The sequence below is a fragment of the Agrobacterium sp. 16-2014-1-2a genome, from assembly GCF_053522705.1.
This window is the reverse complement of the sequence record NZ_JBNWBX010000001.1, coordinates 1,514,362-1,570,008: the sequence shown is the minus strand read 5'-3', so window position 1 is coordinate 1,570,008 and position 55,647 is coordinate 1,514,362. Positions and strand designations below refer to the sequence as shown.

The window sequence follows — 55,647 nt, the reverse complement described above, 5'->3', positions numbered from 1 at the left end:
CGTCGAGATAGATCGCATCTGCCTTGCGCAGAATATCGAGCTTCTCGCGGGTGACCGCACCGGGGCAACGGATCGCCAGACCCGGGCCGGGGAAGGGATGGCGCCCGATGAAGCTTTCCGGCAGGCCAAGTTCACGGCCAAGCGCACGCACCTCGTCCTTGAAGAGCTCGCGCAGCGGCTCCACCAGCTGCATGTTCATGCGCTCGGGAAGGCCACCGACATTGTGGTGGCTCTTGATGGTGACGGAAGGACCGCCGGAGAAGGAAACGCTCTCGATGACGTCAGGGTAAAGCGTGCCCTGCGCGAGGAAATTCGGAGCACCCTTGCCGTCTGCTGCGATCTTGGCAGCTTCCGCCTCGAAGACCTCAATGAACAAACGGCCGATAGTCTTGCGCTTCACTTCCGGGTCGGAGACGCCAGAAAGCTGGCCCAGGAACATGTCTGCGGCATCCACATGTACCAGCGGAATATTGTAATGGTCGCGGAACATGCCGACGACCTGCTCGCTTTCGCCAAGCCGCATCAGACCGTGGTCGACGTAAACGCAGGTCAGCTGGTCACCGATCGCCTCATGGATGAGGATCGCCGCAACCGAGGAATCGACGCCGCCGGAGAGTGCGCAGAGCACGCGCCCGGTGCCGACCTGATCGCGGATCTTGCGGATCATCTCGGCGCGATAGGCTGCCATCGTCCAATCGGATTTGAGACCGACGATCTTGTGCACGAAGTTGGAGAGCAGCTTGCCGCCATCTGGCGTATGCACCACTTCCGGGTGGAACATGGTGGTGTAATAGTGGCGTGTCTCGTCGGCAGCTATGGCGAAGGGTGCGTTCTCGGAGGTTGCGATAACCTCGAAACCCTCCGGCAGTTTCGTCACGCGGTCGCCGTGGCTCATCCAGACGGGATAGCTCTTGCCCTGTTCCCAGAAACCGTCGAACAGAGGGCTTGCCTTTTTGATGTCGATATCGGCGCGCCCGAATTCCGCCGCGTGACCGCCCTCGACAACACCGCCAAGCTGGGTGCAGAGCGTCTGCTGGCCGTAGCAGATGCCGAGGATCGGAACCTTGCTGTCGAACACCGCCTGCGGCGCACGCGGGCTGCCTTCCGCCGTGACAGATGCGGGGCCGCCGGAGAAGATCACGCCCTTGGGCTGGAGCTTCTCAAACGCCTCTGCGGCATTCTGAAACGGGTGGATTTCGCAATAGACCCCGGCTTCGCGGATGCGGCGCGCAATCAGCTGCGTCACCTGGCTGCCGAAATCGATGATGAGAATGCTGTCGGGATGGGCTATCTGGGTCATGGCGAGCCTTTAAAGAAAATGGCGGCTTTAGGCAACCCGGAAGCGGGCGTCTAACAGCGGAAATTTACTAAAATCGCGAGGTTCAAAGGGTGATCGCACCATCTTCGATAGCGCGGCAAAGCCTGTCGACGGCGTCTGCGAGCTTTTCATCGATGATATGCAGATATTCCGTCCAGTCGTCCACATGGTTCACATCTTCCCTGCCGTCGGAAATACCGCGCAGGCCGATGAGCGGCACGCCGAAGCGCTGGCAGGCCCGGAGCACGGCATAGGTTTCCATTTCCACCATATCGGCATCGATCGACCCATAGGCGGCACCAGAGACGACGTTGGCGCCCGTGGAAAGCCGCGCCTCGGCAATATCGGGTATGCGCAGGGGCAAGGCCACCTCGGCCGGCAGATCGAGAAACGGCGTGCGGCCCTTTTCAAAACCGAAGGCGGAGGCATCCATGTCGCGATAGGCAACAGAAATCGCCTGATAGATGCCAGTCTGGTCGAGCGTCCGCGAGCCGGCGGAGCCGAGCGAAACGACAAGGTCAGGCAGATGGTCCGCCGCATCGAGACCGGCAAGAATTGCCGTGACCGAAATCGCTGCCTCGACCGGGCCGACGCCGGTCATCAAGGGCGCGATGCGCGTCTGCAGGTGTGGACCGTATTCGGCGGAAGCCGCCATGACGAAAAGAATGGATTTGTCTGCAACATGCAAAAGCCGGTAGCTCATCCGGAAATATCCTCGCGGCCCTTTACCACCATCATCGTGCCCGTCATGGAGGCGATCAGCTTCGCCGGCCCGTCGGAAAGGGCGTAAGCGCGGCCATCGGCAACGATCAGGTTGTTGCCCGGCTTGATGATTTCGCCACGAAACAGGAACCGCTCGCCGCGCCCGGGTGACATGAGGTTGACCTTGAACTCGATTGTCAGCAGCGAGGCTTCCGGCTCTATGATCGTATAGGCGGCATAGGTGCAGGCGGTATCCAGGCCGGCGGCAATGACACCGGCATGCAATATGCCGTGCTGCTGTGTCAGCTTTTCATGAAACGGCAGCTCGATTTCCACCAGACGGTGTTCGATGCGGCTTATCTGCGCACCGATTGCCTGCACCACACCCTGCCGCGCAAAGCTTCTTTCTATCCGCTGACGAAAATCGCCGGGATCCGTGATCTCCATTGGCTTACCTGCCTGCTTTTGTCCTCACCGCAAACTGACATGGCGTGTGGCGGCGGGCAAGGCAAGTGCCGCAGGAGCAATTAGTTCAGCACGGCGATGCTTGCATTCAGCAGCGTGGCAAAGGCGACCCAAAGGGCGTAGGGCACGAAAAGCCACATGGAGATGCGGTCGCGACTATAGGTGAGCGCAATGAAAGCCAGAATGCAGATCAGCATAGGCACGATGATGACGAGCGCGCCTGTCGGGCTTTGCATGCCGAAAAAGATTGGCGACCACAGGAAATTCAGCACCAGCTGCGTGAACCAGAGACGCATGCGCGTGCCCGCCGGTCTCACGATCCATGTTCGCGCGCCTGTAATGCCGATCATCACGTAGAGCGTTGTCCAAACCGGGCCGAATATCCAGTTGGGCGGGTTGAAGGGCGGCTTCTGAAGCGACTGGTACCATTCGCCCGGCACGTTGTTGATGCCGATGAGCGCACCCAGCGCAACAACCACAACCACGAAAATGATATACACGGACAGGTTTTTCATGACGCCTCAAATGCTTTTTGGTCTTTTTTGTTCCGGTGCATTTTCAGTATTTTAGCCTGAAATACGCACGATATGCTGGTCCCACGCCACGTCGCTGCGAATAGCCTCGAAAAATCCGTCATAGGAAGAAACCGCAATGCCCTTTATGGCGGGGGCAACGCCCGCAGCCTCCCGCACGGTCGTCTCGGATACAACACGCCCGGTTTTCGCATCCAGCGTCACGGCCGCGTTGCCATTGGGTGAGGTCAGGCCCACCAGGCCATCGCGCCGGTTGACGGCGATGGCACCGACATAATTGGCAAGGCGCACCGTCGTTTGCTCTGGTAGATCGACGAAGGCAAGGTCCTCGCCCTTCGAGAAATGGCCAACAAGCGGCGGAAGATCGTTGCGCGGTCCCTCATATTGGCAGGCGAACCAGACACGCCCGTCATCGCCGAGATCGACATGGCGGGTGGAAAGCTGTCGTAACTGATCTGGCATCGTATGTTTCTGGATCAACTGGCCGCTGGCGGCGTCCAGAAGCACGAGCGACGGCTGCATGCTGTCGACATTGAGTTTGGTTCGGCCGAAATCCGGGTGGGTCTCGATGCCGCCATTGGCGATCACGATCAGCCTGCCATCGTCGCTCACGGTCATGTCATGGGTGCCAATGCCGTGGGCGTCGTATTCACCGATGCGGGCAAATCCGTTGCGGGCATCGTAAAGCCCGATAACACCGCGATTGCCATCGAAGTCGTTTTCGCTGGCGTAGAGGACCGCACCGTCGGGAGAAAATTGTCCGTGGCCGTAGAAGTGGCGGTTTTCCGGCGTGTGCATCACGACAGGCTCGCGGCGTCGCGCGGGGTCAAAGGCCATGAAGAAGGTGCCGGGCCGGCGCGCAAAGGCCACTGTCATGCCGGTCGCATGGCTCGTTGCCATTCCGTGGGCGCGGGCTGGGAGCGCAACACGGTCGATGATCTCGCCGCGTTCGCTCACAGTCGCAATGCCGTAGGAACCGTCATGGGCGCGAAAAGCGGAAGCGAAGACAGCGTCCGCGCGTTCAAGCGCATGCAGCGAGCCGGGAGCGAGCGTCGCAAGGAACGGAATGCCCGCTGCCTTGATAAAGCTGCGCCTGTCTATGAGCGTCGGCTTTTTGCCTGATATCACCGCCTCAGTCTCCGTCGGCGAAGGAAAAGCCGGAGCTGAGACCGATTGCGCCGCCATACTGGTCGTTGAGGCGGTAGATCAGGTCTTTGCCGTTCAGCAGCAGGTAATCCACCTTGGCGCGTTGCTGGTCGTCATCAAGCGCCTTTTCCACGTTGGTATCAATCGTTCCCGCAATGCGGATCATCGATTTGGCGATGAAATCGATGGAGTTGACGATGGAGCGCTGGTCGGGTGGCACGAGTTCGACCATATCGGCCGTGTGCAGGAGGGTCTGAACGGCCTTGATGTTTGCGGCAATGCTTTTCCACGTCAGGCCGGACCGCCAGTAGATCGCCGTGCGGGGAAACTTCGCCTTGTCCGGCCCCTTGTAGAACGTCTCTATGCGCTGGTCGCGGATTGCTTCGGCGCCGTGCACGAGAATGCCAAGCAGGGCAACCAGCGCCTCACGCTCATCGCGAAAAACGGGATTATTCGCGCCGGGCTGCGTCCAGTTTTTCTGCGCTCCATCAGGTGCGTTCCAGCTGTCGGAAAGCTCCGCCGCCACATTGGCAACGTTGCCGGCAATCGCCGCGCCATAACGGCAACGGAAATCGCCCTTCTTGTCGAACAGGTCACCCGCTCCGGCGCCATAGAGCACGAATTCCAGCGCGCCGAGGCCCTGCGCTGCGACACTCTTGCCCTTCAGGCTCTCGGCGCTGGTGACGCTTTCGTCCTTTTCCGCAAGGTAACGCTGTACCTGTTTCAGGCCAAGACCCTTCTTGTCTGGGTAATAGAGCACACGTTCGAAGCGGTTGTGCTCGATCACCGGACCGACCCGAACGATCTCGATGGTTGACCAGCTGGAGACCGTATCGGCAAAGGCCGCTTTGGCCGCCTCATCCGTCGTTTTGGAAGGGGCGGCGCAGAACGCCTTCATGCTGCCTTCTAGCTTCTCTGCCGATTGCCGGAAGTGGTCATAGCCGGGACGGATGAAACCGTTCACCGCTTTTTCCATCACGCCCCGCACCTGTATGGGGTCGAGCGGTGGCGGCGGCATCAGCTCCACATCCTGCGCCATTGCGGGCCGCATACCCAAAAGCAGCAGCAGGGAGATGAGACCGGGTATTTTTCGCATGGCATTTTTCATCAAAGGGACTCCAGAAAAGCCAGCAAAGCCTGCCGGTCGGATTTTTGCAAGGCGGCAAAGGCATCGCGCGCTTTTTGCGCTTCGCCGCCGTGCCATAATATCGCTTCTGTCAGGCTGCGCGCCCGCCCGTCATGCAGGTAAAAGCCGTTGCCATTCACGCTTCGCGTCAGACCGATACCCCAGAGCGGCTGGGTTCGCCATTCCTGCCCGCTTGCTTCGCCCACCTGTTGGCCGTCGGCAAGCTCCTCTCCCATGTCGTGCAGCAAAAAATCCGAATAGGGCCAGATCAGCTGGAAAGACTGCATGGGGTCGGCAGCGTCACGGCGCGTGACGAATTTCGGTGTATGGCAGGATGTGCAGCCAGATGCGTAAAAAAGCTGCTTTCCCCGCAACACGGTGGGATCACCCACATCGCGGCGCTGCGGCACTGCAAGGTTTTCGGTGTAAAAGGTCACGAGATCGAGAATGGGGTCTGGCGCCTCCACTGGCCCAAGCCGTGGCTGCACGCCGGTCGGCATGGCAAGACAGTCTTTTTGAACGTCGGTGCAATCACCATAGGCGTTTTGTGCATCCGGCGTGGAAATACCGATATCGTGGGAGAAAGCGCTAGCGCTCTGGTCGCGGACGCTGGCGTTCTGGGCTTTCCAGCCAAATCGGCCGAGCTTCACTTCGCCGGTCCGGTGATCCCGTACAAAAGCAGGGCGCCCGGAAATGCCGTCACCATTTTTGTCATCCGGATCGGCGCCGGCCAGAATATCGGCCTCGGCAATGGCCTCGATCAGCCCAAGCCCAAGGGTTGGCATGGCAATCCGCGCCGACAAAGTCGTATCGACGCCCAGAGGGCCATAGTGTAGGCCTGCCACGGCATAGTCTGGCTTGCGCAGCATCACCACCTCGCCGTCGGCCAGTCGCACGGGCTTTTCGATATAGGTGACGACAGGTTTGCCCTCTGCAGCGAGGCCGGGAATGGCAACGTTCTGAAGCTGCCGGCCATAGGTCTCGTCGGGAAAATTCAACACCTCGTGGCGCGCAATCGCTGCCCGTTCCGCCTCGTTGCGGGCAGGCCGGGCCAGCCGCAAAAACAGGGAGACGGCATCTTCGCCGGCAAGTGGCGGTCGGCCCCTGCCGTCCTTCACATGGCAGGCCTGGCAGGATCGGGCGTTATAGAGCGGCCCCAACCCGTCTGAGGCTTGCGTGGAGGAGGGGGAAGACACCCAGAGCTTCTGGAACAGCGCATTGCCGAGCTTGAAATCCTGTTTTCGCTCAAACGGCATTGTTGCGGATGGATGCGAAAACGCGCCGCTATCGGCTTTATGGGTGCTGGTCGTTGCCCCGCCGGACATGGCCTCGAAGGGCTCCGGCATGGTAAAATCCATCGTCGGCGCGGTGACAACCTGAACGCGGCTTTGGTCTTTTTCCGTCAGATCGTCACGAAGCGGCGCGGCAAGCACCATCGATGCCACAAGGCAGGCTGCCCCGGCGAAGTAGAACGGCTTGCGGATCCGCGGCAGCGATGACTTCATGGAAAGCATGGGAATGGCGGGCCGCAGCGATCTGCGGCCCGCATTGGCTCTTATTTGAAGACGGCGTTCGGATTATCGAGGCTGGCGGAACCCTCAAGTTCGATCTTGCCGAGATCGAGTGCCGCAATCACGCGTTCGACGGTTTTCGTCTGGTCGAGAAGGCCGTCGATGGCAGCCTGAACCACGGCGTTGCCTTCCTTGTTGCCTTCGCCGATCATCTGGTCGTAGGCCTCGACCGTCTGGGCACGCTTTTCCATGGCATGCATGGCGTCGAGCGTCTTGTTCAGCTTCGCCGTCATCTCGTCGTTCAGCGCCTTGTCCTTGGCGCCGACCAGCTCCGACAGCGAGGCGCCGGTCATCTTCGTTCCATCCACACGGGTATATTCGCCGGTATAGGCAGATGCGATGCCGATGGCGTCGTTAAGATGCGAATTATAGGTATTGTCTGAGAAGCAATCATGCTCCTCCTCCGGATCGTGCAGCAGAAGGCCGAGCTTCATGCGCTCCCCTGCCAGCTCGCCATAGGAAAGAGAGCCCATGCCGGTGAGAATGGCGGTCAGGCCGGCTTTCGGGTCGGCTTCCACTGTCTTGGTGGCTTCGCCTTCCGGCGCCCAGGCGTCCACCATTTCCTGAAGATCCTTGATCAGCAGGGTGGAGGCGGACTTCAGGTAATCGCCGCGGCGGTCGCAATTGCCGTTCGTGCAATTCTTCTTGTCGTAGTCGGTATAGGGGCGGTTGCCCGCACCCGGTCCGGTGCCGTTCAGGTCCTGGCCCCAGAGCAGGAATTCGATGGCGTGGTAACCGGTCGTCACATTGGCTTCGACATCGCCCGCCTCGTGCAGGCTTTCGATCAGTTCGGGGGCGATCTTCGAGGTATCGACATCTTCGCCACTGATCTTGATCTTCGGATTGGCGATGATGTTTGCGACGTAAAGCTCGTTCTCGTCGCTCTCGGTGCCGTAGGAACCGTCGACATAGTCGATCAGGCCTTCATCCAGCGGCCAGGCGTTTACCTTGCCTTCCCAGGCGTCGACCACAGGGTTGCCGAACCGGTAGACTTCCGATTGCTGGTAGGGAACGCGCGCCTTGATCCACGCTTCACGTGCAGCTTTCAGCGTTCCTTCGCTCGGTGTTGCGATCAGCGCATCGATTGCCTTGTCCAGCGCCTTCGCCGTGGTCAGCGAATCCTCGTATTTCGCATGCGCGACGTCGGCGTAATGCTTGACGACAGCGGCGGCGTCGGTCGCAGCGCTGGCGGGAAGCGCGGTGAAGGTCGCGGATGCGGCCAGAAGCGCGAAAGACGCGCTGAGAATGGTTTTGCGGATCATGATCCCTCTCCTTGGGCAGGCGTGAAATAACCTCACGCTGCGGCAAGCGAGTTCTGACCCAATCGCAAACTTGTGTCAAATATTCTAGTTTAGAATGCTTTGAAACAAGCTACTCGGTATTTTTCGAAGTAAAATCAGCGCGTGCAAAACCTGTTTCACGCTTTGCGTTTCATTACGCAGAAGAAGAAACCATCCGTATCTGTAGTTGCAGGCGTCAGCGTCACTGTCTTGCCGTCAGAGGAATGCGGTTTGTTTGCATTGCCGCCAAAAGTCGTCTGCCAGCGATCCAGTGCCGAACCGATATAGAATTGCGGATTTTCTTCGCAGAAGCGCGTGACCTGCTGCTCGTTTTCCTCGGGCAGAACCGAGCAAGTGACATAAAGCAGCTCGCCGCCGGGGCGTACAAAACCCTTGGCCTGCGAAAGGGCCTCGCCCTGCTGCTGTACCCGTTCTTCCAGATTGCGTGTCGTCAGCCGCCATTTGGTGTCGGGCCGCCGGCGCCATGTTCCGGTGCCAGTGCAGGGGGCGTCCACCAGAACGCGATCGAATTTTTCATGAAACGGGACAAGTCCGGCTGCGCGGTCATGAACCTGTACATTGCGCGTGCCGGCTCGTTTCAGCCGCTCGATAATCGGCGCGAGCCGCTTGCGATCCGCGTCGAAGGCGTGAACCTGACCCTTGTTGTTCATGCTGGCGGCCATGGCCAGCGTCTTGCCGCCGCCACCGGCGCAATAATCGAGTATCTGTTCGCCTTCATGCGCGCCGGCAAGATCGGCAACGATCTGCGATCCCTCGTCCTGAACTTCGAACCAGCCTTTCTGGAAGGACAGTTCGGCGGTCACATTCGGCAGGCGGGAAGGGCCTTCGCCGGCGGGGATGCGGACACCCTGACGGGCGATATGCGTTGCTTCCGCACCGCTCTCTTCCAGCGCCTTCAGCACCTTGTCGCGAGTGGCCTTCAGCGTGTTGGCCCGCAGATCAAGTGTCGGGCGCTGGTTCAGCGCCTGCGCCTCGGCAAGCCAGCCCTCTCCGAACGCCGTCTCGAAGGATGCTTGAACCCATTCGGGAATGTCGCCCTGAATATGGGCTGGTGCATCGGCGAGAGAACGGGAGAGAAAGGCTTTCTGCTTTTCTTCATCAGGCGCGGCAGGGGCAAATTTGTCGCCGTCGAATTCCGCCGCAAGTTCCGAAAAGCTCTTGCCCCATTGGCGCAGCAGAACTGCATAACCAAGCGAGGCGGCGCTGTCGTCATCCATCAGCCAGGCGTGTGACAGTTTCATGCGCAGCGCGTCATAGACGATGTTGCCGATCGCGGCCCTGTCACCCGAACCTGCGAAACGATGGGCAAGTCCCCAGTCCTTCAGAGCATCGGCAACGGGACGCCTGCGTCCCTCAATATCCGCCAATACTTCGATTGCTCCGGCCAAACGCCCGCCCAAACGCATTGTCTACCTCATTTTGCTGATTAGCCCGGTTGGTAGACGCGAATGGCGGCAAGGGCAAGGCTCAATCGGCGCTGACGACCTCGTAGCAGACCTTGGTGGTGCCGGAACTGATCATGCCGATGTTTTTGGCAGCGGCCTTGGAAAGATCGAGAACGCGACCCTTGATGAACGGACCGCGGTCATTGATGCGCACTACAACGGCCTTGCCGTTACGGGCATTGGTAACCTTGACCTTGGTGCCGAACCGCAGCGAGCGGTGAGCGGCGGTCATGTTGGCGGCGTTCATACGCTCGCCCGAAGCAGTCTTGGAGCTCAACGCATACCACGATGCCCCTCCACAACCATTTGCCGCATTCGCCTGAAGAGGCGCAATGATGGAACAGGCGGCTATAGTTGCGACGGTGAAAGTTATACGACGGATATTCAACAAACTGTGCTTCCCTGAAAATCGGCCCCGCGCCGATTGATTGTGCCCTTGCTAAACGGCCATTGTCTGGCCTGAACGCGTTTGAATGCAAGATTGTAGGGCGAGGGAAAAATGGCGAAAAAAAGCTGATCTCAAATCACGAAGTGTTACAGACCGTAACATTCGTGATCGTTAGCCGGAAAGGTGTCGTCGGTGCCTTATTGTTGAAAAGTGGAAAAAATGACGCAGAATCAATGCTCAATGGAAATGCTGTTACAAGTCACGCCTTCGTGAATCCAGTTCACGAAATGTGAGTGAAATATTTTTCTAATGGCTATGATTTTAGCGATTTTTGCATGGTTAATAAAAGCCTAATTGACTGAAAAACCACCAAAACCATCCTCAAAAACGGGTTTGGAAGGATTTTTCATCGCTTTTAAATGGGGGATTTTTAGCCCCGCCAGAGGCCGCTTTCCCACAATTGTGTCAGGGAGATTTTGTACTCCGGGAAGCTGAAATCGAAACCGAGGCCACGTATCCTGGCGTTGGAAACGCGCTTGTTCTCGCCGTAGAAGGAGCGTGCCATCGGCGTCAGATCGGCGGTCTCGAATGCCTGTTCGGGAGGCGGCTCGACGCCCATCAACGTGGCGGCGAAGCTCACCACATCCTGCGGCGGGGCGGGTTCATCATCCGTCACGTTGAAGACGCCGCGTTCATTTCTCCGCGCCAGAAAGGCGTGGGCCGCACCAATATCCTCAACCCGGATGCGGTTGAACACCTGGTCTTTCTTTACCAGCCTGCGCGCCGTTCCCTTTTCGAAATTCATGAAACTATTGCGTCCGGGGCCGTAAATTCCCGAAAGGCGCAAGATGGCAAGCGGCACCCCCGCTTTTTCAGCAGCCGCAGCCCAGGCGGTTTCGGCAGCAACGCGTTCCACTGACCGGGCGGAAACCGGGCGGCACGGGGTTTCCTCATCCACCCATGCGCCGTCATGGTCGCCATAGACGCCAACGGTGGAAAGATAAGCGATCCATTCAAGCTTGGGCAGAAGCCGTTTCAGGTCGTCGCCCAAAAGCGCAAGCAGTGGATCTCCATCCTTCCCCGGCGCGATGGACTGCACGAGATGGGTGACATTGGCCATTGTGGCGATGAGATCGTCATTAAGATGGGCACCGTCGAACAGGAAGGGTGTCATGCCAGTTGCAGCAAGGCTTGCGAACTTGTCCGTGCTGCGCGTGGTGCCCGATATCGTTGCAGCTTCGGTTTTCAGCGCGTTTGCGATGGCCTTGCCCGAATATCCTGCGCCGAAAATCATCACATGCATGGGTCACGCCTCTGCCAGTTGCCATTCCATTTCAGCCTCCGGATCAGGCTCCGGGGCGCGGCCGGCAGAGTATGCACGGAATTCCTCGCTGTCCATAAGCTGCGACAAAGCCCATGCGGCCATGCCGCGCACCTCCGGTGCCGGGTCTTTTTCGGCGAGAGACTTGCATTGCTGCACGAATTGCCGGTCGCGCGAGTTTCCAGCAGCTATCAGAACGTTGCGGATGAAGCGGTTACGCCCGATGCGCTTGACCGGTGAGCCGCTGAAGAAGCTGCGGAAGGCAGCGTCATCCAGCGTCAGCAGGAAGGCGATGGAAGGTTCCTTCAAATCCTCGCGCGCCTGCAGCTTCATCTCGGAGGCGCTGGCCGCGAATTTGTTCCAGGGACAGGCGGCAAGGCAATCGTCGCAGCCATAGATGCGGTTGCCTATCATCGGCCGGAACTCGTGCGGGATGACGCCTTTGTGCTCAATGGTGAGGTAGGAGATGCAGCGGCGGGCGTCCAGCTGGTAGGGGGCGGGGAAGGCGGCCGTCGGACAGGCATCGAGACAGGCGCGACAGGAGCCGCAATGGTCCTTCTCGGCCTCATCAAGAAAAAGCTCGGCGGTGGTGAACATGCTGCCGAGAAACAGCCAGGAACCATGGGTGCGGCTGACCAGATTGGTGTGTTTGCCCTGCCAGCCGAGCCCCGCGGCTGCGGCAAGCGGTTTTTCCATCACCGGCGCAGTGTCAACGAAGACCTTCACGTCCTCGCCGGCGCGCGCGGCAAAACGGGTGGCGATTTCTTTCAGTCGCCCTTTTATGACGTCGTGATAGTCGCGGTTGCGGGCATAGACCGAAATGGCTGCCTTGTCGGCTTTGGACAGAACGCCGCGAGGATCTTCTTCAGGCCCGTAATTCAGCCCGAACATGACAATGGAGCGCACGTCGCCCCACAGCGTTTTCGGCTCGGCGCGACGGGCCTCGGTCTCCTCCATCCACGCCATCGTGCCATGATAGCCCTTATCCAGAAACTGCCTCAGCCGTCCTGGTGCCAGCGGAATGCTGTCCGGCGCGGTGATACGACAGAGATCGAAGCCGAGCGAAAGCGCCTCCTGACGAACGAAGTCCGTCAGTTTGCGAGCGCGTATCCGCTGCTTGTCGCTGGCAACGTCGATGGTCGTTTCTCCTGCGGGTTACTCTGCGACATATATATGCGTAGCTACACGCCGCAGCAAATAACCGGGAGGCCGAAACTTAGAAATCCAGATCGGCGTAGTGGGAGGAGGGGGCAAGGCGCGGAATGCGCTCGCTGAGGAACGGCCGGAAGGACGGGCGCGATTTCAGCCGCTGATACCACTCCTTGGCAATGGGCGCTTCAAGCCAGTTGATTTCGCCGAGATAATCCAGCACCGAAACAGAAGCAGCCGCGGCCAGATCGGCATAACTCAATCGGTCGCCGGCGAGCCACGTCCGCGAACCCGCCAGCCATTCCAGATATTTGATGTGCTGACGAACATTGTTACGCGCGGTGCGCAGAAGCTTGGAATCCGGGGGGCCACCACCCTGCGCCGCCGTCATCTGCAATTTATAAACCCGCTCCCGCACCAGCGGTCGGGTCACATCGTTTTCCATCTTCTGCAGGAACCACTCGGTCAAGCGGCGGATTTCCGCCCGCTGAAACGGGTCTTCCGCCAGCAATCGCCGGTCACGCTTCAAAACCCCGTGCGTTTCGTCGAGAAACTCGGCGAGCACGTAGGGACCGCTGAGAGAGCGCATATTGTCATCGAGATAGACCGGCAGGGTGCCCGCCGGATTCAGGGCCAGAAACTCCCGCCTTCTTTCCCACGGCTGCTCCTCCACGAGATCGGTCTGGAACCCGTATTCCGAAAGGATCAGACGAACGAACCGCGATGCGGTCGACATGGGAGAGTGATAGAGAGTTGGCATCGGTACTCAATTTTTACGATTGGTTGTCATGATCGACAATTGACGGAAAACTTTTTCAGTTTCGCTTCATCAAGACGCTATAAGAGCTTGGCTACTTTAAAACAAGTTTAACGCAATTGCTTTCCATTCCCGCTTCCCCCTGAAAAAAGGATACCTCATGGGTGACCAATCGATCATCAGCGCGCTTTTGCTGGGCATTATCGAGGGTCTTACGGAGTTCATTCCCGTTTCCTCAACGGCGCATGTGCTGCTGGCCGGGCATTTTCTCGGCTTCAAATCGCCGGGCAACACCTTTGCCGTTCTCATTCAGCTCGGCGCGATCGTTGCTATCCTTCTTGTTTATTTTCAGAAGCTTGTGTCGATCGCCATGGCGATGCCAACAAGTGCCAAGGCGCGCCGCTTCGTGCTGGCCGTCGCTGTCGCCTTCCTGCCAGCGGCGGTGATCGGCGCTCTGGCGCATGACTTCATCAAGACGGTGCTGTTCGAAACACCTGTCCTCATCTGTATCGTGCTGGTTATCGGCGGCGTCATATTGCTGGCCGTCGACCGGATGCCGCTGAAGCCCAGATATACCGACATCATGGATTATCCGCCGTCGCTTGCCTTCAAGATCGGTCTGTTCCAGTGCCTTGCGATGGTTCCGGGCACCTCCCGGTCCGGCGCCACCATTGTCGGCGCGCTGTTGATGGGCACGGACAAGCGCTCCGCTGCCGAATTCTCGTTTTTCCTGGCGATGCCGACCATGCTCGGCGCGTTTGTGCTCGATCTCTACAAGAACCGAGATGCCCTGAGCTTCGATGACAGTGCGCTGATTGCCGTAGGCTTCATCGCCGCTTTCGTCTCCGGCCTGTTCGTCGTACGCTCGCTGCTAGACTTCGTCTCGCGACGCGGTTTTGCACCCTTTGCCTGGTGGCGCATCGTTATCGGCTCGCTGGGTCTGGCGGCACTTCTGCTCTACCGTTGAGCCGAGCTTTAAAATAGCCGTTCGTTTTTAATACACGGACAAAATAAAAAGCGCCCGGGAGAATCCGGAGGCGCTTTTTATTTGAGACTTGTGAAAGCTGATCAGTTCGTGCTGATCGAAGCCGTTGCGCAAGGGTCGACACCGTAGGCGGGAGCGCAACCGCTCTTGCCCGCTGCAACCGTGCCCGGCGCCATGAAAGAACCCGCCAGAACCACCAAAGCCGCACACGCAAAAAAGAGTGCGATAGATCTGCCCATTTTATTATTGCCTTTCAGACGTTCGTTCGCGCGGATTACGCCGCCGTGTGTGAAGTGAGGGTTCTGGATATGTTAGGAATGTGGCCATTATCAATAAAGCGGCTTGCTGAATACCGGGTTAATGCGAAGTCTTTTCCACAGTTGCGCTTGTGCCACGCTTGGCTGTGGAGGCCACTTTGCCGTTAACTTTTACCCGGCTGTTCAAAACAGCTTCAGTCGATGGTGCACCTCCCCTGCAGTTGAGGGGGAAATGCGCCAATAGCGGTTTGGTTGCGATTGAATTGCGCAAAAACAAAAAGCGGGAATGGTTCCCGCTTTCGTTCAGATCGTTAATGCGCGACGGTAGGCTTATGCTGCTTTTCCGGCGTTCGAGAACTGTCCGTGCGGGCGATAGTGCACCATGTAGGACGGCAGGACGGAAGCAACGCGAACGGGCGTAATGCCGATGCCTTCCAGAGTCAGGCCGTTCTTTTCCGCGTCAGCGGAAACGACATTATCCTTTTTCAGCATGGTCACCTGATCGACAGTCAGCGGCGGCGTAATCAGCGGCACCAGCGAAGCGATTTTTCCGATCATTGAGGCGACGCCGAAAGGCAGGTTGACGAAAGGACGCTGACGGTAGGTTGCGGCAAGAACCGCCTCAAGACAGTCGCGGAACGTCATGACGTCCTGGCCACCCAGTTCATAGATGGCGCCGGGCTTCAGCTTGCCATCCACGCTGCGGGCAACGGCTTCTGCTACATCTTCGACATAGACCGGCTGGAACTTGGTTTTTCCGCCGCCGATCAGCGGCAGGAACGGCAGGCTGCGGGCCATCTTGGCGAATTTATTGAAGAAGTCGTCTTCCGGTCCAAAGATGATCGAAGGACGCAGGATCACGGCGCCGGGCAGAACGGAATGGATTGCTGCCTCGGCGCGGCCCTTTGTGCGGCCGTAGCCGGTCGGCGAATTGGCATCGGCACCGATGGCGGAGATGTGCGTCAGCGTTGCACCGGCGTTGCGGGCTGCCTCGGCAATGGCTTTCGCGCCGAATTCCTGCACGGCGTCAAAGGTGTTGCGGCCGCTTTCGGCCAGAATGCCAACGCAATTGACCACGTGGTCGGCGTCTTCGATGGCTTTGACGATGGAGTCGCGATACCGCAGGTTCGCCTGAGCAAACGAGATCTGGCCGACATTGCCGAGCGGCTGCAGGAAACCAGCAAGATCGGGACGGCGCACGGCAACGCGGATGCGGTAACCGCGCTTGGCGAGCATCCGCACGACATGCCGCCCGACGAAACCCGAACCGCCGAAAACGGTGACGAGGGGTGGAAGGTTGGCCAAAGTCATGGGAGGCTCCTCAGAAGCTGTCGATAAAGCGTTTTTCAGTCTCTTAGCCCAAAGCCGTGCGCGCGTGAAGAGACGTTGTCACAAGGCCCGGGACTAGTTTTGGAAATGCGGTTGACGACCGTCAAATTCCTTCGACGATCATCATCTCCGCGTCGGCGACTTCCTGACGGATTTTGGCCGCCGCCTGGTATTCGGGCGAGTTGTAGCAATCGATCGCGTGCTGCACAGAGGGGAATTCGATGATGACGTTGCGTGCGCGTGCCTTGCCCTCAAGTTCGGTCAACGCACCGCCGCGGGCGAGAAAGTTGGCGCCGAACCGCTCGAAAGCGGGCTTCGCTGTCGAGACGTAGTCCTTGTAGCGTTCGTTGTCGCGTACATCGACACGCGCGATCCAGTAACCCTTTGCCATTTCGTCTCCTCCGATGGTCCTTATTGATTTGCCGGAAAGCTGGCGCGCAGCATGTCGTCAAGAATGGCGCGGGCTGCTGCTTTCGGATCCTCTGCTTTGACGATGGGGCGGCCGACAACCAGATGGCTCGAACCGGCTTTGATGGCGTCAAAAGGCGTCATCACGCGCTTCTGGTCTCCCGCCTCGGCACCGGCCGGGCGAATACCAGGGGTGACGACGGCAAGGTCGGGGCCAAGGATTTCACGCACCGCCGTCGATTCCTCTGCCGAACAGACGATGCCGCCCATGCCTGCCTCGCGCGCCTGTTCCGCACGGCGCAGCACCAGCGAACGGGCATCCGATGCATAGCCGGCTTCCGCAAGATCGGCATCATCCATCGAGGTTAGCACGGTGACACCAAGCAGGCAGAGGCCGGAGCCTTCGGCTGCCTTGACTGCGGCGCGCATGGCTTTTGGGTAAGCATGCAGGGTCAGCATCGACATGCCCATGCGGGCGATGTTTTCGACGCCGGAGCCGACGGTGTTGTCGATGTCGAGCAGTTTCATGTCGAGAAAGACATTCTTGCCGCTCTGGGCAAGGTCGCGGGCGAATTCGAGACCACCGGCAAATACCAGCTGATAGCCGATCTTGTAGAACAGAACCTCATCGCCAATCTTCGATACGATGTCTTCAGCTTGTTGCACAGTCGGAACATCGAGCCCGACGATCAGTTTTTCGCGCGCGGTCATTGTCTTATCCCTGCCATGTTTCCATTGCCGTCCAGTCGCATGTGGGGCGCTGAGCTGCAAGTGAAAATTCGGCGATTGGGAACCGGAAAAGATTGCCGCCGCCGGGTGGCTGGTCCTTGCTACGACTGATGCCGACGCCTTCCATATGGCATTTCAAAAGCGTGCCGACGCCGCCATGGCCGACAAAGGCAATCGGCTGTTGCGGGTCGTGCCGGTCTAGAACGGCCCTGACGGCGTTAACAATTCGCGCCTGCGCATCGATTGCCCGTTCCCAGCCGTGAAAGCTTTCTCGCGGATGGGCAAAAAACCAGTCGGCAGCCTTTTCAAATTCCGGCGGCGTCAGGAAGCCTGTTGCCGACCGGTCGTTCTCATGCAGCGCCTCGATGATCTCAATATCCGCGCCGGATGTTTCAGCAAGGATTCGGGCGGTTTCGATGGCTTTGGTTTCCGCACTCGACACGATCCGGCGCAATGCGCGTGCCCATGGCAGGCGGCTTGCCTCAAACGCCCGCTGTGCACCCAAGTCCGAAAGTCCCCATTCCGGAACCGGAACCGCCGGATCGATCCGGACCTGGGGATGGGTAATGTAAAGGGCATGCATGGGAACGGTCCTCAATGGCGATGGAAGGGCAAATCAGGACCCTAACCATCTGTCACGACCGGGAAATGACGGCCCTTGCCCACTCTGCCGTGTGATCAGGCCCGGGTATAGGTCCACAATTGCGCCGGAGGAATGTTGCGCACGATGAAATCGAAATGGCGGATGTGGTAGAGATGCGGCTGCGCAACGATCGGGGAAATCGGACCGTAGGATATCTGTATGACGGGGCGACCATGCGGCACGCGTTTCAGCAATTCGTCGAGAAGCTTGATGCGGGCGGCCATCGGAAAATTCAGCATCGGTACGGCGGAAATGACGCTGTCGAACATCTGGCCCTGGTGCTCGCCAAGTGTCGCATTCAGATCGAAGGCATCGCCATTGATGAAGTTGACGCCTGGATAGCTTCTGAGAAGCTGATTGTAGAAATCGGTCGAATATTCGATGGCCGTCAGGCGCTCCGGCTTGATGCCGCGTGCCAGAATGGCCTTGGTGATGACACCGGTACCGGGGCCGAGTTCCAGAACTGGCAGGTCGGAATGCGGGTCGATGACACTCGCCATTTTTCTTGCCGTGATGGAGGATGTCGGGACGATGGCTCCGACCTTTTTCGGCTGGCTGACCATGCCTTTGAAAAAGCGGATTTCTTCCTCAAATTTTCTTTCAAAGCGTTGCTTCAGGTTGAGTGCCATAATTCCCCTCGGATGTATTTTGGTCATTGTCAAAAAAATGTTACGCACTGTTTATCTCATTTGGCGCTAAAACAAGGCAAAATGTCGTAATTGGAAAAATTCGTTTAGCGTTAGAAATCTTTCTGCGCCGAATCAAAAAACGCCGGTGGAGCGATCCACCGGCGTTTTTTGATTGATTTGAAGAAAAAAAGTCCACTTTAAACGCGCATCGGCATCAGAACATAAAGCGCATCGTCGCCGGCGGTGTCGCGAACGAGCGTTGGCGAGCCCGCATCCGCCAGAAGGAAAATCGCGTCTTCACCGGAAAGCTGCGAGGTGATGTCGAGGAGATATTTGGCATTGAAGCCGATTTCCATCGAATCATTGTCGTAACCGACAGCCACTTCTTCCGTCGCACTGCCGGAATCCGGATTGTTGACGGTCAGCGTCAGCTGGCCGTTGGTCAACGCCAGCTTCACGGCGCGGCCACGCTCGGAAGAGATGGTCGACACGCGATCGACCGCACGGGCGAAGGTCTGGCAATCGACGCGCATTTCCTTGTCGTTGCCGGTGGGGATGACGCGCTGGTAATCCGGGAAGGTGCCGTCGATCAGCTTCGAGGTCAAAACGACCGAGCCGATGGTCAGGCGGATTTTCGCGTCTGATACCTCAACAGTGACATCAAGTTCGGGATTGTCCATCAGCTTCTGCAATTCGCCGACGGTCTTGCGCGGAATGATGATGCCCGGCATGCCTTCGGAGCCGGAAGGCGCATCCACATCGGCGCGCGCAAGGCGGTGACCGTCCGTCGCGACTGCGCGCAGCTTGAGGTCGCCGTTGCTTTCGATGGTGTGGAAGAAGATGCCGTTCAGATAATAGCGTGTCTCTTCGGTCGAAATCGCAAATTGCGTCCGGTCGATCAGCATCTTCAGGTCGGTCGCCTTCAGTTTGAAGGTGTGGCTGAAGGTACCGGCGGTCAGATCCGGGAAATCGGTTTCTGGAAGGCATTGCAGCGAGAATTTCGAACGGCCGGAAGCAACCGTCATTGTGGAGCCATCCGGATTGGTGGCCAGAAGCACTTCGGAACCATCCGGCAGCTTGCGCACGATTTCATAAAGCAGATGCGCCGGCACGGTGGTCGCGCCCGCCTGCTCCACCATGGCCGGCGTCGCTTCGGTGATTTCGAGGTCGAGGTCGGTCGCCTTCATATCCAGATTGGCGCCGGATGCGCGCAGCAGAACGTTGGACAGGATCGGGATCGTGTTACGACGCTCGACGACCCTGTGGACGTGGTTCAGCGATTTAAGAAGGTTCGACCGCTCAAGAGTAATACGCATGGACGCTACCGCTTTCAACCGTTGCGACCCGGCCACCGCCGGATCGGTAAGAAGAGTCTTGACCGGCCGGAACGCCGGATAATGTGGACGGGCAAAATGGCAGAGTTATTGCAGAAAATGCAAGAGCCGAGTGCATCTGCCGCCGGTCATTTTGCTGCTATACAGCATGATCCACAGCCTGTGACCGCCCGTGGACCTTGTTCGCCGGTTTTCTATTGCCCATAAAGGGGTAAAACTGGAGCGACCGGCCGGGAATGATCGGCCAGAATGATTGGAAGCCGTGTGACGGAAGAAATATCGAACAGCGACGCCGGACAGGCGACCAAGAGCTTCAGGATCGGCACGGCCACTATTCCGGCGCGGCCGTTGGAGCCGGCGCTCTATCTCGTGGCCACCCCCATCGGCAATCTCGGCGACATCACCATCCGGGCGCTGGAAACGCTGGCTTCGGCTGACGTCCTTGCCTGCGAGGATACCCGCGTCACCCGCATTTTGCTTGAGCGTTACGGTATCCGCACACGTCCGCTCTCCTATCACGAGCATAACGCGCAGGAAGCGGGACCAAAACTCATCGCCGCTTTGGAGGCCGGAAAATCCGTGGCGCTGGTGTCGGATGCCGGAACGCCACTCGTCTCCGATCCCGGTTATCGCCTTGGTCAGCTCGCTTTGGAGGCCGGTCATCGCGTCGTGCCGGTGCCGGGAGCATCTGCGCCGCTTGCTGCGCTTGTTGGTTCTGGCATGCCGAGTGACGCCTTTCTGTTCGCGGGCTTTCTGCCCGTAAAGGATCGCGGCAAGCGCGACCGTTTTGCCGAACTTGCGAAAATTCCGGCCACCCTCATGTTTTTTGAATCGCCACGCCGCATTGGCACCTCCGTAAAGGTGGCATCGGAAGTCCTTGGCCGCGATCGCCGTGCTGTGGTGTGCCGCGAGCTGACCAAGACTTTCGAGGAGTTCCGGCGTGGCACGCTGGGCGAGCTTGCGGAATATTACGACGAGGACCGTGTGGTGAAGGGCGAGATCGTGCTCCTGATAGAGCCGCCCTCCTATGACGAAATTCCCGATATCGAGGATGTCGAGAGACTCCTGAAGGATCTCGTCACAACCATGCCTGCCGCAAGGGCCGCAGCCGAGGCGGCAAAGCTGACGGGCCTGCCGCGCAAGGAGCTTTATCAACGGCTGCTGGATATGAAGGATGCGGATGGCCGCTGACGGGCAAACGAACAAGAGACGAAAGGCCGAGCGACGCGGCCACGCTGCGGAATACTGGGCAGCACTCTATCTGCTGTTTCGGGGATACCGCATCCTCGCCATTCGTTATCGAACCCGGCTGGGAGAAATCGATCTCATTGCCCGCAAGAAGGATGTCGTCGCCATCGTCGAGGTCAAGGCGCGGCCTTCCGGTGCCGGGGCTGTCGATGCGGTCGGCTTCCGTTCGCAACAGCGCATTCGGGCAGCTGCCGATATTTGGCTCTCCCGCCGCAAGGATGCCGCGCGGTTTTCGTTGCGTTTCGATATCGTCGCAGTCCTGCCACGACGCCTGCCGCAGCATTTCATCGACGCTTTTTGAGGGGGGAGGCAATGTCCACTGAGCGGGAAAAAATGGCTGCGGGCGAATGGTATTGTTGCATGGATGCCGAACTGGACGTGCTGCGCGCCCGCGCCCGCCGTGCCGTTCACCAGCACAACACCTCGCCGCCGGATGAGCGTGAGGCCATGTCGCCTTTGCTGCGGGCGCTCTTTGCCTCCGTTGCGGAAGGAGCCTTTATCGAAGCACCGTTTCATTGCGCTTACGGCTTCAACATTACGTTGGGTGCGAACGTCTATCTCAATACCGGCTGCGTCATTCTAGATTCTGCGCCCGTGCGGATTGGCGATGGCGCGATGTTGGGGCCGGCCGTGCAGATCTATTGCGCCGAACATCACCTGGACCCGGCTCCGCGTTCGCAAGGCATTGAAATCGCAAAGCCGGTCACGATCGGTCGCGATGTCTGGATCGGCGGCGGCGCGATCCTTCTGGCCGGCATCACCATTGGCGATGGCGCGATCGTCGGGGCCGGTTCGGTGGTGACGCGGGATGTCTTTGCCGGGACGACGGTGGTCGGAAATCCGGCTCGCCCGATAAAGCGCAAGGACGCTTGAGACATCCGTTTCTGGAAGAATGGAGTTCCTATCGCAGGGACTGTAATAAATCTGACATAAAACCGTTAAAGAGGCGTCACGGAACGTCTCTATTCGCATCCTCATCCCAATAAATGGTGGAGAGGATTTAGTAATGTTGAAGAAGATTTCCATGGCCGCAGTGGCGGTCAGCATTTCGGCAACGTCTTCCATGGCTGCGACCAACATCACCTGGTGGCACGGCATGGGCGGCCGTAACGGCGAAGTCATCAACGAAGTTTCGCAGAAGTTCAACGAAGCCCAGAAGGAATGCGCTCTGACGCCGGTTTCCAAGGGCTCATACGAAGAAGCGCTTGCAAGCGGCATCGCTGCTTTCCGTTCGGGCGAACAGCCGAACATTCTCCAGGTTTTCGATGCTGGCGCTGCCACCATCATCAACGCCAAGGGCGCTGTCATTCCTGCAGAAGACCTCATCAACAAGGCCGGTTACAAGTTCGACCGCGAAGCCTTCATCAACGGCGTCCGCTATTTCTACGCTGCCGCTGACGGCAAGTTCGTCGGTATGCCTTTCAACACTTCCGCGCCGATCATGTATGTCAACGACGAAGCCTTGAAGAAGGCTGGCGTCGAAGCTCCGAAGACCTGGGAAGATTTTGAAAAGGTCGCACCGAAGCTGAAGGAAGCCGGTTACATCCCGCTCGTCCAGTCGCAGCTCACCTGGCAGTTCACGGAAAACTTCTTCTCCCGCAACAACATCCAGTTCGCAACCAACAACAATGGTTACGACAGCGTCACCGACACCAAGCTGAAGGTCACCGATCCGAACCTCGTCATGATGTTCGACAAGCTGAAGGACTGGAAAGACAAGGGTCTGTTCGCCTACTACGGCGCCGGCTGGAACGACAACCAGAAGCCCTTCGAAGAAGGCAAGGTTGCCCTCTGGATCGGTTCCTCGGGTTCGTTCGGTGGCCTGCAGAAGACGGCGTCCATGCCGTTCTCGGCAACCTTCCTTCCCTACTGGGGCTCCATCAAGGGCGCTGGCACCAACTCCTTCATCGGCGGCGCTGCCCTCTTTGCAATGTCGGGCAAGTCTGAAGCCGAAAACAAGTGCGTCGCTGACTTCTTCCAGTTCCTGACTTCGCCGGAAATCCAGGTCTTCTACCACAAGGCAACCGGTTACGTCGCTATCACCACGGCTGCTTACGAAAAGGCCAAGGCTGAAGGCTTCTACAAGGAAAAGCCTGCCGCCGAAGTCGGTATCCAGCAGCTGTCGCTGCCTTCAGGCGAATGGTCCAAGGGCTACCGCCTCGGTTTCTACCCGCAGATCCGCTCCATCATGGAACGCGAATACAACCGCATCTTCTCCGGCGAAGTAACGCCGAAGGACGCCTTCGACATCATCGAAAAGGAAGGCAACGATCTTCTCGCCCGTTTCGCTAAAACGGCTGGCTGATCTCCCTTTTTGAAACCAACGATAGTTGTCGAGCCTCCTTTCCGCCGGAAAGGAGGCTCGCTCTTGGATTAAGGAGGCGCAAGCGTGGCCTATACATCGTCTCAACCGCGTCTGGCCCGGTTTCTATCCGGCCGGTCTGCAAAAACCGGAAAAACGGCGAAGGCCGCAGAAGCCAGCATGAAGCGCGTGCAGTTCTCCTCGTCCTACGTGCCCTATCTGTTTCTGGCGCCACAACTGGCGGTGATTTTCATCTTCTTCTACTGGCCCTCCGTCCAGGCCGTGCAATCGTCGTTCTTTATCGAAGACCCTTTCGGGTTCGGTGCAACGTTCGTGGGCTTCGCCAATTATTCCGATGCCATCTTCAATCCGGAATATCTAAACATCGCCAAATTCACGGTTGTCTTCACCGTGCTGGTCACTTTCTTTTCGCTGGCGCTCGGTCTTTTGCTTGCGGTCAAGGCCGATGCGGTCGTTCGCGGCAGTTCCGCCTACAAGACGTTGCTGATCTCCGTTTACGCCATCGCGCCGCCGGTTGCGGGTCTCATCGGCATCATGTTTTTCGACCAGCATATCGGGCCTTTCGTCAAGATGGCCGCGTTTTTGGGCTGGGATATGAAGGTTGGCCTCAACTACTTCGATACAGCCTTCGCCATGATTGCCGTCGCGGTCTGGAAGCAGATCCCTTATAATTTCATCTTCTTCCTGTCCGGATTGCAGGGCGTATCCGTCGCCGTGCGCGAGGCTGCCGCCATCGATTGCCGATCGAGCGTGCGCCGGTTCTGGACGGTCATCATGCCGCTTCTGGCACCGACTGCCTTCTTCCTGCTGATCATCAACATCACCTATTCGCTGTTCGATACGTTCGGCATTATCGACGTGATGGTGAAGGACAAGGCCGCCAACAATCCGATTACGCTGGTCTACAAGGTCTTTCTCGACGGTTTCCGCGGCAATGACATCGGCGGTTCCTCTGCTCAGTCCGTCATCCTGATGCTGGTCGTCTTCGTTCTGACCATCATCCAGTTTCGCTTCATCGAAAAACGCATCCATTACAATTGAGGGAAAAGACAATGTACAAGACAAAACCCCTCGACCATCTGGTGCTGATCATTGGCGCACTGTTCCTGATATTGCCTGTCGTCGTGGCATTCATGACGTCCACCCATACGGCGGCGGAAATCCACCGCAGCGGCCTGACACTCGTTCCGGGCGACAATTTCGTCGGGACCTATGAAAAGGTCCTGACACAAAAGGGCGGCTTTACCGGGCAGATCACCGGTCTCAACATGGTGCTCAACTCGCTGATCCTCGGCATCGGTTTTGCCGTCGGCAAGATCGTCCTGTCGATGATGGCAGCCTATGCGATCGTCTATTTCCGGTTCCGGTTTGCAACGCTTGCCTTCTGGATCATCTTCACCACCCTGCTTCTGCCGCTCGAAGTACGCATCATGCCGTCCTATGAGGTGATGAGCAAACTCGGCCTCTTGAACTCCTACACCGGTCTGATCGTGCCGCTTCTGGCGTCTGCGACGGGTACCTTCTATTTCCGGCAGTTCTTCAAATCCATTCCTGAAGAATTGCTGGAAGCTGCTCGCATAGACGGTGCGGGCCCGGTCAAGTTCTTCATTGATGTGATCATCCCGCTTTCCCGTACCATGATGGCGGCGATCTTCATCATCATGTTCGTTTACGGCTGGAACCAGTACCTCTGGCCCATGCTGATGACCACGGACGAGAGTTTCTTCACCCTGATGCGCGGCATCAAGTCGATCCTGCAAGTCTGGGTCGGTTCGCAAATCCCCGATTACAACGAAGCTTTCGCGCTTGCCGTTCTGGCCATGCTGCCGCCTGTGATGATCGTCGTGATCTTCCAGCGCTGGTTCATCAAGGGCCTGACCGAAAGTGACAAATAAGGAAACCGAAAATGGCCGCGATAGAAATCAGTCAGGTCTGCAAGGATTATCATGGCGGCGTGCGTGCCGTGCATCACGTCGATATCGACATCAGGGACGGCGAGTTCATTGTTCTCGTCGGTCCCTCCGGCTGCGGCAAGTCCACGCTCCTGCGTATGGTGGCCGGACTTGAGGATATTTCCGAAGGCACGGTGAAGATCGGTGACCGGGTGGTCAACCAGGTAGATCCGGCTGACCGGGATATCGCCATGGTGTTCCAGAACTATGCGCTCTATCCGCATATGTCGGTGCGCCAGAACCTGGAATACGGGTTGAAGAACCGCAAGACGCCGAAGGCGGAGATCGATGCGCGCGTGGCCGAGGCCGCCCGCATGCTCCAGCTCGAACCCTATCTGGAGCGCAAGCCGCGCGCCCTTTCCGGCGGCCAGCGTCAGCGAGTCGCCATGGGCCGCGCCATCGTGCGCAAACCGGCGGCCTTCCTGTTTGATGAGCCCCTGTCCAACCTTGATGCCAAACTGCGCGTTTCCATGCGCGGCGAGATCAAGCGCCTGCAAAAGCGTCTCGGCACCACTTCGATCTACGTCACGCACGATCAGCTGGAAGCCATGACGCTGGCAGACCGTCTGGTGGTGCTGAACGGCGGCCGCATCGAACAGATCGGCGCACCGCTTGAGGTCTATCACACCCCCGCTTCCACCTTTGTCGCAAGCTTCATCGGCTCTCCCGCCATGAACCTGCTGAACGGCGAGTTGCATGGGGATAGCCTTGCCGTCGGGCCGTCGCTGATCGCGCTCAACGGTTTCGCCCCCACCTCCGGCCCGGTTACTGTGGGCATGCGGGCGGAAGATTTCCGCCTGGCGGCGGCAGGTGAGCCCGGTTTTTCGCTACGCGTCGAGTATATCGAGGAACTCGGCTCGCAGCGTCTTATCCACGGTATGATCGGCGACCAGAACCTGACTGTGGCGTTTTCGCCGGAGGTCGAGATTCCGGCTACCTTGTCGGTCGCCATATCTCCGGACAAGCTGCACTTCTTCTCCAGCGAGACCGGCAAGCGCATAGCCGGCAACGCGGAGCAGGCTGTGGCGCAGCCCGTGCAGCTGGCAACGGCCTGAGTGGACGATAAGAAATCGGCGCGATGACTAAAATTGCGCCGATTGTCAAAACCGCTTCGTTACGATCCCGATGATAGAAGATCTCCAATATTTCACGGGGGTTTTCTAATATGCCTTTAAAGATGATGTTCGCGGCGGCTGCGACCATGGCGATCCGCACAGTGCCGATATTGCCGGCCTCTATGCGCCGGACAAAAGACGAGGGCGTGGTTAGCGCGTCCTGCACCGATTTGCGGCTGCAGCCGGCCCCCATCAACCCCGACTGGATCATTTCCGGCGATCCTCAGGCGCGTGCGGCGGATCATTCCAGAAGCGGAGACCGCGCGTCCAGCACAGCCATGTGGGATTGTACGGCGGGCGAGTTCCGCTGGTTCTTCGGTTGGGACGAGACCGTCTATATCCTTGAGGGTGAGGTGCATGTGACGGCGGAAGACGGCACAGTCAGTATCCTGCGGGTGGGTGACGTCGCTTATTTCCGCGCGGGAACATGGGCCACCTGGCGGGTGGATGAGTATGTCCGCAAGGTTGCCTTCATGCGCCGCCCTTTCCCCACGGCGCTGGCTCTCGCCTACCGGGTCAAGAACAAGCTGTTTGCCGGTCGTTCCTACAAGCTGGCGGCCTGAACTGGTAAAACACTCCGTCAGGTGGGGCTCTGCGCAGCGCCACCTGCGGAATTCTGAAGGTTCAATAAAACTCACAAAAAGCACCCCTCGCAGCAGTTGCGTTTGAATGGTCGCTGCCCTACATCTTCAGGGTTTTCTGAAGCATTTCCGGGTCTCTTCCGGTCCTGCGGGGAATCGCGAACAGACGAGGCAATGGGCACGGCGGAACCGCGAAGCGTCCGCATGCTGCAAGAGGAAGATGCGCATGGCGAAGATCAAGAACGTCGCGATCCAGATGGATCATGTCTCCGGCATCAATATCGCCGGCGACTCCACCTTCGCCATGAGCCTTGAGGCGCAGGCACGTGGATACCGGCTGTTTCACTATACGCCCGAACGCCTCTCCATGCGCGATGGCAAAATCTACGCGACCGTCGAACAGATGGAACTGCGCGATATCAAGGGCGACCATTTTTCGCTCTCGGAGCCGGAGCGGGTCGATCTCTCGACCATGGATGTCATTCATCTGCGCCAGGATCCGCCATTCGACATGGCCTACATCACCTCGACCCATTTGCTCGAGCGCATTCATCCCAAAACGCTTGTTGTCAACGATCCCGCCTGGGTCCGCAACTCGCCGGAAAAGATTTTCGTCACCGAATTCGCCGATCTGATGCCGAAGACGCTGATCACCAAGGATGTCTCTGAAATCGCCCGCTTCCGCAATGAAATGGGCGATATCATCCTCAAGCCGCTTTATGGCAATGGTGGCGCAGGCGTCTTCCATTCCGCGCGGGACGACCGCAATTTCTCATCGCTGCTGGAAATGTTCGGTCAGATGTTCCGCGAACCCTATATCGCCCAGGAATACTTGCCGGATGTTCGCAAGGGCGACAAGCGTATCCTTCTGGTGGATGGCGAGCCCGTGGGCGCGATCAATCGCGTGCCGGCGGAAAATGATGCCCGCTCCAACATGCATGCCGGCGGCCGCCCGGAGCCAACGGAACTCACCGCGCGTGAGAAGGAAATCTGCCGCCGCATCGGCCCCGCCCTGCGCGAGCGCGGTTTCCTGTTCGTTGGCATCGATGTGATCGGCGATTACCTCACGGAAATCAACGTCACCTCACCGACAGGCATTCGTGAAGTGCAGAAATTCGGCGGTGCCGATGTGGCGAGCCTGTTGTGGGATGCGATCGAGAAAAAGCGCGAAGCACAGGAGTTCTGAGGCAATTTCCTCGCCACCTGCGTTTGTTCCGCGTGCACAACTCTATACAACTGAAATACACCGTTCGCGCGAAATTGTTCGCTTAATGTTCTTGTTTTATTCTTTGCTCTGTGGCAGGTTACTTGAGAGTGGCCGCCATCGGGGCATAATGCTTTGATGTTGTGGCCGGTTTGCGGGGGCAGGCCATGGTGGCACGGGTCAATACGGTTGCATTTCAGGGAATAGAGGGTGTGCCGGTCGAGGTGCAGGTGATGGTCGCACCCGGAAAGGTCGGCATCCAGATCGTCGGCCTGCCGGACAAGGCGGTGGCGGAAAGCCGGGAGCGGGTGCAGGCCGCGCTCCATGCCTCCGGTCTGGCGCTGCCGGCAAAAAAAGTCACGGTCAATCTTGCGCCTGCGGATTTGCCCAAGGAAGGATCGCATTTCGATCTTCCGATCGCTTTGGGTCTCATGGCCGCGTTGGGAGCGATCCCGGCGGAAGCGCTCGGGCAATATGTGGTTCTCGGCGAGCTCAATCTCGATGGCACCATCGGCACGGTTTCGGGCGCTCTGCCCGCGGCCATCGGTGCCAATGCGCTCGGGAAGGGTTTGATTTGCCCGGCTGATAGCGGGCCGGAAGCAGCCTGGGCCGGGGCTGGCATCGATATTCTCGCCCCACGCAGCCTTATTGCGCTTGCCAACCATTTTCGCGGCACCCAGCTTCTCTCCCGCCCGATGCCCGCCATCCGCGCCAATCCGGTCAATTTGCCGGATCTGGCCGATATCAAGGGACAGGAGACGGCCCGGCGCGCGTTGGAAGTGGCAGCGGCCGGTGGCCATAATCTGCTGATGGTTGGCCCGCCCGGCTCCGGTAAATCCATGCTCGCTGCGCGCTTGCCCTCAATTCTGCCACCGCTCGAGGCTGCGGAATTGCTGGAAGTGTCCATGGTCCACTCCATCGCCGGCCAATTGTCCGGCGGCAAGCTGTCGGACCGCAGACCGTTTCGCACGCCACACCATTCCGCCACCATGGCCGCGCTTATCGGCGGAGGGCTGCGTGCCAAGCCGGGTGAGGCTTCACTTGCCCACCACGGCGTTCTTTTCCTCGATGAGTTCCCGGAATTTGCGCCTCAGGTGCTGGATGCGCTGCGCCAGCCGCTGGAAACGGGCGAATGCATCGTTGCCCGTGCCAATCACCGCGTCACTTATCCGGCGGAAATCCAGCTTGTCGCTGCGATGAACCCCTGCCGGTGCGGCAGAGCGGGGGAGCCGGGTTTCACTTGCGCCAGAGGGCCACGTTGCATGACAGATTATCAGGCCCGCATTTCCGGCCCGCTGATGGATCGCATCGATATTCGCATCGACGTTCCCGCCGTCTCCGCCACTGACCTCATCCGTCCCATGACTGCCGAACCGAGTTCGGTGGTGGCCGCCCGTGTCGCTCGCGCCCGCCTTGCGCAGCAGGAGCGTTATGCTGCGGCGGGCTTTTCAGGCATTCGCACCAACGCTCGCTGCACGACAACGCTGATCGAAAAATATGCGGAGCCCGATGTGTCCGGGCTGCAATTGCTGCGCGATGCTGCCGAACGGTTGAAGTTCTCCGCACGCGGTTATCATCGCATTCTCAAGGTCGCCCGCACATTGGCTGATTTGGACGGCAAACAAACTGTCGGACGTATACATGTGGCCGAAGCCATTTCATACCGCATTGCCGGTGAAGGACTGACGGCGGCGGCATAAGAGGCGTTCCTTCGCCCTTTACCGGCTAAAACAATTGTGCCGCTGGCGGATGGCCGGCGGCACAATCGGTCATTGCGGTCAGGCGCGCGTTTGCGGCCTGACCGAAGCGGAACGGCTTAAAGCCCAAGCCCTTCGAAAAGAGCGGTCGAAAGGTAACGTTCCGCGAAGGAGGGAATGATGACGACGATATTCTTGCCGGCATTTTCCTCACGTGCGCCGACCTTGATTGCCGCTGCGAGTGCCGCGCCCGAGGAGATGCCGACGGGTACGCCTTCCAGCCTCGCCACCAGACGGGCGATTTCAAAAGCGTCGTCATTGGTCACGGTGACGATTTCGTCATAGATTCCAGTGTCGAGGATCGCGGGTGCAAAACCGGCGCCGATGCCCTGGATCTTGTGCGGACCGGGGTTGCCACCGGAAAGAACCGGGCTGTCGGCTGGCTCGACGGCAATGACCTTCACCTCCGGCTTGCGGGATTTCAGCACCTGGCCCGTACCGGTGATAGTGCCACCCGTGCCGATGCCCGAAACAAAAATATCGACAGCACCCTCGGTGTCGTTCCAGATTTCTTCGGCCGTCGTCTTGCGATGAATATCCGGGTTTGCCGGGTTTTCGAACTGCTGCGGAATAATCGCGTCTGGCAGGGTTTCGGCCAGTTCCTGTGCCTTGGCGATGGCGCCCTTCATGCCCTTCGGGCCTTCGGTCAACACCAGTTCCGCGCCCAGCAAGGCCAGCATTTTCCGGCGTTCGACCGACATCGTTTCCGGCATGGTCAAGATCAGCTTGTAACCCTTGGCGGCGGCGGCAAAGGCTAGCGCAATGCCCGTGTTGCCGGAGGTCGGTTCAACCAGCGTCGTTTTGCCGGGGGTGATCTTGCCCTGGGCTTCCAGCGCTTCGATCATGGCAACGCCAATGCGGTCTTTCACGGAGGCGATGGGGTTGAAGAACTCCAGCTTGGCGAGAAGATTGGCCTTCACGCCCTTTTCCCTCGCCAGCTTGTCCAGCCGCACGATCGGCGTATCGCCGATTGTTTCGGTGATGGAGGAATAGACGCGTCCGCGTCCGGGCTTTCTGGCTTCGGGCATGATGCTCTCCTGTATGAAGGCCACACGATGTGTGGCCGCAAGATTTCAGCGGCAGAATAGGAGCAATAGTCTTGTCAGACCAGCGAACGTTCGTCCTAATATCGTCTGATTACCGGAAAAAATTCACGATAAATCAGGCAAATGCACGAAATCGTTTCAGGTGCTGCGGATCGCGATCACGGTCGCCGTTCCCGCCAGAATTCCCGCCGCGGTGCGGTTGAGGATCGTCAACGCACTTGGCCGTTTCAGGAGGTTGCGCGCCTTGGCAGCAAGCAGGATGTAAGGCAGGAGAACGGCCATCAATACGATGAAGGTCAGCGCCAGAAGTGTCGCATATTCCGATGGGCCGATCATGCGGATGTCGATCAGCGTCGGCACTAGCGCCACATAAAACAGCATGGTTTTTGGATTACCCAGCGTGATCAGCAGTCCGGACAGAAACGACATGGGAATGCTGGTGCTTTTTTTCGCCTTCAGGTCCTGCGGCAAGAGGCCGGCGGTCCAGAGCTTCCATGCGATATAGAGAAGATAGGCTGCGCCGGCAAACTTCAGGACCATGAAGGCCTCCTGAAAAGTCTGCGCCACGAAGGCGAGGCCGAGGATCACGCCGGTCAGGTAGATCATGTCGCCCAGCACCAGCCCGAGGCCCATGAAGAAGGTTTCCCGAAACCCCGATCCAAGCGCCCGCGCCACGATCGCCGTCATGCCGGGGCCAGGGATGGCAGCGGCGATGAAGAGTGCGGTGGCATAGGCAAGAAGGGTCGTCAGCGTCATGGTCATTTTCCCCGAAAATCCGCCAGATCAATAGCGAAAATCAGGGGTGAAAACAATCGCCCATAAAGGGGGCTGGTCAAAGCCCCGTGGAGCCGAAACCACCGGCACCGCGTGCCGTCTCGGATGTTTCGGACACTTCGCTGATTGTCACCTGCGTAACTGGTGCAATCACCATCTGTGCGATGCGCATGCCGCGCTCGATGACAAAATCGGCCTGCCCCAGATTGGCGAGAATGACCTTCACTTCGCCGCGATAGTCGCTGTCCACCGTGCCGGGGGAATTGAGGCAGGTGATGCCGTTCTTGATGGCGAGGCCGGAGCGCGGACGGATTTGCGCCTCATAGCCTTGTGGAACCTCGAAGACGAAACCGGTCGGCACCAGCGCCCGTTCGCCCGGCTGCAAAGTCAGCGGTTCATCGGCCGGCACTGCGGCGCGCAGGTCCATTCCGGCGGCGCCACCGGTTTCATAGGAAGGCAATTCGAGGTCTGCGCCATTGGCGAGACGCACAAGCCGGAGGAGGGGGCGATTATCATTTTGAACGGTCATGCGGCATTAGTTTGCCGAGATCGCGGCAAGGTCAATTGCAAATGCGGGCCTGAAACGCTAGATACCCCGCAATTCCACAGGATTTGTCAGATGGCCGAAACACTTGCCGAGGCGGTCTCCCGCCGCCGCACCTTTGCTATTATTGCGCACCCGGACGCGGGTAAGACCACGCTTACGGAAAAACTGCTGCTGTTCGGCGGAGCGATCCAGCTTGCCGGCGAGGTGAAGGCGAAGAAGGATCGCATCCAGACCCGTTCGGACTGGATGAAGATCGAGCGCGAGCGCGGCATTTCGGTCGTCACTTCGGTCATGACCTTCGAATATAACGACCGCGTCTTCAACATCCTCGATACGCCCGGCCACGAAGACTTTGCCGATGACACCTACCGCACGCTGACGGCGGTGGATGCGGCGATCATGGTCATCGATGCCGCCAAGGGTATCGAGCCGCGCACGCTGAAGCTTTTCGAAGTTTGCCGCATGCGCGATATTCCGATCATCACCTTCATCAACAAGATGGACCGCGAAAGCCGCGATCCCTTCGAGATTCTGGATGAGGTCGAGGAAAAGCTGGCGCTCGATACCGCGCCGATCACCTGGCCGGTCGGCCGGGCGAAGAGCTTCTGTGGCGCTTACAATCTTGCTGAAAACACCTTTCGTGGCAACGACACGCAGGTGGATGGCCTTTCGGTCAACGGCCCTCAGGCTGTCGCCGATCGTCTGCCGGAAAATGAGCGCAAGGTCTTTATCGAGGAAACGGAACTGGCTCTGGAAGCCTGCCGCCCCTTCGACCGTCAGGCGTTCCTGGAAGGTCACATGACGCCGGTATTCTTCGGTTCGGCGCTGCGCAATTTCGGTGTGCGCGACCTCATCAATGCGCTGGGTGATTTCGCCCCGCCGCCGCGCGATCAGGTGGCGGATACCCGCACCGTGCATGCGGCGGAAGACAAGATGACGGCCTTCGTGTTCAAGATTCAGGCCAATATGGATCCCAACCATCGCGACCGCATCGCCTTTGCCCGCATCTGCTCCGGCAAGCTGGAGCGCGGCATGAAGGCGCGGCTGTCGCGCACCGGCAAGCTCATGGGGCTGACCGCACCGCAATTCTTCTTCGCGTCACAGCGCCAGCTGGCCGATACCGCCTTTGCGGGCGATGTGGTCGGCATCCCCAACCACGGCACGCTGCGCATCGGTGATACGCTGACCGAAGGTGAAAATCTCGTATTCCAGGGCGTGCCGAACTTCTCGCCGGAAATCCTGCGCCGCGTGCGCTTGGAAGACGCGATGAAGGCGAAGAAGCTGAAGGAAGCTTTGCAGCAGATGGCGGAAGAAGGTGTCGTGCAGCTCTTTTCACCAGAAGACGGCTCGCCCGCCATCGTCGGCGTTGTCGGCGCGCTGCAGCTCGATGTGTTGAAGGAACGGCTGATGGGCGAATATGGCCTGCCGGTCTCGTTTGAAATGTCTCGCTTTTCCGTCTGCCGCTGGATCTCGTCCGATCAGCCGGCGGAAATGGACAAGTTCCTCAACGTCAAGCGCGGCGATATCGCTCGCGATCTGGATGGCGATCCGGTGTTTCTGGCGCAGGATGCCTTCTCGCTCCGGTATGAATCCGAGCGGTTTCCGGCGATCAAGATGGTCGCGATCAAGGAATATCACGTCGCCAAGGCGGCGTGATATCAGCCGGATTGCACTTTGAATGCCAAGGGCTTAGTTTCCCGGTTAAACGGGAAACTGGTCCGGCATCATGACGCTTTCAGGCAAACATATTCTCCTCATCATCTCCGGCGGCATCGCGGCCTATAAGAGCCTCGACCTCATCCGCCGTCTGAAAGAGCGCGGCGCCAAGGTGACGCCAGTCATGACGAAGGGCGCACAGGAATTCGTCACTCCGCTTGCTGTTGGCGCACTGTCCGCCACCCACGTCTTCACCGAGCTTTTTTCGAGGCAGGACGAGCAGGATGTCGGGCATATCCGGCTCGCACGCGAATGCGACCTCGTGCTGGTCGCGCCCGCCACCGCTGATCTGATGGCGAAGATGGCGAATGGTCTGGCTGATGATCTTGCCTCCACGATCCTTCTGGCGACCGATCGGAAGGTGCTGGTCGCACCTGCCATGAACCCGAAAATGTGGTCGGCAAAGCCAACGGCGCGCAATGTCGAAACCCTGAAAAAAGACGGCGTGTTTTTCATCGGCCCTATGGCAGGCGAAATGGCGGAGAAGGGCGAGGCTGGTCTTGGTCGTATGGCGGAGCCTTTGCAGATCGTCCAAGGCGTCGAGGCTTTGCTGGATGGCGGGCGGAAGCCTTTAATAGGCAGAACGGCGATCGTTACCTCCGGCCCCACCCATGAGCCGATCGATCCGGTGCGTTACATCGCCAACCGCTCCTCCGGCAAGCAGGGCCATGCCATCGCAGCTGCGCTTGCGGAATTGGGTGCGGAGGTAACGCTGGTCTCGGGTCCCGTCACGATTGCCGATCCGGCGGGCGTTGCAACGGTCCATGTCGAGCGTGCCGAGGAGATGCGCGATGCGGTGATTTCAAGGCTGCCGGTGGATATCGCCGTCATGGTCGCCGCTGTCGCCGACTGGCGGGTGGCGGGTTCTTCGGAGCAGAAGATCAAAAAGCAGCCGGGCGATGCCCCGCCTGCGCTGCAACTTATGGAAAACCCCGATATTCTCAAAACCGTCGGCCACCACGAAAAGCGCCCGAAGCTGGTGGTGGGTTTCGCCGCCGAGACGCAGGATGTGGAGAAAAACGGCCGAGCCAAACTGGAGCGCAAGGGCGCGGATTATATCGTTGCCAATGATGTTTCGGCGGAAACCGGCATCATGGGCGGAGACCGCAACAGCGTGAAGATCATTTCGAATGAGGGTATCGAGGCCTGGCCTGATATGGACAAGGCCGAAGTCGCCAAACGTCTGGCGGCCCTTATCGCGGAGAAACTCGCATGAGCCTTTTCGATCGCAAGACATTCGACAGGTTGCTCGGAGAATGGCCGGGCGTCCGTTTCGTCGATCAGTGGGATTCCCACGTTGCCAAGGTCGGAGACAAGGTCTTTTCCGTTCTGGGTGAACGTGACGACTGGCGGCTTGTGGTGAAATGTTCGGAGGAAAGCTTCGAAATCCTCACCTCGCTGGAAGGTATCCATCAGGCACCTTATTTCGCCAAGCGCAAATGGATATCGATCTCCGATCATTCACCGCTGGAGCAAGAGGAGCTGGAACATTATGTCCGCCGCTCCTATGAACTCGTTGCTGCAGGGCTGACGAAGAAGCTGCGGGTCGAACTGGGAATTCTCCCGGCCTAAAGGCGGCATTGTCGCCAATCCCTTCAATTTTCTTTCGTGTTTCGCCCGATGATCTGGCGAACCCCTTCTTTAGTGAAAGGCTGAAAAAGCTGTGGCAGAAAGCCCTTTGCAATTTCTCCCTTGATACCGATGTTGGTCGAGGAAGGGCGATCGGGATTGAAATAGCTGCCGAACAACTGGTCGAAAATGACAAGGTTCTCGCCATAATTGGTATTTCCCTCAGGCAGCTCTTTGGAGTGGTGCCATCGGTGCAGCCGGGGCGTGCTGAACACGTAGTCCAGCGGCCCGGTTTTCATATCCACATTGCAATGGGTCAGAATGCCGATGAAGGCGGTCACAGCCGCGAGCCACCAGAACACCTGCAACGGCGCGCCCATGAGATAAAGCGGAATCTGGCTGAGCGCGATCTTGAACAGCGAGTCGGCCACATGAAAACGGCCCGTATTGACGACCCAAAGACGGACAACGCTGTGATGAAGCGCGTGGAAACGCCAGAAGAACACCGTTTCATGGGCGATACGGTGCGCCCAGTAGAGACCGAATTCAGCGATCATCAGGGCGAGCGTGACCTGAACAACCATCGGCAACTGAGAAGGCCACAGGTCGAATTTCATGGCCGCCAAAGGTTGCAGAAAAATGGCGGTCAGCATTGGAAAGAGCACCGCTGCCGTGGCAGCAAGCTGAACAAGCCCCTTGGTCAAGAGCGTGTGGGCGATATTGTTGACGGTTTCACCATCAGACTGAAGCCATTCCGTCTCATAGGGAATGTAACGCTCAAGAAGAAACAGGCTGGCCACCGCGCCCGCGTAGACGGCGAGGAATGTGGTGATCGGATGCTCACTCGAAAAAGCGAAATAAGCCCCGGTAAGACCGAGAAAAAACACCATGGGCCACGAGCAATAGGTAAGGACCCGTTTTACGGCTTCATTTTTTGCCATCAATCTCAATTCCCGTCCGGCAATCATCTAACTTTCAATCAAGATCAGGTCATTATCCTCGATATGTTGCAGCAGCATGGTACGCATCTATCAAACTGGAAGACCGGCGATTTTCGGTTCGAAAGTGTGCCGCACCGGCGTGAGCGCCGAGTTTGAATATCGTTTAGCTGATCCTGATCGCGATATAGAGAAGCGTCAGCGCAATCACCCAGAGCGCCGCCCGGCCCCATCTGGTGTGGCGCGCTTCCGCCTTGCCGATCGCTTCCGCGGTCTGGGCGTCGAAACGCAGGCCGTTCTCGCTCATATACACCAGGTCGGAATGCAGCTTCTCCGTCTTGGCAGCGATCTCGGGTGCCGCTTCCGCAAGCTTGAGAGCCGCCTTCACGCCGTCCTTCAGATCGGTGACAATGCGTTTCGGGCCAAGATTGTCCCTTATCCAGCCGCTGACGACCGGATCGGCCGCTTTCCACATGTTGAAACGCGGATTGAGCATGCGGGATACGCCTTCCACCACCACCATGGTCTTTTGCAGCATCACCAGTTCCGGGCGCGTTTCCATGTCGAAGAGCTCGGTAACTTCGAACAGCAGCGTCAGCAACTTGCCCATGGAGATCGTCTCGGCCGGCTGGCCGTGGATCGGTTCGCCGATGGCGCGGATCGCCTGCGCAAAGCTGGCTTTATCGTGATGGCCCGGCACATAACCGGCCTCGAAATGCACCTCCGCGACGCGCATGTAATCGCGGGTGATGAAGCCGTAGAGGATTTCGGCAAGGAACCTGCGTTCTTTTTTTCCCAGCCGCCCGGCAATGCCCATATCCACGGCTACGATCATGCCCTGCGGATCGACGAAGAGATTGCCGGGGTGCATGTCGGCATGGAAAAAGCCGTCGCGCAACGTGTGCCGCAGGAAGGACTGGATGAGGGTATCAGCCAGCTTGTTCAGATCGTGGCCGGCAGCCTTCAGCCCCTCAATATCCGACATCTTGACGCCGTCGATCCATTCCATGGTGACGACATCGCGGCCGGTGCGTTCCCAATCTACCTCCGGAACGCGGAATCCGGGGTCTTCTTTGGTATTTTCGGCAAGTTCGGAAAGGGCGGCGGCCTCAAGCCGCAGATCCATCTCGATCTTGGTTGTCTGTTCCAGCGTGCGAGTGACTTCCACCGGCCGCAGGCGGCGGGCAGAGCGGACGAAACGCTGTTGCAGGTCGGCGATCAGATACATCGCCTCCAGATCGTTCTGGAAGCGCTGGCGAACGCCGGGGCGAATGACCTTGACGGCGACCTTGCGCGGCCCTTTCGGCGTATCCACTATCGCCGGGTGAACCTGGGCGATGGAAGCGGCGGCGATCGGATCGCCAAATTCCCTGTAGAGTTCCGAAACAGACCGCCCGAGCGAACCTTCAATATTAGCCTTGGCCGCGGCTGCGGGGAAAAATGCCATGCGGTCCTGCAGGCTCGCAAGATCGTCGGCGAAGTCGGCGCCGACCACATCCGGCCTTGTGGCCAGAAACTGTCCCATCTTCACATAGGACGGGCCAAGCCGCTCGACAGCTACCGCTAGCCGGTCGCTACGCTGCGCCCGCTTGGCCTTGCTGCGGGCGAATGGCTTCAGCAACGCCTTCATCACTTGCGCGGAGGCAGGAAGGTCATCGGATGGCAAGGCCAGCACGACGCCTTCGCGCACGAGAACCCAGCCAACCCTTGCGAGGCGGAAATATGCGCCCAAAGTGCTCATGCTTATGCTTGTCTCCTGCTTTTGCCGGACATGGTCTTAAAGCTTCCAGCCGGAATGCAGGGCGGCGATACCGCCGGTGTAATTTGTGTAGGTCACGCGCGAAAAGCCGGCGGAGCGGATCATCGTCGCGAAATCCTCCTGATTGGGGAATTTGCGGATAGACTCGACCAGATATTGATAGGGCTCGGCATCCCCGGTGATCATCTTGCCGAATTGCGGAATGGCGTTGAACGACCATGCATCATAGACGCGGTCGAGTAGCGGCATTTCCACCTCGGAAAATTCCAGCACCAGCAGTCGCCCGCCACGTTTCAGTACGCGGTAGGCTTCTTTCAGCGCAACGTCGATGCGCGGTACGTTGCGAATGCCGAAGGCGACCGTATAGGCGTCGAAGGTATTCGCCTCGAAGGGCAGCTCCTCGGCATTGGCTTCAACGAAGGTCAGATTGTCGGAGAGCTTTCGTTTTGCCGCGCGCTCCTCGCCGACGGCAAGCATCGAGCCGTTGATATCGAGAACGGTGGCATGCGCCAGACGGTTGGAGGCTTCCACGATGCGGAAAGCGATATCGCCGGTGCCACCAGCTACGTCAAGCACCTTATAAGAGGCGTCCTTGCGCGGTGAAAGCGAGGACACCATGGCGTCCTTCCACAGCCGGTGCAGGCCGGCCGACATCACGTCGTTCATAATGTCGTAGCGCTTGGCCACCTTGTGGAAGACATCGTTGACCAGCCCCTGCTTTTTGCCTTCGTCCACTTTGTGGAAGCCATAGGACGTTTCCATGCCGCCTTGGGCAGTGGTACGGGCGTCGGTCATCGTCTGTCTCCATATTAATTGCGTGGCGGACCATAGCGGAAACGCCATGGCGACGCTATCTGTTGCCGCATCGCCTGGGCGCGACATTTCGCGTGCATTGTATAGACCACATGGTCCTAACGATAAACTGCCGGATAAGCCAGATGCCAGAATTGCCAGAAGTCGAAACCGTTAGACGCGGCCTCGCGCCCACCATGGAAGGGGCAAGAATCCGCAAGCTCCATCTTGGCCGTCCCGATCTGCGCTTTCCGTTCCCGGAGGACTTCGCGGGCCTGATCGAGGGCAGGACGATCATATCGCTCGGGCGCAGGGCGAAGTATCTCTTGATAGAGCTGGAAGACGGGCTGACGATCGTTGCCCATCTTGGAATGTCCGGCTCGTTCCGTATCGAGGCGGCGGCGGATGAGGCAGGAAATAGGAACGCGCCCGGCGCGTTTCATTATGCCCGCTCGAAGGACGGCAAGCACGATCATGTCGTCTTTCATCTGGATAAGGGCGAAGAGCGCATCTGCGTCATCTATAATGACCCGCGCCGCTTCGGATTCATGCATCTGGTGGAGCGCAACAAGCTCGACCTCTACCCCGCTTTTGCGGGGCTGGGACCGGAACCGACCGGCAACGCGCTGAGCGCGGATTATCTCGCGAGCCGGTTCCAGGGTAAAAGCCAGCCGTTAAAAAGCACGCTGCTGGACCAGAAGGTCATTGCGGGCCTCGGCAATATCTACGTCTGTGAGGCGCTGTGGCGTGCCCATCTCTCGCCTTTGCGGGCGGCGGGAACGCTGGTGACCAAAACGGGAGAGCCGAAGCCGCAGCTCATCAATCTCACGGAGAAGATCCGGGACGTGATCGCGGACGCAATCGCCGCTGGCGGCTCTTCCCTGCGCGACCATATACAGACGGACGGAACGCTCGGTTATTTCCAGCATTCCTTTTCAGTCTACGATCAGGAAGGCCAGCCTTGCCGTACACCCGGCTGCGGGGGTACGGTTGAAAGGATAGTGCAGGCCGGTCGTTCGACCTTTTATTGCGCGGCCTGCCAGAAGTAGCTGAGGCGGAATAATGGCGAGGGAGACTGCCGTGGATTATGAAACGATACTGGTCGAGAAACGCGACGAGGTGGGCGTCATCACGCTCAACCGGCCCAAGGCGCTCAACGCCCTCAATTCGGTGCTTCTGAAGGAGCTGCGGCACATTCTCTCCTCGTTCTCTGCTGACGATTCCATCGGCGCGATCATTATAACGGGGTCGGAAAAGGCATTTGCCGCTGGCGCGGACATCAAGGAAATGCAGGGGCTGGATTTTGTCGATGCCTATGTCGGCGACTTTCTCGGCGGCTGGGACGAGGTCGCATCGACCCGCAAGCCGGTCATTGCCGCAGTCTCCGGCTTTGCGCTGGGCGGCGGGTGTGAACTGGCAATGATGTGCGATTTCATCATCGCTTCGGACACGGCGAAATTCGGCCAGCCGGAAATCACGCTTGGCGTCATTCCCGGCATGGGCGGCTCACAACGGCTGACGCGGGCGGTGGGCAAGGCGAAGACCATGGATCTGGTTCTGACCGGCCGCATGATGGATGCAGCCGAGGCAGAGCGCGCCGGCCTCGTTTCGCGGATCGTCCCCGCGGCGAATCTCATGGATGAGGCGGTGGATGCCGCCACTCGCATCGCCTCGCTGTCTCGCGCTTCCGTCCTCATGGCCAAGGAAAGCGTCAATCGCTCCTTCGAGGTTCCACTTTCGGAAGGGCTGAGATATGAAAGGCGATCCTTTCAGTCGCTCTTTGCAACAGCGGATCAGAAGGAGGGCATGGCGGCCTTCGTTGAAAAGCGCAAACCCGCTTTCCGGAATCGCTAAGGATTCGGAATATCGGCGTTTTCCGCCATTTGCGCGTTGACGGGCGTACGCTTTAGCGGTATATGCCCGCCCACGGTTAAGGAAAGCCATCCGGCTTGTCCGAAATTACTCCCGCATTCTTGGGTTAAGTGAGGTCTTCGAACGACCCGATCCTCTGGTTGCGGAATTTGGTTTGAATTCGAAGAGAGGCATACATGGCCAATACAACTTCGGCGAAAAAGGCGACCCGCAAGATCGCTCGCCGTACCGCAGTCAACAAGGCTCGCCGTTCGCGCGTTCGCGGCTTCATCCGCAAGGTCGAGGAAGCGATCGCTTCGGGCGATCTGGCAGTAGCCACCGAAGCTCTGAAGGCAGCTCAGCCTGAGATCCAGCGCGCAGCGACGCGTGGCGTTCTGCATGGCAACACGGCATCCCGTAAGGTGTCGCGTCTTGCCCAGCGCGTTAAGGCTCTTTCCGCCTAATCCGGCTAATCACAATTAACTATTCAAAAAGCCTGGTCTTTTGACCGGGCTTTTTGTGATTCTAACCCTACGTTAATCATTCCTGCCGTAACGTGACAAACGCGTGTCAGATGAGCGACAAGAAAAACTGAATAAAAACAATGGATTGCCGGAGGTCTCCCGAAAAATGGGAAGCTTTCTCTACGGAAGTCGCAGCCAGTTTTGAGTCAAGAAGATTTTTATTTTTTTGCCAAAACGGGCTATCGAAAAATGCCAAAATTGAATCTCATTGATTCATAAGCGATTCTGCTTCGGACCTTGCCGGTGATGCAAAACGACCATTGCGAGTCAATGGTCGATCTGAGTTTTTGCAGAAAAAACGCCATTGATCTCTCCCCACGATCCTGCCTAAATGCATTTCAACAAGGGGTGCGGATCTCAGTCCACAGATTATCTCGATGATCGTATCGACGATATTCACCTTCTTGCTGGCGGGCCTTTCGAGGTCCGTTTTCTCAGGTCATTGAGCTTTTTGTGCCGTTTCGGTCTCGGAACGGGCTGGAGCTTTTTGTCCTTAAGAATGCGCCTTACAGTTGTAGCGAAAGGAGCGTTTTTAGCGTGTCGCAGGCCTCTCCATGAAGGGGAGGGAAATGGGATAACCGGCTCGCAAACAAGTAGTAGTCTTTGACGCTCTTTCGAGGGGAGTGCTGGAGGCGGGAAATAATACGAGGGGGATCTCTGGCGATCGTTTTTTTGATCGTCAGGCTATGATTGGCAATTTGAAAGGCGGCAATATGCAATTGAATTTGGCGATGGGTGCGGTGGCCGATGGGGACCGCGCACCACAGGCTCGTGATGCAGCTTGCTCAGAAGCGGCAGGGGATAAATCGGCAATGAAGCACGATGCGCTGTTTGAACGTTTTAGCGCGCGGCTGAAGGCACAGGTTGGTCCCGAGGTCTATGCAAGCTGGTTTGCACGGCTCAAACTCCACACCGTTTCGAAAAGCGTCGTCCGTTTTACCGTTCCGACGACCTTTCTGAAGTCCTGGATCAACAACCGTTATATGGATCTGATCACCAGTCTCGTCCAAAGCGAGGATCCGGACGTGCTGAAGGTGGAAATTCTTGTCCGCTCCGCCAGCCGCCCGGCCCGCCCCGCGCAGGTCGAGGAACGGGTGCAGCCCGTTCAGGACATGGGCGCTGTTGCGCGCAACAAGTCCTTCATTCCGTCGCAGCCCGCGACAGCACCTTCTGCACAGCCTGCGGCGGCGCAGGCGACGCTGCGGCAGGGTAGCTCCGGGCCGCTGTTCGGTTCGCCGCTCGATACACGTTTCACCTTTGACACTTTTGTCGAGGGCTCGTCCAACCGCGTCGCGCTTGCGGCGGCAAAGACGATCGCTGAAGCGGGTGCCGGTGCTGTGCGCTTCAATCCGCTGTTCATTCATGCGGGTGTCGGGCTTGGCAAGACACACCTTCTGCAGGCAATTGCCAATGCCGCCATCGACAGTCCGCGCAACCCGCGTGTGGTCTATCTGACGGCCGAATATTTTATGTGGCGTTTTGCGACCGCGATCCGCGACAATGATGCGCTGACGCTGAAGGACACCCTGCGAAATATCGACCTTCTTGTCATCGACGACATGCAGTTCCTGCAGGGCAAGATGATCCAGCACGAATTCTGCCACCTGTTGAACATGCTGCTCGACAGCGCCAAGCAGGTAGTCGTGGCCGCTGACCGCGCGCCGTGGGAGCTGGAATCGCTTGATCCGCGTGTCCGTTCGCGCCTTCAGGGTGGCATGGCTATCGAGATCGAAGGTCCCGATTACGACATGCGCTACGAAATGCTCAACCGTCGCATGGGTTCTGCGCGTCAGGACGATCCGTCTTTCGAGATTTCGGACGAAATACTGACCCATGTGGCCAAAAGCGTGACGGCGAGCGGACGCGAGCTTGAAGGCGCCTTCAACCAGCTGATGTTCCGGCGCTCTTTCGAGCCGAACCTCTCGGTTGACCGTGTCGATGAGCTGCTGTCGCACCTCGTCGGCAGTGGGGAGGCCAAGCGCGTCCGTATCGAGGATATTCAGCGCATCGTCGCCAGGCATTATAATGTGTCGCGGCAGGAGCTGGTTTCCAACCGTCGCACCCGCGTCATCGTCAAGCCGCGCCAGATCGCCATGTATCTGGCCAAGATGCTGACACCACGCTCATTTCCCGAGATCGGTCGCCGTTTCGGCGGTCGCGACCACACCACGGTTCTTCACGCGGTGCGCAAGATCGAGGATCTGATTTCCGGCGACACCAAGCTCGGCCACGAGGTTGAGCTGCTGAAGCGCCTGATCAACGAAAACAACGCATGAAAAAGCGGCCTTCGGGCCGCTTTTTTATTGGTTTCTCGGTTGTTCATTGGCTCAGGACCAGGCAGGCTGCCGGTCAGCAGGCGAGATCGGCGACCACGGCATCCAGAATAAGCATGCCGGAAGGGGTGCAGCGCAGGCGGGAATTGCCGATTCGTTCCACGAAGCCGTGTTGCAGCAGGAATTCCTCTTTCTCAGGGTCGAGCTCGCGGCCGGAGAGATCGCTCCAGCGAGCAAGATCAATGCCTTCGCGCAGGCGAAGGCCCATCAGCAGCAATTCGTCTGCCTGTTCGTCGACGCCGAGAAGCTCCTGATCGACCATGCCGTGGCCTTCACGCTCTACGGTCTCGAGCCAGGTTTCGGGATGGCGCTCGGTGACGGTGGCGAGCTTGGAGGCGCCATTGGTCAGGCGTCCATGCGCACCGGGTCCAATACCGGCATAATCGCCATAACGCCAGTAGGTCAGGTTATGGCGGCTTTCCGCACCGGGGCGGGCGTGATTGGAAACCTCGTACGCCGGCATGCCGTAACGCTCGGTGATTTCCTGCGTCGCTTCATAAAGCACCGCCGAATGCTCGCCATCCGGTACGATCAGCTTGCCAGCCTTGTGCAGCCCGTAGAACGGCGTGCCTTCCTCGATAGTGAGCTGATAGAGCGACAGATGGTCGACGGCGTAGGAGACGGCTTCCTTCAGCTCAGCGTCCCATTCGGCCACAGTCTGGTTCGGGCGGGCGTAAATCAGATCGAAGGACATGCGCGGAAAAATCTCCCGCGCCAGACGGATGGCTTTAAGCGCATCGGCAACATCATGCAGACGGCCAAGGAACTTCAGGTCCCGGTCGTTCAGCGCCTGGACGCCGAGCGAGACGCGATTGACGCCGGCTGCCCGGTAACCGCGAAACCGCTCCGCCTCGACGCTTGAAGGATTAGCCTCCATGGTGATCTCGATACCATCAGGCACATGCCAGAAGCGCGAAACGCCATCAAGAAGCGCGCCTACGGTCTGCGGGTCCATCAGCGAAGGTGTGCCGCCGCCCATGAAAATGCTGGTAACGACACGCGGACCGCTGAGCGCCCGCATCTTTGCCATTTCGCTGAGGAACGCCGCAGTGAACCGTTCCTGATCCACCGGGCGGTGGCGGACATGGCTGTTGAAATCGCAATAGGGGCATTTGGCCGCACAGAAGGGCCAGTGCAGATAGATCCCGAAACCGGGATCGCCCGTATCCGGCAGAAGCGACGCGCCGGGGGCAGAAAGTTGGTGCTCCCCGGTCATCGGGTTCATGCCTCCAGACAGGTTTCGACGAATTTTTTGAACGCGCGGGCACGGTGGGAGAGCGCAAACGCATCGCCGTGCTTCCAGCCGTGTTTTTCGTCTGCGGTCATTTCACCGAATGTGGTGTCGTAACCTTCAGGTTTGAAGATCGGGTCATAGCCGAAACCGCTCGTTCCGCGCGGGGGCCACGCCACCGTGCCTTCCACCTCACCGCGAAAATATTCGACATGCCCGTCCGGCCAGGCAAGGCACAGCACGCTGACGAATCGGCCCGTGCGGTCTTCCGGCTTCGTTGCACCGCGTTCGGCAAGCGCATCCTCGACCTTCTGCATGGCCATGGCGAAGTCGCGCGTACCGTCAGCCGTTTCCGCCCAATTGGCGGTGTAAACGCCCGGCGCGCCATCCAGCGCATCGATGACCAGACCGGAATCGTCAGACAGAGCCGGCAGGCCGGATGCCTTCGCAGACGCAAGCGCCTTGATGGCAGCATTTTCCTCAAAGGTGGTGCCTGTCTCGTCCGGCTCCACGAAGTTCAGCTCCGCAGCCGATTTGGCTGAAAAGCCGAAAGGCCCGATCAGGTCGGCGATTTCGGCGATCTTGCCCTTGTTGTGGCTGGCGACGACGATCGTTCTGGTATCGAGCTTGCGCATGACGTTTTCCTGTCGGCTCAGGCGATTGCCTGTTTCTGAAGGGCGACCAGTTCGCTGCATCCGGCCTTTGCAAGACCGAGCAGCGTCAGGAATTCCTCTTCGGAGAAGGGGGCACCTTCCGCGGTTCCCTGCACCTCGACGATGCCGCCGGAGCCGGTGATGACGAAATTCGCATCGGTCTCGGCGGAGGAATCCTCGAGATAATCGAGATCGATGACCGGCTGTTTTGCAAAGATGCCGCAGGAGATCGCGGCGATATGGTCTTTCAGGACCTTCTCGACCTTGATCATGTTGCGGGTTTCCATCCACTTCAGGCAATCATGCAAGGCGATCCATGCGCCGGTGATGGAAGCCGTGCGCGTGCCGCCATCGGCCTGAATGACGTCGCAGTCGATGCTGATCTGGCGCTCGCCAAGCGCCTGCAGGTCGACCACTGCGCGCAGCGAGCGGCCGATAAGGCGCTGGATTTCCTGCGTGCGTCCGCCCTGCTTGCCGGCCGAGGCCTCGCGCTTCATCCGCTCATGGGTGGAACGCGGCAGCATGCCGTATTCGGCGGTGACCCAGCCCTTGCCGCTGTTGCGCAGCCACGGCGGCGTCTTTTCCTCAAGGCTTGCGGTGACGAGCACATGCGTATCACCGAATTTGACCAGACAGGAACCTTCGGCATGTTTCGAGAAATTGCGCTCGAAGGAAACCTTGCGCATCTGATCGGTTTTTCTGCCTGAAGGCCGCATATGATCCACTCTCCATGTTGGTTCCTGCCTTCTAAGGCGCGCCCCGGGGTTTTGCAAAGCCAATTTCCATTTTGCCGCAGCGGTGCAACGCATTATATTGGTACGGACAGAGTTTTGACGATAAAGAACGGATGATATGGGCTTTTCCGCACCGCTTTCAAAAGATCAGGCATCGTTGCTGGATGAACGGTCGCGGGAGATTTTCCGGCGCATCGTCGAAGGCTATCTCGACACCGGCGAACCCTTGGGGTCGCGCAGCCTGTCGCGGCTGTTGCCGATGTCGCTTTCACCGGCCTCCGTTCGCAACGTCATGAGCGATCTCGAGGAACTGGGTCTCATCTATTCGCCGCATATCAGCGCCGGTCGCCTGCCCACCCAGACGGGGCTGCGCTTCTTCGTGGACGCATTCATGCAGGTGGGCGATCTGCCCGCCGATGAGCGAGCCAGTATCGACCGCCAGATCGGTCCAGTCGCCGGCCACGAGCAATCGCTGGAAGGGTTGCTGACGGAGGCAAGCCGCATGCTTTCAGGCATGTCGCGCGGTGCCGGCCTGGTGCTGACGGCCAAGAGCGACGTCATTCTCAAGCACGTTGAATTCATCCGGCTGGAGCCGACCAAGGCGCTTGCCGTGCTGGTAGGGGACCACAATCAGGTCGAAAACCGTATCATCGAATTGCCGGTCGGCATTTCGTCATCGCAATTGACAGAGGCGGCAAATTTCATCAATGCCCATCTTTCCGGGCAGACGCTGCAGGAACTGCGGGGCCAGTTTCAGACGCAGCGTGCCGAATTGCAGTCGGAACTCGGCACGCTCGCGCAGGACCTCATCGAACGGGGTCTCGCCATATGGGCGGGCGACAATGAAGAGGGCAAGCTCGGCCGCCTCATCGTCCGCGGACGCTCCAACCTGCTGGAAGGTCTGGCCGGTGAGGAAGATATCGATCGTGTGCGCCTGCTGTTCGACGATCTGGAACGTAAAGAAAATCTGATCGAGATCCTCAACCTTGCAGAAAGTGGCTCAGGCGTCAGGATTTTCATCGGCTCGGAAAACAAGCTCTTCTCGCTGTCAGGCTCGTCACTGATCGTGGCACCTTATCGGGATGAGGAAAATCGCGTTGTGGGTGCCGTCGGCGTCATCGGTCCCACGAGGCTAAATTACGCCCGTATCGTGCCTATGGTGGACTACACCGCACAAATTATGGCCCGCCTTTCCCGAAAGCAGAGATAGGACAAGCCCGCAAGGTTAGAGAATGCGGCAAGCTTTTCGCCGCAAGCCTTGATTTTTGCCCTTCAAACCTCGATATCGGGCGCAACCAACAATATTCAAATCTGGAGAACGTCATGACCGACGATACGAAAAAGCCCGGACCTGACGCGGACGTCGCCGAAGAGTTTGTCGAACCCGCATTTACAGGGGAAGAGACGGCGGAAGCTGCCGAGCCCGATCCGATCGAACTGCTCAGGGCCGAAAATGCCGATCTGCGCGACAAGTTCCTGCGTCTTGCAGCAGAAATGGACAATCTTCGTCGCCGCACCGAGCGCGAAGTCAAGGATGCGAAGGCCTATTCTCTCGCCGCTTTCGCGCGCGACATGCTTGCCGTTTCCGACAATCTTCGCCGCGCTCTTGAAGCCATTCCGGACGAACTCAAGACCAATGGCGAAGCCGGTCTCAACGGCCTGATCGAAGGTGTCGAGATGACGGAGCGCTCGATGCTCTCGACGCTGGAGCGACATGGCGTCAAAAAGATCGATGCGGAAGGCCAGAAATTCGATCCGAATTTCCACCAGGCGATGTTCGAAATTCCGAACACGGCAGTTCCGAACAACACGGTACTGCAGGTGGTTCAGGCCGGTTTCACCATCGGTGACCGGGTGCTGCGCCCCGCCATGGTTGGCGTCTCAAAGGGTGGCCCGAAGGTGGAGACCGCCGCAGCGCCCGAGCCGGGCACCGCCTCCGTCAACGAGAAGGATGCGTGAGGCATTCCCTCATCTAAAGCGCGTCCGGATATAAAACCGGGACGCGCTTTTGTTTGAAATGCTCCAATAAAAAACGCGCCTCAAGGGCGCGTTTTTTTGTCCATGGAAAGGACCGTCGACAGCCTTTGATCAGGCAGCGGTCGCCTGCTCCTGATTGAGGAAGGCGTAGATTGCCGTGTCGGAATCGGTGGCACGCAGCTTGGCCACCAGCTCGGGGTCGCGTAAAGCACGGGCAATTCTCGACAGCGCCTTCAGATGATCCGCGCCGGCGCCTTCGGGTGCAAGCAGCAGGAAAACCAGATCGACCGGCTGGTCATCCAGCGCCTCGAAATCAACAGGTGTTTCAAGACGTGCGAAGACGCCGGTGATCTGATGGATGCTGCTCAGCTTGCCATGCGGAATGGCAATGCCGTGCCCCACACCGGTGGAGCCGAGTTTCTCACGCTGGAGGATGACGTCGAAAACTTCCCGTTCCGAGACTCCGGTAATTCTGGCTGCCTTTGCGGCCAGCTCCTGAAGCAATTGCTTTTTGGAATTCACCTTGAGGGCGGGAATAATCGCATCTTGTTGCAGCAAATCTGCCAACGCCATTCTCTTTTTCCTTCATGCCATCGAGACGATGCAGGAGGCAGATACGCTTTCGCGCTCTGCCTCCCATGTCTTGTCAGACTGTTCAGCTCTTGATCGTTTCCGCGTCGATCCAGCCAATATTGCCGTCATGTCGTCGGTAGACGATGTTGAGATATTCCTTGCCGGGGCTGCGGAACAGCAGAACCGGTTCGTCCGTCATGTCGAGCGCCATCACGGCGCTGGCGACGGACATCGTCTTTATCTGTTTCGAACTTTCCGCAACGATCGTGGGTGCGTAGTCTTCCGGAACCTCGTGGTCCTCATCGGGGACAGCATCCATTACCGTATAGGCGATTTCCGACATCGCGCCGTTCGCCGCGGAACCATTGTGGTGATGGTCCTTCAGCTTCCGTTTGTAGCGACGCAGGCGCTTCTCGATACGCTCGGCGGCGGCATCGAAACTCGCTTGCGGATCATTTGCCTGACCCGCCGCATGCAATACAACGCCCGTATCGAGATGCAGTTTGCAATCGGCTGCAAAACGCGATCCGGACTTCTCTACGGTCACTTGGCCTGAATACCCCCCATCGAAGTATTTGGTAACTGCCAGACCTATATTGTCCTCAATCCGCTGCCGGAAAGATTCGCCGATCTCCATATGTTTACCAGATACACGCACACTCATGGAAAATTTCCTTTTTGTAGTGATTTGCGAGTACCAGCTTACGTCAAGCCGCGCGCGCATCCAAGCGTTTCGAAGGCCTTTAAAAGCCCCCATTCGAATTTTACGCCCATGGACGGTGGAGATGAATCCGTTACAAATGACCTTGCTTACGTGTGCGGCGGGCTTCTAGCCCTTGCCGTAGCAAGAGTCAATGGTGCGGCTGGAAAGCCCTGAAAACGTGACCAGCGCCACCGCTCAGAACGCCGACAGTCTGGCCAGGGCCTTCTTCTCGCGCCGTCTCTGAACGGAGGATGGGATGTTCATCGCCTCGCGATATTTGGCCACGGTGCGGCGGGCAAGATCGATACCACTCTTTTTCAGATTATCGACGATATCGTCATCGGAAAGCACTGCGTCGGCGGCCTCCTGCGCGATCATCGCCTTGATGCGGTGACGCACCGCTTCTGCAGAATGGCTGTCACCGCCTTCCACCGAACTGATGGAAACACTGAAGAAATATTTCAGCTCGAACAGGCCGCGCGGCGTCAGCATATATTTTTTCGACGTCACCCGGCTGACCGTGGATTCGTGCATCTTGATGGCGTCGGCCACCGTCTTGAGGTTCAGCGGGCGCAGGTGGTCCACGCCATTGACGAGAAAGGCGTCCTGCTGGCGCACGATTTCGGTCGCCACCTTCATGATCGTTCTGGCGCGCTGGTCGAGGCTGCGGGTCAGCCAATGGGCCGTCTGCATGCATTCGGAAAGGAAATCCTGATCCTCTCCCTCACGCGACTTGTGCCTTGAAACCTCTGCGAAATAGGTCTGGTTGATGAGCACGCGCGGCAGGGTCTCGGGGTTGATTTCCACAAGCCAGCCGCCGGCAGAGGAGGGGCGAATGATGATATCAGGAACGATTGTCTCGGAAACGGTCGAATCGTAACCAGCGCCCGGACGCGGATTGAGCGTGCGGATTTCCGCCAGCATGTCGAGAAGGTCTTCCTCATCCACGCCGCAGAGTTTTTTTAGAGAAGCGAAATCCCGTTTCGCCAGAAGCTCCAGATTGTCGATAAAAGCCCGCATTGCCGGATCAAGCCTGTCCTTCTGGGCAAGCTGGATCGCCAGACATTCGCTCAGCGAGCGGGAAAACACGCCGGGAGGATCAAAGCCCTGAAGCGTCTCCAGAATGCGCTCCACTGCCGAAGGCGCCGCCCCCAGCCGTTCAGCGACGTCTTCGACGGCATCTACGGCGATATATCCGGTCTCGTCGAGCTGGCCGATCAGCGCATCGGCAATCATCCTGTCTTCCACAGAGGATATGGCGAGAGGCAATTGCTGATTGAGATGGTCGCTGAGGGTCTGTTTCGCGGCAACGAAGTCGTCGAGATCGTAACTCTCGCCTGACTCCTGCCCGGGCATGGATTTCCACTGCCCCGCCAGTTCGGGTGCGTCGGGCTTTCTGGGTTCGGTATCGTCAGGAAAGACATTTTCGAAGCTGGTGTCGAGCTGTTCGCCGAGATTTGCCGCGCGATCGCCGTACCAGTCGTCGCTGTCGGCCGTTACCGGCGCGGACTTGTCGGACCCTTCGCTGTCGGCATCGCCGAAATTCTCCGCATCAGCAGGGGTATCGTTGCTCAAATCGCCGTCGTTTGCCGCAATTTCAAGCAAAGGATTGCGCTCCACCTCCTGCGCGATGAACTGCGTCAGTTCGAAATGCGTCATCTGAAGCAGCTGGATGGACTGCATCAGTTGCGGTGTCATCACGAGAGACTGGTTTTGACGCAGCAAAAGGCTGGCAGATAATGCCATGGCGGACGCGAAACTCCCCTTACAGCTTCTTCGTCGCCACAAATTTCATAAATTTTGCGCAGGCAACGAAACTTGGCCCAAAAATTGCTTTTTTATTATGTTTGGTCAAGCGTCACTGCGGGGCGCGATGAAGAATCTTTCGCGCCCGGGAGCTTAAAGGCTAAAATTATTGCCGAGATAGAGCCGGCGCACATCCGGATTGTTGACGATATCGTCCGCACGGCCATGGGTCAGAACCTCACCGGCATGGATGATATAGGCGCGGTCAATGAGGCCGAGCGTTTCGCGGACATTGTGGTCGGTGATGAGAACGCCGATCCCGCGCGCGGTCAAATGTCTGACAAGGTTCTGAATGTCGCTGACGGAGATCGGATCGACGCCGGCAAAAGGTTCGTCCAGAAGCATGAAGGTCGGATCGGTCGCCAGAGCACGGGCGATTTCCAGACGGCGACGTTCGCCGCCCGACAGGGCGACAGCGGGCGATTTGCGCAGCTGCGCAATGTGGAACTCTTCCAGCAACTCATCGAGCTTGCGGCTGCGCTTGGCGCTGTCAGGTTCGTGCACTTCCAGCACGGCGCGGATGTTTTCCTCGACTGTCAGTCCACGGAAAATGGAGGCTTCCTGCGGCAGGTAGCCGACACCGAGGCGGGCACGCCTGTACATCGGCATGGTGGTGACGTCGTTGCCGTTGATGGCGATCTTGCCGCTATCGACGGGTACGAGGCCCGTGATCATGTAGAAACAGGTGGTTTTGCCCGCGCCGTTCGGGCCAAGCAGCCCCACGGCTTCACCACGGCGCACGACCAGCGAGACGCCGTTGACGACGCGCCGTGTATTATAGGTCTTCGTCAGACCATGCGCGATCAGGGTGCCGTCATAGCGAGCCTTGTCGGCCTGCGACGCAGCGTCCACAGGTCGGTCGCGCCCACCGCCAAATATTTTTGAGATCGAGGCTATCTTCACGAGGTGAGACTACTGTTTCTTCTGCTGCGATTTCGGATCGAGCATTATCCGGACAGGGCCGCCGCAGCTTTCAAGCTTTGCCTGCCCCGAATTCATCAGAACAGTGAGCTTGCAGCCGGTGAACACATTCGCGCCCTCGGACAGCACAACCTGCTTGCCGGTCAGAATGAAGGTCTGCGCCGCCATGTCGAATTCGCCGTGATCGGCCGTGGCCTTCTGCGTCTCGGACGTCAGGTAGACGTTATTGTCGACGAAGATTTTTTCGATGTTGGCGTCACCGCTGGTGAGCGAGGAACCTTCACCCTTGTAATTGACCGTCATCTTGCCGGCCTGAAGGGTGGTGGTGCCCTGCACAACTTTCACGTTACCGGTGAAATAGGCCTTGCGCTCTTGGTCCCGAATTTCGAGCTGATCGCTTTCGATAGCGATCGGCTGGTCGCCGGAGAGCTTGACGCCTGTCATGTTGCTGGTGGTGTTCTGAGCGAAAGCCACGGTTGCAAGACAGGAAAAAGCAAAAGCTGCGGCTGTAACGCCTGCGGATTTGCCAAGGGAAACGGGACGGGAAATTTGCATCATCTGGACCGGGCTCTCACTTGCCTTCATTCTTGATATTGGATGCAGCGATACGTGCGCGTACCTGCCCCGAAAATGTAATAGTCTTGCCATTATCCGCGATATCAATCGATTGCGCAACAATGGCGCCGTCGTTTGTTTTGATCGAAACTGGCTCTTTGCTGCTCATTTTTCCAGCCTTCAGATCGACATCCGCAGATTGGAACTTCGCTTGTATGCCATTGCTGAGATTGATGTCAAAAGGGGCGGTCATCTTCAGCGTGTTGGTGGCCCGGTCGAAAATGCCTTCCTTGGCGATCACCTGGGCGACGCTGTCGTTCACAGGCACCGCGGCCAGAACCCTTTCGAGCGTCATGAGGTTGGGGTTGGCGATATCCTGCAACGCACGGTCTGCGTTCATCGAGTAGTCGATCCCCTTCTCGTTGCGGCCCGCAACGGCCGGCTTTTCCATCACGATCTTGCCGTCTTCGATCCTTGCGCTTTCAAGCGAAACCTCTTCGGGCGCCCAGGTGCGAATGAGCGAAACGGCGACGAAGGCAAACGAGATGATCGCCGCACCGAGCGGCAGAATGATTTTCAGCCGCTTCACGCGCGCGGAATGCCTCAGCGCGCGCTCGTAAGCGCCGTTCTGGTCATTGGGCAGCGGAAACGCTGGCGCGGGTTGGCGGAGTCTTTCGAGCATAAGAGTGGGTCCGGAAAACTTCCTGGGCGCCACTTTGGCGCGCAACTGAAGCTTATATGTTTATCTTGATGTCTTTGGCATGAGTGCTGTGTCCTGCCAATATGGTTTTTGTCTGGAAAGGTGCAAGGGAAATGCGAATTTAATCGTAATTCTGGTTTCCTTATTGTTTCCTTGCGGCTTCGCGCTAGAAGAACCATATGGCCATGACGCTTACATTACGCTTCAAATGCCGGAAGGCAGGGGTTTTCGATGGATAATATGGCGATAGCGGATCGCAGACGATTGCGCCGCAAGCTGACTTTCTGGCGGATTGCCGCTGTTTTTCTGTTTGTCGCCGGCATTTTCGGCCTCTACCGGTTTCTATGGGCCACCCCGCAGCAAAGCGAGAGACCCCATATTGCCCGTGTCCAGATCTCCGGGCTGATCCAGGACAATACCGAACTTCTGGAGCGGCTGGACAAGATTGCCAAGAGCGACAATGTCAAAGGGCTGATCGTGTCGATTTCATCGCCCGGTGGCACCACCTATGGCGGCGAGCGCATCTTCAAGGCCATTCGCGGCGTTGCGGAAAAGAAGCCGGTGGTGTCCGATGTCCGCACGCTTGCCGCCTCCGCTGGATATATGATCGCATCTGCAGGTGACGTCATCGTCGCTGGCGAAACCTCGATCACCGGCTCGATCGGCGTGATCTTTCAATATCCCCAGATCGGCCAGCTGATGGATAAGCTCGGCGTCTCGCTGCAGGAAATAAAGTCCTCTCCGATGAAGGCGGAGCCTTCGCCGTTCCATGAGGCGCCCGAAGAGGCGAAGACGATGATCCGTTCCATGGTGATGGACAGCTACGGCTGGTTCGTCGATCTTGTGGCCGATCGCCGCAAATTGCCGCGCGAGGATGTGTTGAAACTGGCGGACGGATCGATTTTCACGGGCAGACAGGCGCTCGCCAACAAGCTGGTCGACACGCTTGGCGGCGAAAAGGAAATTCGCGGCTATTTCGAAACGCGCGGTGTTGCCAAGGATCTGCCGATCGTGGAATGGCGCGCACCGTCTTCCAGTTCGCCTTTTTCGCTTTTCAGTGTTGCGCAAATAGCGAAGCTTCTGGGATATGACGATTTAATCCCGTTTGCGGGCTCCGGTCAGCTCGGTGCGGACAAGTTGTTTCTTGACGGTCTTGTTTCCGTTTGGCAGGTTGAGCCGCATTAAAAATCCAATTCTTTCAGGGGGCAACCGTGATCAAGTCTGAACTGGTGCAGATCGTTGCTGCGCGTAACCCGCACCTTTATCACCGTGACGTGGAAAATATCGTCAATGCGGTGCTGGATGAAATCACCGATGCCTTGGCAGCGGGAAATCGCGTCGAGCTTCGTGGTTTCGGCGCATTTTCGGTGAAGAACCGTCCTTCGCGATCCGGTCGGAACCCGCGCACGGGTGAATCGGTTTTCGTTGAGGAAAAATGGGTGCCTTTCTTCAAGACGGGCAAGGAACTGCGTGAGCGCCTGAACCCCGGTATGGGTGACGAAGAGGACGATTGATCGTTCTCACCCGCCGCGCCGGAAACGGAGCCGAGGGAATTCACGCCGCGATGGAGTAATGTCGGATGTCGAAAAAAATCATCAACCTCATCATCCTGCTTCCGCTGGCGATTATCCTCGTCATCCTGTGCGTGGCCAATCGTCAGTCCGTGACGCTCGCGCTCAATCCGTTCCGGCCGGAGGATGGTGTACTTTCCTTCACCGCGCCGTTTTTCGTGTTCCTGTTTCTGGCCGTCATTTTCGGCGTGCTTCTGGGATCTTCCGCCACATGGTTTGCGCAGGGCAAGCATCGCAAGCGCGCCCGGATCGAGGCGAAGGAAGCCGTTCGCTGGCATGACGAGGCGAACCGGCACAAAGCGGCAACAGCCGCGCAGCTTCCGAATGCGGGCCAACTCCCGGCAAAGTGATGGTGCCGACATTCGTTGCGGCTCTAGTCGAGCGACGCGTGGAATGCTATTTGCTGGCGCGATAAGACGCGGGCAGAAGCGGAAAGATTTCCATTGAAGAAAAAAGACAGCCGGCCGGGCAATCGCGTGCGTGCCGGGAGCGAGAAAAAACAGGTTCATGCCGCAAAGCCGGCACGGCGAATGGACGCGGCACCGAAAAAGCGCGAGCCGGACGCGGTGCGCAGCGCGCCCAAATCTGCGCCGAGGGAAAAGATAGCCCCAGTACCGGCCGTTGAGCAGGTGCCTGCGCGGCCCCTCAAGCATCGCAC

58 protein-coding genes (2 of these 58 cut by a window edge) are annotated in these 55,647 nt (G+C 58.5%); 24 read left to right on the top strand and 34 right to left on the bottom strand.

Annotated features, from left to right (window positions below):
- The 13 genes from guaA to ACQZ45_RS07760 all read right to left on the bottom strand — a co-directional run.
- Positions 1-1,300, bottom strand: the 5' portion of a protein-coding gene (guaA, locus tag ACQZ45_RS07820; protein WP_003514664.1) for a glutamine-hydrolyzing GMP synthase. Its footprint begins 278 nt before the window's first position; only the first 1,300 of its 1,578 coding nucleotides appear in the window; it begins with the start codon at positions 1,298-1,300; the stop codon falls past the left edge of the window.
- Positions 1,301-1,382: 82 nt separating this feature from the next.
- Positions 1,383-2,021 carry a 5'-methylthioadenosine/S-adenosylhomocysteine nucleosidase gene (locus ACQZ45_RS07815; RefSeq protein ID WP_448742226.1) on the bottom strand — a complete coding sequence of 213 codons (639 nt, stop codon included), beginning with the start codon at positions 2,019-2,021 and terminating at the stop codon, positions 1,383-1,385.
- Positions 2,018-2,467: a PaaI family thioesterase gene (locus ACQZ45_RS07810; protein WP_025592209.1), complete on the bottom strand. Its 450-nt coding sequence runs from the start codon at positions 2,465-2,467 to the stop codon at positions 2,018-2,020. The genes ACQZ45_RS07815 and ACQZ45_RS07810 overlap by 4 nt, the downstream gene beginning before the upstream one ends.
- An 80-nt stretch (positions 2,468-2,547) precedes the next feature.
- Positions 2,548-3,000, bottom strand: a complete 453-nt coding sequence (locus tag ACQZ45_RS07805; protein WP_013635337.1) for a TspO/MBR family protein — start codon at positions 2,998-3,000, stop codon at positions 2,548-2,550.
- Between the two features lie 51 nt (positions 3,001-3,051).
- A complete protein-coding gene (locus ACQZ45_RS07800; RefSeq protein ID WP_025592211.1) occupies positions 3,052-4,146 on the bottom strand; it encodes a DUF1513 domain-containing protein in 1,095 nt (364 codons plus the stop codon).
- Between the two features lie 4 nt (positions 4,147-4,150).
- Positions 4,151-5,272, bottom strand: a complete 1,122-nt coding sequence (locus tag ACQZ45_RS07795; RefSeq protein ID WP_448742225.1) for an imelysin family protein — start codon at positions 5,270-5,272, stop codon at positions 4,151-4,153.
- On the bottom strand, positions 5,272-6,804 hold the full coding sequence (locus ACQZ45_RS07790; protein ID WP_113291263.1) for a di-heme oxidoreductase family protein: 1,533 nt from the start codon (positions 6,802-6,804) through the stop codon (positions 5,272-5,274). Before ACQZ45_RS07790 ends, ACQZ45_RS07795 begins: the two co-directional genes overlap by 1 nt.
- Positions 6,805-6,845: 41 nt before the next feature.
- Positions 6,846-8,123, bottom strand: a complete 1,278-nt coding sequence (locus ACQZ45_RS07785; RefSeq protein ID WP_113291262.1) for an imelysin family protein — start codon at positions 8,121-8,123, stop codon at positions 6,846-6,848.
- 155 nt (positions 8,124-8,278) lie between these two features.
- Positions 8,279-9,568 carry an RsmB/NOP family class I SAM-dependent RNA methyltransferase gene (locus ACQZ45_RS07780; RefSeq protein WP_013635342.1) on the bottom strand — a complete coding sequence of 430 codons (1,290 nt, stop codon included), beginning with the start codon at positions 9,566-9,568 and terminating at the stop codon, positions 8,279-8,281.
- A gap of 61 nt (positions 9,569-9,629) precedes the next feature.
- Positions 9,630-9,998, bottom strand: coding sequence for a septal ring lytic transglycosylase RlpA family protein (locus tag ACQZ45_RS07775; RefSeq protein ID WP_113291261.1), 369 nt, complete (start codon positions 9,996-9,998; stop codon positions 9,630-9,632).
- Between the two features lie 427 nt (positions 9,999-10,425).
- Entirely contained in the window at positions 10,426-11,298 is an 873-nt protein-coding gene (locus tag ACQZ45_RS07770) for an SDR family oxidoreductase (RefSeq protein WP_019564457.1), read from the bottom strand.
- Positions 11,299-11,301: 3 nt separating this feature from the next.
- Entirely contained in the window at positions 11,302-12,453 is a 1,152-nt protein-coding gene (gene queG / locus ACQZ45_RS07765; RefSeq protein ID WP_113291260.1) for a tRNA epoxyqueuosine(34) reductase QueG, read from the bottom strand.
- 79 nt (positions 12,454-12,532) lie between these two features.
- Positions 12,533-13,225 carry a glutathione S-transferase family protein gene (locus ACQZ45_RS07760; protein WP_003514689.1) on the bottom strand — a complete coding sequence of 231 codons (693 nt, stop codon included), beginning with the start codon at positions 13,223-13,225 and terminating at the stop codon, positions 12,533-12,535.
- A gap of 157 nt (positions 13,226-13,382) precedes the next feature.
- Here ACQZ45_RS07760 and ACQZ45_RS07755 point away from each other — a divergent pair, with 157 nt between their 5' ends.
- Positions 13,383-14,189 carry an undecaprenyl-diphosphate phosphatase gene (locus ACQZ45_RS07755; protein WP_003514692.1) on the top strand — a complete coding sequence of 269 codons (807 nt, stop codon included), beginning with the start codon at positions 13,383-13,385 and terminating at the stop codon, positions 14,187-14,189.
- Positions 14,190-14,794: 605 nt separating this feature from the next.
- On the opposite strand, the gene ACQZ45_RS07750 is transcribed toward ACQZ45_RS07755, so the two are convergent.
- The 6 genes from ACQZ45_RS07750 to dnaN all read right to left on the bottom strand — a co-directional run bounded on the left by ACQZ45_RS07750 (position 14,795) and on the right by dnaN (position 19,518).
- Positions 14,795-15,775 carry a complex I NDUFA9 subunit family protein gene (locus ACQZ45_RS07750; RefSeq protein ID WP_013635346.1) on the bottom strand — a complete coding sequence of 327 codons (981 nt, stop codon included), beginning with the start codon at positions 15,773-15,775 and terminating at the stop codon, positions 14,795-14,797.
- A 121-nt stretch (positions 15,776-15,896) separates the two neighbouring features.
- Complete coding sequence (locus tag ACQZ45_RS07745; RefSeq protein WP_003514697.1) at positions 15,897-16,184, bottom strand: DUF1330 domain-containing protein; 288 nt, start codon at positions 16,182-16,184, stop codon at positions 15,897-15,899.
- 20 nt (positions 16,185-16,204) lie between these two features.
- The gene (gene pyrF, locus ACQZ45_RS07740; RefSeq protein ID WP_013635347.1) at positions 16,205-16,912 is read right to left on the bottom strand and encodes an orotidine-5'-phosphate decarboxylase; all 708 of its coding nucleotides are present in this window, start codon (positions 16,910-16,912) and stop codon (positions 16,205-16,207) included.
- Between the two features lie 4 nt (positions 16,913-16,916).
- Positions 16,917-17,513, bottom strand: coding sequence for a histidine phosphatase family protein (locus ACQZ45_RS07735; RefSeq protein ID WP_013635348.1), 597 nt, complete (start codon positions 17,511-17,513; stop codon positions 16,917-16,919).
- A 95-nt stretch (positions 17,514-17,608) separates the two neighbouring features.
- Positions 17,609-18,202 carry a phospholipid N-methyltransferase PmtA gene (gene pmtA, locus ACQZ45_RS07730; RefSeq protein ID WP_003514702.1) on the bottom strand — a complete coding sequence of 198 codons (594 nt, stop codon included), beginning with the start codon at positions 18,200-18,202 and terminating at the stop codon, positions 17,609-17,611.
- A gap of 197 nt (positions 18,203-18,399) precedes the next feature.
- Positions 18,400-19,518: a DNA polymerase III subunit beta gene (gene dnaN, locus ACQZ45_RS07725; RefSeq protein ID WP_003514704.1), complete on the bottom strand. Its 1,119-nt coding sequence runs from the start codon at positions 19,516-19,518 to the stop codon at positions 18,400-18,402.
- 267 nt (positions 19,519-19,785) lie between these two features.
- Here dnaN and rsmI point away from each other — a divergent pair, with 267 nt between their 5' ends.
- The 10 genes from rsmI (at position 19,786) to ACQZ45_RS07675 (ending at position 29,659) form a co-directional block, all read left to right on the top strand.
- The gene (gene rsmI / locus ACQZ45_RS07720) at positions 19,786-20,727 is read left to right on the top strand and encodes a 16S rRNA (cytidine(1402)-2'-O)-methyltransferase (RefSeq protein WP_003514706.1); all 942 of its coding nucleotides are present in this window, start codon (positions 19,786-19,788) and stop codon (positions 20,725-20,727) included.
- Positions 20,717-21,085 carry a YraN family protein gene (locus tag ACQZ45_RS07715; RefSeq protein ID WP_003514708.1) on the top strand — a complete coding sequence of 123 codons (369 nt, stop codon included), beginning with the start codon at positions 20,717-20,719 and terminating at the stop codon, positions 21,083-21,085. Before rsmI ends, ACQZ45_RS07715 begins: the two co-directional genes overlap by 11 nt.
- An 11-nt stretch (positions 21,086-21,096) precedes the next feature.
- Positions 21,097-21,657 carry a sugar O-acetyltransferase gene (locus ACQZ45_RS07710; RefSeq protein ID WP_112290941.1) on the top strand — a complete coding sequence of 187 codons (561 nt, stop codon included), beginning with the start codon at positions 21,097-21,099 and terminating at the stop codon, positions 21,655-21,657.
- Positions 21,658-21,790: 133 nt separating this feature from the next.
- The gene (locus ACQZ45_RS07705) at positions 21,791-23,089 is read left to right on the top strand and encodes an extracellular solute-binding protein (RefSeq protein ID WP_003514712.1); all 1,299 of its coding nucleotides are present in this window, start codon (positions 21,791-21,793) and stop codon (positions 23,087-23,089) included.
- A gap of 84 nt (positions 23,090-23,173) precedes the next feature.
- A complete protein-coding gene (locus ACQZ45_RS07700) occupies positions 23,174-24,148 on the top strand; it encodes an ABC transporter permease subunit (protein WP_448742224.1) in 975 nt (324 codons plus the stop codon).
- A gap of 11 nt (positions 24,149-24,159) precedes the next feature.
- A complete protein-coding gene (ugpE, locus tag ACQZ45_RS07695; RefSeq protein WP_003514715.1) occupies positions 24,160-25,002 on the top strand; it encodes a sn-glycerol-3-phosphate ABC transporter permease UgpE in 843 nt (280 codons plus the stop codon).
- Between the two features lie 11 nt (positions 25,003-25,013).
- Positions 25,014-26,114 carry a sn-glycerol-3-phosphate import ATP-binding protein UgpC gene (locus tag ACQZ45_RS07690; RefSeq protein ID WP_113291259.1) on the top strand — a complete coding sequence of 367 codons (1,101 nt, stop codon included), beginning with the start codon at positions 25,014-25,016 and terminating at the stop codon, positions 26,112-26,114.
- 110 nt (positions 26,115-26,224) lie between these two features.
- A complete protein-coding gene (locus tag ACQZ45_RS07685; protein ID WP_113291258.1) occupies positions 26,225-26,737 on the top strand; it encodes a cupin domain-containing protein in 513 nt (170 codons plus the stop codon).
- Between the two features lie 244 nt (positions 26,738-26,981).
- Positions 26,982-27,941, top strand: coding sequence for a glutathione synthase (gshB, locus tag ACQZ45_RS07680; RefSeq protein WP_065661450.1), 960 nt, complete (start codon positions 26,982-26,984; stop codon positions 27,939-27,941).
- A gap of 185 nt (positions 27,942-28,126) precedes the next feature.
- On the top strand, positions 28,127-29,659 hold the full coding sequence (locus ACQZ45_RS07675) for a YifB family Mg chelatase-like AAA ATPase (RefSeq protein WP_113291299.1): 1,533 nt from the start codon (positions 28,127-28,129) through the stop codon (positions 29,657-29,659).
- A 116-nt stretch (positions 29,660-29,775) separates the two neighbouring features.
- Here ACQZ45_RS07675 and cysK read toward each other — a convergent pair whose 3' ends face one another.
- The 3 genes from cysK to dut form a co-directional block, all read right to left on the bottom strand.
- Positions 29,776-30,744: a cysteine synthase A gene (gene cysK / locus ACQZ45_RS07670; protein ID WP_038489629.1), complete on the bottom strand. Its 969-nt coding sequence runs from the start codon at positions 30,742-30,744 to the stop codon at positions 29,776-29,778.
- Positions 30,745-30,900: 156 nt separating this feature from the next.
- Positions 30,901-31,518: a LysE family translocator gene (locus tag ACQZ45_RS07665; RefSeq protein WP_013635355.1), complete on the bottom strand. Its 618-nt coding sequence runs from the start codon at positions 31,516-31,518 to the stop codon at positions 30,901-30,903.
- Between the two features lie 76 nt (positions 31,519-31,594).
- Complete coding sequence (gene dut, locus ACQZ45_RS07660; protein ID WP_013635356.1) at positions 31,595-32,065, bottom strand: dUTP diphosphatase; 471 nt, start codon at positions 32,063-32,065, stop codon at positions 31,595-31,597.
- Between the two features lie 90 nt (positions 32,066-32,155).
- Between dut and ACQZ45_RS07655 the strand changes: the two genes are divergently transcribed.
- From ACQZ45_RS07655 to ACQZ45_RS07645, 3 genes are all read left to right on the top strand, one after another.
- Positions 32,156-33,739, top strand: coding sequence for a peptide chain release factor 3 (locus tag ACQZ45_RS07655; protein ID WP_003514729.1), 1,584 nt, complete (start codon positions 32,156-32,158; stop codon positions 33,737-33,739).
- Between the two features lie 70 nt (positions 33,740-33,809).
- Positions 33,810-35,015, top strand: coding sequence for a bifunctional phosphopantothenoylcysteine decarboxylase/phosphopantothenate--cysteine ligase CoaBC (coaBC, locus tag ACQZ45_RS07650; RefSeq protein WP_113291257.1), 1,206 nt, complete (start codon positions 33,810-33,812; stop codon positions 35,013-35,015).
- Positions 35,012-35,371, top strand: coding sequence for an MmcQ/YjbR family DNA-binding protein (locus tag ACQZ45_RS07645; RefSeq protein WP_013635358.1), 360 nt, complete (start codon positions 35,012-35,014; stop codon positions 35,369-35,371). The genes coaBC and ACQZ45_RS07645 overlap by 4 nt, the downstream gene beginning before the upstream one ends.
- Positions 35,372-35,394: 23 nt before the next feature.
- Here ACQZ45_RS07645 and olsE read toward each other — a convergent pair whose 3' ends face one another.
- The 3 genes from olsE to ubiE all read right to left on the bottom strand — a co-directional run bounded on the left by olsE (position 35,395) and on the right by ubiE (position 38,860).
- Positions 35,395-36,309, bottom strand: a complete 915-nt coding sequence (olsE, locus tag ACQZ45_RS07640; protein ID WP_013635359.1) for an ornithine lipid hydroxylase OlsE — start codon at positions 36,307-36,309, stop codon at positions 35,395-35,397.
- Between the two features lie 163 nt (positions 36,310-36,472).
- Positions 36,473-38,047, bottom strand: coding sequence for a 2-polyprenylphenol 6-hydroxylase (ubiB, locus tag ACQZ45_RS07635; RefSeq protein ID WP_003514736.1), 1,575 nt, complete (start codon positions 38,045-38,047; stop codon positions 36,473-36,475).
- Positions 38,048-38,083: 36 nt separating this feature from the next.
- Positions 38,084-38,860, bottom strand: coding sequence for a bifunctional demethylmenaquinone methyltransferase/2-methoxy-6-polyprenyl-1,4-benzoquinol methylase UbiE (gene ubiE, locus ACQZ45_RS07630; RefSeq protein WP_003514739.1), 777 nt, complete (start codon positions 38,858-38,860; stop codon positions 38,084-38,086).
- Positions 38,861-39,003: 143 nt separating this feature from the next.
- On the opposite strand from ubiE, the gene mutM reads away from it, so the two are divergent.
- From mutM to dnaA, 4 genes are all read left to right on the top strand, one after another.
- The gene (mutM, locus tag ACQZ45_RS07625; RefSeq protein WP_003514741.1) at positions 39,004-39,906 is read left to right on the top strand and encodes a bifunctional DNA-formamidopyrimidine glycosylase/DNA-(apurinic or apyrimidinic site) lyase; all 903 of its coding nucleotides are present in this window, start codon (positions 39,004-39,006) and stop codon (positions 39,904-39,906) included.
- Positions 39,907-39,937: 31 nt separating this feature from the next.
- Entirely contained in the window at positions 39,938-40,711 is a 774-nt protein-coding gene (locus ACQZ45_RS07620) for an enoyl-CoA hydratase (protein WP_162736141.1), read from the top strand.
- Positions 40,712-40,905: 194 nt separating this feature from the next.
- The gene (gene rpsT, locus ACQZ45_RS07615; protein WP_003493474.1) at positions 40,906-41,172 is read left to right on the top strand and encodes a 30S ribosomal protein S20; all 267 of its coding nucleotides are present in this window, start codon (positions 40,906-40,908) and stop codon (positions 41,170-41,172) included.
- Between the two features lie 872 nt (positions 41,173-42,044).
- The gene (gene dnaA, locus ACQZ45_RS07610; RefSeq protein WP_003514748.1) at positions 42,045-43,508 is read left to right on the top strand and encodes a chromosomal replication initiator protein DnaA; all 1,464 of its coding nucleotides are present in this window, start codon (positions 42,045-42,047) and stop codon (positions 43,506-43,508) included.
- Positions 43,509-43,581: 73 nt separating this feature from the next.
- On the opposite strand, the gene hemW is transcribed toward dnaA, so the two are convergent.
- Genes hemW through rph form a run of 3 tightly spaced genes read right to left on the bottom strand, consistent with a single transcriptional unit; the run spans position 43,582 to position 46,165 of the window.
- Positions 43,582-44,781, bottom strand: a complete 1,200-nt coding sequence (gene hemW / locus ACQZ45_RS07605) for a radical SAM family heme chaperone HemW (protein WP_003514749.1) — start codon at positions 44,779-44,781, stop codon at positions 43,582-43,584.
- Between the two features lie 5 nt (positions 44,782-44,786).
- Positions 44,787-45,431, bottom strand: coding sequence for an RdgB/HAM1 family non-canonical purine NTP pyrophosphatase (gene rdgB / locus ACQZ45_RS07600; protein WP_003514751.1), 645 nt, complete (start codon positions 45,429-45,431; stop codon positions 44,787-44,789).
- Positions 45,432-45,448: 17 nt separating this feature from the next.
- A complete protein-coding gene (rph, locus tag ACQZ45_RS07595) occupies positions 45,449-46,165 on the bottom strand; it encodes a ribonuclease PH (protein WP_003514752.1) in 717 nt (238 codons plus the stop codon).
- 136 nt (positions 46,166-46,301) lie between these two features.
- On the opposite strand from rph, the gene hrcA reads away from it, so the two are divergent.
- Complete coding sequence (gene hrcA / locus ACQZ45_RS07590) at positions 46,302-47,393, top strand: heat-inducible transcriptional repressor HrcA (protein WP_003514754.1); 1,092 nt, start codon at positions 46,302-46,304, stop codon at positions 47,391-47,393.
- A 113-nt stretch (positions 47,394-47,506) separates the two neighbouring features.
- Positions 47,507-48,142 carry a nucleotide exchange factor GrpE gene (gene grpE / locus ACQZ45_RS07585; protein ID WP_003514756.1) on the top strand — a complete coding sequence of 212 codons (636 nt, stop codon included), beginning with the start codon at positions 47,507-47,509 and terminating at the stop codon, positions 48,140-48,142.
- A gap of 129 nt (positions 48,143-48,271) precedes the next feature.
- Here the strand turns inward: grpE and ptsN are convergent, their stop codons facing one another.
- From ptsN to lptC, 6 genes are all read right to left on the bottom strand, one after another.
- A complete protein-coding gene (ptsN, locus tag ACQZ45_RS07580) occupies positions 48,272-48,733 on the bottom strand; it encodes a PTS IIA-like nitrogen regulatory protein PtsN (protein ID WP_003493488.1) in 462 nt (153 codons plus the stop codon).
- Between the two features lie 82 nt (positions 48,734-48,815).
- Positions 48,816-49,397, bottom strand: coding sequence for a ribosome hibernation-promoting factor, HPF/YfiA family (gene hpf / locus ACQZ45_RS07575; RefSeq protein WP_003514759.1), 582 nt, complete (start codon positions 49,395-49,397; stop codon positions 48,816-48,818).
- 234 nt (positions 49,398-49,631) lie between these two features.
- Entirely contained in the window at positions 49,632-51,182 is a 1,551-nt protein-coding gene (rpoN, locus tag ACQZ45_RS07570; protein WP_025592254.1) for an RNA polymerase factor sigma-54, read from the bottom strand.
- Between the two features lie 153 nt (positions 51,183-51,335).
- Positions 51,336-52,145 (bottom strand): LPS export ABC transporter ATP-binding protein, encoded by an 810-nt coding sequence (gene lptB, locus ACQZ45_RS07565; protein ID WP_003514762.1) that lies wholly within the window; start codon positions 52,143-52,145, stop codon positions 51,336-51,338.
- Between the two features lie 9 nt (positions 52,146-52,154).
- On the bottom strand, positions 52,155-52,721 hold the full coding sequence (locus ACQZ45_RS07560) for an LptA/OstA family protein (RefSeq protein ID WP_003514763.1): 567 nt from the start codon (positions 52,719-52,721) through the stop codon (positions 52,155-52,157).
- 13 nt (positions 52,722-52,734) lie between these two features.
- A complete protein-coding gene (gene lptC, locus ACQZ45_RS07555; RefSeq protein ID WP_003514764.1) occupies positions 52,735-53,400 on the bottom strand; it encodes an LPS export ABC transporter periplasmic protein LptC in 666 nt (221 codons plus the stop codon).
- Positions 53,401-53,649: 249 nt separating this feature from the next.
- On the opposite strand from lptC, the gene sppA reads away from it, so the two are divergent.
- From sppA to ACQZ45_RS07535, 4 genes are all read left to right on the top strand, one after another.
- Positions 53,650-54,603 (top strand): signal peptide peptidase SppA, encoded by a 954-nt coding sequence (gene sppA, locus ACQZ45_RS07550; protein WP_013635364.1) that lies wholly within the window; start codon positions 53,650-53,652, stop codon positions 54,601-54,603.
- Positions 54,604-54,605: 2 nt separating this feature from the next.
- On the top strand, positions 54,606-54,932 hold the full coding sequence (locus tag ACQZ45_RS07545) for an integration host factor subunit beta (protein ID WP_219256707.1): 327 nt from the start codon (positions 54,606-54,608) through the stop codon (positions 54,930-54,932).
- A gap of 65 nt (positions 54,933-54,997) precedes the next feature.
- Positions 54,998-55,339, top strand: coding sequence for a LapA family protein (locus tag ACQZ45_RS07540; protein WP_003514766.1), 342 nt, complete (start codon positions 54,998-55,000; stop codon positions 55,337-55,339).
- 93 nt (positions 55,340-55,432) lie between these two features.
- Positions 55,433-55,647, top strand: partial view of a class I SAM-dependent rRNA methyltransferase gene (locus ACQZ45_RS07535; protein ID WP_113291255.1) — the beginning only. 919 nt of this gene lie beyond the right edge of the window; 215 of the gene's 1,134 nt are visible here — the first part of the coding sequence; it begins with the start codon at positions 55,433-55,435; the stop codon falls past the right edge of the window.

Coding starts and splice junctions, on each gene's coding strand:
- dut (WP_013635356.1), bottom strand. CDS start 32,065: ATGACCGTTCAAAATGATAATCGCCCCCTCCTCCGGCTTGTGCGTCTC.
- coaBC (WP_113291257.1), top strand. CDS start 33,810: ATGACGCTTTCAGGCAAACATATTCTCCTCATCATCTCCGGCGGCATC.
- ACQZ45_RS07710 (WP_112290941.1), top strand. CDS start 21,097: ATGTCCACTGAGCGGGAAAAAATGGCTGCGGGCGAATGGTATTGTTGC.
- rsmI (WP_003514706.1), top strand. CDS start 19,786: ATGATTGGAAGCCGTGTGACGGAAGAAATATCGAACAGCGACGCCGGA.
- ACQZ45_RS07685 (WP_113291258.1), top strand. CDS start 26,225: ATGCCTTTAAAGATGATGTTCGCGGCGGCTGCGACCATGGCGATCCGC.
- rdgB (WP_003514751.1), bottom strand. CDS start 45,431: ATGCGCAAGCTCGATACCAGAACGATCGTCGTCGCCAGCCACAACAAG.
- rph (WP_003514752.1), bottom strand. CDS start 46,165: ATGCGGCCTTCAGGCAGAAAAACCGATCAGATGCGCAAGGTTTCCTTC.
- ACQZ45_RS07810 (WP_025592209.1), bottom strand. CDS start 2,467: ATGGAGATCACGGATCCCGGCGATTTTCGTCAGCGGATAGAAAGAAGC.
- ACQZ45_RS07705 (WP_003514712.1), top strand. CDS start 21,791: ATGTTGAAGAAGATTTCCATGGCCGCAGTGGCGGTCAGCATTTCGGCA.
- ACQZ45_RS07745 (WP_003514697.1), bottom strand. CDS start 16,184: ATGGCAAAGGGTTACTGGATCGCGCGTGTCGATGTACGCGACAACGAA.
- ACQZ45_RS07815 (WP_448742226.1), bottom strand. CDS start 2,021: ATGAGCTACCGGCTTTTGCATGTTGCAGACAAATCCATTCTTTTCGTC.
- ugpE (WP_003514715.1), top strand. CDS start 24,160: ATGTACAAGACAAAACCCCTCGACCATCTGGTGCTGATCATTGGCGCA.
- dnaA (WP_003514748.1), top strand. CDS start 42,045: ATGAAGCACGATGCGCTGTTTGAACGTTTTAGCGCGCGGCTGAAGGCA.
- dnaN (WP_003514704.1), bottom strand. CDS start 19,518: ATGCGTATTACTCTTGAGCGGTCGAACCTTCTTAAATCGCTGAACCAC.
- ACQZ45_RS07750 (WP_013635346.1), bottom strand. CDS start 15,775: ATGACTTTGGCCAACCTTCCACCCCTCGTCACCGTTTTCGGCGGTTCG.
- gshB (WP_065661450.1), top strand. CDS start 26,982: ATGGCGAAGATCAAGAACGTCGCGATCCAGATGGATCATGTCTCCGGC.
- lptC (WP_003514764.1), bottom strand. CDS start 53,400: ATGCTCGAAAGACTCCGCCAACCCGCGCCAGCGTTTCCGCTGCCCAAT.
- ACQZ45_RS07645 (WP_013635358.1), top strand. CDS start 35,012: ATGAGCCTTTTCGATCGCAAGACATTCGACAGGTTGCTCGGAGAATGG.
- ACQZ45_RS07675 (WP_113291299.1), top strand. CDS start 28,127: ATGGTGGCACGGGTCAATACGGTTGCATTTCAGGGAATAGAGGGTGTG.
- sppA (WP_013635364.1), top strand. CDS start 53,650: ATGGATAATATGGCGATAGCGGATCGCAGACGATTGCGCCGCAAGCTG.
- grpE (WP_003514756.1), top strand. CDS start 47,507: ATGACCGACGATACGAAAAAGCCCGGACCTGACGCGGACGTCGCCGAA.
- pyrF (WP_013635347.1), bottom strand. CDS start 16,912: ATGACCGCGCGCGAAAAACTGATCGTCGGGCTCGATGTTCCGACTGTG.
- ACQZ45_RS07805 (WP_013635337.1), bottom strand. CDS start 3,000: ATGAAAAACCTGTCCGTGTATATCATTTTCGTGGTTGTGGTTGTTGCG.
- ubiB (WP_003514736.1), bottom strand. CDS start 38,047: ATGAGCACTTTGGGCGCATATTTCCGCCTCGCAAGGGTTGGCTGGGTT.
- rpsT (WP_003493474.1), top strand. CDS start 40,906: ATGGCCAATACAACTTCGGCGAAAAAGGCGACCCGCAAGATCGCTCGC.
- ACQZ45_RS07780 (WP_013635342.1), bottom strand. CDS start 9,568: ATGCGTTTGGGCGGGCGTTTGGCCGGAGCAATCGAAGTATTGGCGGAT.
- ACQZ45_RS07715 (WP_003514708.1), top strand. CDS start 20,717: ATGGCCGCTGACGGGCAAACGAACAAGAGACGAAAGGCCGAGCGACGC.
- ACQZ45_RS07790 (WP_113291263.1), bottom strand. CDS start 6,804: ATGCTTTCCATGAAGTCATCGCTGCCGCGGATCCGCAAGCCGTTCTAC.
- pmtA (WP_003514702.1), bottom strand. CDS start 18,202: ATGGCACTCAACCTGAAGCAACGCTTTGAAAGAAAATTTGAGGAAGAA.
- rpoN (WP_025592254.1), bottom strand. CDS start 51,182: ATGGCATTATCTGCCAGCCTTTTGCTGCGTCAAAACCAGTCTCTCGTG.
- ACQZ45_RS07795 (WP_448742225.1), bottom strand. CDS start 5,272: ATGAAAAATGCCATGCGAAAAATACCCGGTCTCATCTCCCTGCTGCTG.
- ACQZ45_RS07785 (WP_113291262.1), bottom strand. CDS start 8,123: ATGATCCGCAAAACCATTCTCAGCGCGTCTTTCGCGCTTCTGGCCGCA.
- mutM (WP_003514741.1), top strand. CDS start 39,004: ATGCCAGAATTGCCAGAAGTCGAAACCGTTAGACGCGGCCTCGCGCCC.
- ACQZ45_RS07735 (WP_013635348.1), bottom strand. CDS start 17,513: ATGCATGCCCTTTACATTACCCATCCCCAGGTCCGGATCGATCCGGCG.
- ptsN (WP_003493488.1), bottom strand. CDS start 48,733: ATGGCGTTGGCAGATTTGCTGCAACAAGATGCGATTATTCCCGCCCTC.
- cysK (WP_038489629.1), bottom strand. CDS start 30,744: ATGCCCGAAGCCAGAAAGCCCGGACGCGGACGCGTCTATTCCTCCATC.
- olsE (WP_013635359.1), bottom strand. CDS start 36,309: ATGGCAAAAAATGAAGCCGTAAAACGGGTCCTTACCTATTGCTCGTGG.
- ACQZ45_RS07760 (WP_003514689.1), bottom strand. CDS start 13,225: ATGCCAACTCTCTATCACTCTCCCATGTCGACCGCATCGCGGTTCGTT.
- ACQZ45_RS07560 (WP_003514763.1), bottom strand. CDS start 52,721: ATGATGCAAATTTCCCGTCCCGTTTCCCTTGGCAAATCCGCAGGCGTT.
- hemW (WP_003514749.1), bottom strand. CDS start 44,781: ATGACCGGGGAGCACCAACTTTCTGCCCCCGGCGCGTCGCTTCTGCCG.
- hpf (WP_003514759.1), bottom strand. CDS start 49,397: ATGAGTGTGCGTGTATCTGGTAAACATATGGAGATCGGCGAATCTTTC.
- ACQZ45_RS07755 (WP_003514692.1), top strand. CDS start 13,383: ATGGGTGACCAATCGATCATCAGCGCGCTTTTGCTGGGCATTATCGAG.
- ACQZ45_RS07655 (WP_003514729.1), top strand. CDS start 32,156: ATGGCCGAAACACTTGCCGAGGCGGTCTCCCGCCGCCGCACCTTTGCT.
- ACQZ45_RS07540 (WP_003514766.1), top strand. CDS start 54,998: ATGTCGAAAAAAATCATCAACCTCATCATCCTGCTTCCGCTGGCGATT.
- ACQZ45_RS07770 (WP_019564457.1), bottom strand. CDS start 11,298: ATGCATGTGATGATTTTCGGCGCAGGATATTCGGGCAAGGCCATCGCA.
- ACQZ45_RS07665 (WP_013635355.1), bottom strand. CDS start 31,518: ATGACGCTGACGACCCTTCTTGCCTATGCCACCGCACTCTTCATCGCC.
- ACQZ45_RS07690 (WP_113291259.1), top strand. CDS start 25,014: ATGGCCGCGATAGAAATCAGTCAGGTCTGCAAGGATTATCATGGCGGC.
- hrcA (WP_003514754.1), top strand. CDS start 46,302: ATGGGCTTTTCCGCACCGCTTTCAAAAGATCAGGCATCGTTGCTGGAT.
- ubiE (WP_003514739.1), bottom strand. CDS start 38,860: ATGACCGACGCCCGTACCACTGCCCAAGGCGGCATGGAAACGTCCTAT.